The organism is Sphingomonas sp. (assembly GCF_036388435.1).
Taxonomy (GTDB): Bacteria; Pseudomonadota; Alphaproteobacteria; order Sphingomonadales; family Sphingomonadaceae; genus Sphingomonas.
The window spans coordinates 167,599-225,269 of the sequence record NZ_DASVRV010000046.1 but is presented as its reverse complement, the minus strand read 5'-3'; the positions used below and the strand labels follow the sequence as shown (position 1 = coordinate 225,269).

General features: G+C 69.4%; 46 protein-coding genes (1 of these 46 running past the window's edge). 31 read left to right on the top strand and 15 right to left on the bottom strand.

Going from position 1 to position 57,671, the window contains the following annotated elements; all coding sequences use genetic code 11:
- Positions 1–362, bottom strand: the 5' end (the start) of a protein-coding gene (locus tag VF592_RS10875) for an AarF/ABC1/UbiB kinase family protein (RefSeq protein ID WP_331005642.1). The gene continues 958 nt to the left of window position 1, outside the view; only the first 362 of its 1,320 coding nucleotides appear in the window; it begins with the start codon at positions 360–362; the stop codon falls past the left edge of the window.
- A gap of 107 nt (positions 363–469) precedes the next feature.
- Between VF592_RS10875 and VF592_RS10870 the strand changes: the two genes are divergently transcribed.
- From VF592_RS10870 to VF592_RS10850, 5 genes are all read left to right on the top strand, one after another.
- Positions 470–1,024 (top strand): DUF2231 domain-containing protein, encoded by a 555-nt coding sequence (locus VF592_RS10870; RefSeq protein ID WP_331005641.1) that lies wholly within the window; start codon positions 470–472, stop codon positions 1,022–1,024.
- 90 nt (positions 1,025–1,114) lie between these two features.
- Positions 1,115–2,869: a diguanylate cyclase gene (locus VF592_RS10865; protein WP_331005640.1), complete on the top strand. Its 1,755-nt coding sequence runs from the start codon at positions 1,115–1,117 to the stop codon at positions 2,867–2,869.
- Between the two features lie 109 nt (positions 2,870–2,978).
- Positions 2,979–6,170 carry a bifunctional cytochrome P450/NADPH--P450 reductase gene (locus tag VF592_RS10860; RefSeq protein WP_331005639.1) on the top strand — a complete coding sequence of 1,064 codons (3,192 nt, stop codon included), beginning with the start codon at positions 2,979–2,981 and terminating at the stop codon, positions 6,168–6,170.
- A 46-nt stretch (positions 6,171–6,216) separates the two neighbouring features.
- Complete coding sequence (locus tag VF592_RS10855) at positions 6,217–7,716, top strand: wax ester/triacylglycerol synthase family O-acyltransferase (protein WP_331005638.1); 1,500 nt, start codon at positions 6,217–6,219, stop codon at positions 7,714–7,716.
- A gap of 2 nt (positions 7,717–7,718) precedes the next feature.
- A complete protein-coding gene (locus VF592_RS10850) occupies positions 7,719–8,162 on the top strand; it encodes a phasin family protein (protein WP_331005637.1) in 444 nt (147 codons plus the stop codon).
- Positions 8,163–8,417: 255 nt separating this feature from the next.
- On the opposite strand, the gene VF592_RS10845 is transcribed toward VF592_RS10850, so the two are convergent.
- From VF592_RS10845 to VF592_RS10815, 7 genes are read right to left on the bottom strand one after another with little or no spacing between them, the layout of a single operon-like run.
- Entirely contained in the window at positions 8,418–9,227 is an 810-nt protein-coding gene (locus VF592_RS10845; RefSeq protein WP_331005636.1) for an esterase/lipase family protein, read from the bottom strand.
- A gap of 50 nt (positions 9,228–9,277) precedes the next feature.
- Positions 9,278–9,838, bottom strand: a complete 561-nt coding sequence (locus tag VF592_RS10840) for a GNAT family N-acetyltransferase (RefSeq protein WP_331005635.1) — start codon at positions 9,836–9,838, stop codon at positions 9,278–9,280.
- On the bottom strand, positions 9,814–10,878 hold the full coding sequence (locus VF592_RS10835) for an alpha/beta fold hydrolase (RefSeq protein ID WP_331005634.1): 1,065 nt from the start codon (positions 10,876–10,878) through the stop codon (positions 9,814–9,816). Before VF592_RS10835 ends, VF592_RS10840 begins: the two co-directional genes overlap by 25 nt.
- Positions 10,879–10,894: 16 nt before the next feature.
- Positions 10,895–11,266, bottom strand: coding sequence for a poly(R)-hydroxyalkanoic acid synthase subunit PhaE (locus tag VF592_RS10830; RefSeq protein WP_331005633.1), 372 nt, complete (start codon positions 11,264–11,266; stop codon positions 10,895–10,897).
- 31 nt (positions 11,267–11,297) lie between these two features.
- A complete protein-coding gene (locus VF592_RS10825) occupies positions 11,298–12,944 on the bottom strand; it encodes an efflux transporter outer membrane subunit (protein ID WP_331005632.1) in 1,647 nt (548 codons plus the stop codon).
- Positions 12,941–16,171 carry a multidrug efflux RND transporter permease subunit gene (locus VF592_RS10820; RefSeq protein WP_331005631.1) on the bottom strand — a complete coding sequence of 1,077 codons (3,231 nt, stop codon included), beginning with the start codon at positions 16,169–16,171 and terminating at the stop codon, positions 12,941–12,943. Before VF592_RS10820 ends, VF592_RS10825 begins: the two co-directional genes overlap by 4 nt.
- Before the next feature lie 4 nt (positions 16,172–16,175).
- Positions 16,176–17,417, bottom strand: coding sequence for an efflux RND transporter periplasmic adaptor subunit (locus VF592_RS10815; protein WP_331005630.1), 1,242 nt, complete (start codon positions 17,415–17,417; stop codon positions 16,176–16,178).
- 217 nt (positions 17,418–17,634) lie between these two features.
- Here VF592_RS10815 and VF592_RS10810 point away from each other — a divergent pair, with 217 nt between their 5' ends.
- The 6 genes from VF592_RS10810 to VF592_RS10785 all read left to right on the top strand — a co-directional run bounded on the left by VF592_RS10810 (position 17,635) and on the right by VF592_RS10785 (position 26,575).
- The gene (locus tag VF592_RS10810) at positions 17,635–18,726 is read left to right on the top strand and encodes an SPL family radical SAM protein (protein ID WP_331005629.1); all 1,092 of its coding nucleotides are present in this window, start codon (positions 17,635–17,637) and stop codon (positions 18,724–18,726) included.
- A gap of 4 nt (positions 18,727–18,730) precedes the next feature.
- Positions 18,731–19,387: an HAD family hydrolase gene (locus VF592_RS10805; protein ID WP_331005628.1), complete on the top strand. Its 657-nt coding sequence runs from the start codon at positions 18,731–18,733 to the stop codon at positions 19,385–19,387.
- 62 nt (positions 19,388–19,449) lie between these two features.
- A complete protein-coding gene (gene otsB / locus VF592_RS10800) occupies positions 19,450–20,205 on the top strand; it encodes a trehalose-phosphatase (protein WP_331005627.1) in 756 nt (251 codons plus the stop codon).
- Positions 20,202–21,983 (top strand): glycoside hydrolase family 15 protein, encoded by a 1,782-nt coding sequence (locus tag VF592_RS10795; RefSeq protein ID WP_331005626.1) that lies wholly within the window; start codon positions 20,202–20,204, stop codon positions 21,981–21,983. The genes otsB and VF592_RS10795 overlap by 4 nt, the downstream gene beginning before the upstream one ends.
- Positions 21,980–23,365, top strand: coding sequence for an alpha,alpha-trehalose-phosphate synthase (UDP-forming) (locus VF592_RS10790; protein WP_331005625.1), 1,386 nt, complete (start codon positions 21,980–21,982; stop codon positions 23,363–23,365). The genes VF592_RS10795 and VF592_RS10790 overlap by 4 nt, the downstream gene beginning before the upstream one ends.
- Before the next feature lie 72 nt (positions 23,366–23,437).
- Positions 23,438–26,575, top strand: coding sequence for a helicase-related protein (locus VF592_RS10785; RefSeq protein ID WP_414714206.1), 3,138 nt, complete (start codon positions 23,438–23,440; stop codon positions 26,573–26,575).
- Positions 26,576–26,631: 56 nt separating this feature from the next.
- Here the strand turns inward: VF592_RS10785 and VF592_RS10780 are convergent, their stop codons facing one another.
- From VF592_RS10780 to VF592_RS10770, 3 genes are all read right to left on the bottom strand, one after another.
- Positions 26,632–27,372, bottom strand: coding sequence for a class I SAM-dependent methyltransferase (locus VF592_RS10780; RefSeq protein WP_331005623.1), 741 nt, complete (start codon positions 27,370–27,372; stop codon positions 26,632–26,634).
- 157 nt (positions 27,373–27,529) lie between these two features.
- Entirely contained in the window at positions 27,530–28,693 is a 1,164-nt protein-coding gene (gene uvsE / locus VF592_RS10775; RefSeq protein ID WP_331005622.1) for a UV DNA damage repair endonuclease UvsE, read from the bottom strand.
- 2 nt (positions 28,694–28,695) lie between these two features.
- Positions 28,696–29,751 carry a phosphoesterase gene (locus VF592_RS10770; protein ID WP_331005621.1) on the bottom strand — a complete coding sequence of 352 codons (1,056 nt, stop codon included), beginning with the start codon at positions 29,749–29,751 and terminating at the stop codon, positions 28,696–28,698.
- Positions 29,752–29,820: 69 nt separating this feature from the next.
- Between VF592_RS10770 and modA the strand changes: the two genes are divergently transcribed.
- The 5 genes from modA (at position 29,821) to VF592_RS10745 (ending at position 34,492) form a co-directional block, all read left to right on the top strand.
- A complete protein-coding gene (gene modA / locus VF592_RS10765; RefSeq protein WP_331005620.1) occupies positions 29,821–30,567 on the top strand; it encodes a molybdate ABC transporter substrate-binding protein in 747 nt (248 codons plus the stop codon).
- A complete protein-coding gene (gene modB, locus VF592_RS10760; RefSeq protein ID WP_331005619.1) occupies positions 30,564–31,253 on the top strand; it encodes a molybdate ABC transporter permease subunit in 690 nt (229 codons plus the stop codon). Before modA ends, modB begins: the two co-directional genes overlap by 4 nt.
- Positions 31,243–31,848 carry an ATP-binding cassette domain-containing protein gene (locus tag VF592_RS10755; RefSeq protein WP_331005618.1) on the top strand — a complete coding sequence of 202 codons (606 nt, stop codon included), beginning with the start codon at positions 31,243–31,245 and terminating at the stop codon, positions 31,846–31,848. The genes modB and VF592_RS10755 overlap by 11 nt, the downstream gene beginning before the upstream one ends.
- Positions 31,849–31,859: 11 nt before the next feature.
- Positions 31,860–32,993: a glycosyltransferase gene (locus VF592_RS10750; RefSeq protein ID WP_331005617.1), complete on the top strand. Its 1,134-nt coding sequence runs from the start codon at positions 31,860–31,862 to the stop codon at positions 32,991–32,993.
- 95 nt (positions 32,994–33,088) lie between these two features.
- Positions 33,089–34,492: an NAD(P)H-dependent flavin oxidoreductase gene (locus tag VF592_RS10745; protein ID WP_331005616.1), complete on the top strand. Its 1,404-nt coding sequence runs from the start codon at positions 33,089–33,091 to the stop codon at positions 34,490–34,492.
- A 4-nt stretch (positions 34,493–34,496) separates the two neighbouring features.
- Here VF592_RS10745 and VF592_RS10740 read toward each other — a convergent pair whose 3' ends face one another.
- Positions 34,497–35,510 (bottom strand): D-glycerate dehydrogenase, encoded by a 1,014-nt coding sequence (locus tag VF592_RS10740; protein WP_331005615.1) that lies wholly within the window; start codon positions 35,508–35,510, stop codon positions 34,497–34,499.
- Between the two features lie 96 nt (positions 35,511–35,606).
- Here VF592_RS10740 and VF592_RS10735 point away from each other — a divergent pair, with 96 nt between their 5' ends.
- Complete coding sequence (locus VF592_RS10735; protein WP_331005614.1) at positions 35,607–36,080, top strand: SH3 domain-containing protein; 474 nt, start codon at positions 35,607–35,609, stop codon at positions 36,078–36,080.
- Here VF592_RS10735 and VF592_RS10730 read toward each other — a convergent pair.
- Together VF592_RS10730 and VF592_RS10725 are read right to left on the bottom strand one after the other, a co-directional pair.
- Positions 36,077–36,868 carry an SDR family oxidoreductase gene (locus tag VF592_RS10730; RefSeq protein ID WP_331005613.1) on the bottom strand — a complete coding sequence of 264 codons (792 nt, stop codon included), beginning with the start codon at positions 36,866–36,868 and terminating at the stop codon, positions 36,077–36,079. The two genes, VF592_RS10735 and VF592_RS10730, sit on opposite strands and share 4 nt — an antisense overlap.
- 55 nt (positions 36,869–36,923) lie before the next feature.
- Positions 36,924–38,111, bottom strand: coding sequence for an acetyl-CoA C-acyltransferase (locus VF592_RS10725; protein ID WP_331005612.1), 1,188 nt, complete (start codon positions 38,109–38,111; stop codon positions 36,924–36,926).
- 124 nt (positions 38,112–38,235) lie between these two features.
- Here VF592_RS10725 and VF592_RS10720 point away from each other — a divergent pair, with 124 nt between their 5' ends.
- The 10 genes from VF592_RS10720 (at position 38,236) to VF592_RS10675 (ending at position 54,488) form a co-directional block, all read left to right on the top strand.
- A complete protein-coding gene (locus tag VF592_RS10720; RefSeq protein ID WP_331005611.1) occupies positions 38,236–38,991 on the top strand; it encodes a prepilin peptidase in 756 nt (251 codons plus the stop codon).
- The gene (locus VF592_RS10715; RefSeq protein WP_331005610.1) at positions 38,988–39,392 is read left to right on the top strand and encodes a hypothetical protein; all 405 of its coding nucleotides are present in this window, start codon (positions 38,988–38,990) and stop codon (positions 39,390–39,392) included. The genes VF592_RS10720 and VF592_RS10715 overlap by 4 nt, the downstream gene beginning before the upstream one ends.
- Before the next feature lie 23 nt (positions 39,393–39,415).
- Positions 39,416–40,837: a coniferyl aldehyde dehydrogenase gene (locus VF592_RS10710; protein WP_331005609.1), complete on the top strand. Its 1,422-nt coding sequence runs from the start codon at positions 39,416–39,418 to the stop codon at positions 40,835–40,837.
- A gap of 140 nt (positions 40,838–40,977) precedes the next feature.
- Positions 40,978–43,080: an autotransporter assembly complex protein TamA gene (locus tag VF592_RS10705; RefSeq protein WP_414714208.1), complete on the top strand. Its 2,103-nt coding sequence runs from the start codon at positions 40,978–40,980 to the stop codon at positions 43,078–43,080.
- Positions 43,080–47,312, top strand: a complete 4,233-nt coding sequence (locus VF592_RS10700) for a translocation/assembly module TamB domain-containing protein (protein WP_331005607.1) — start codon at positions 43,080–43,082, stop codon at positions 47,310–47,312. Before VF592_RS10705 ends, VF592_RS10700 begins: the two co-directional genes overlap by 1 nt.
- A 62-nt stretch (positions 47,313–47,374) precedes the next feature.
- A complete protein-coding gene (locus tag VF592_RS10695) occupies positions 47,375–48,850 on the top strand; it encodes an NAD(P)/FAD-dependent oxidoreductase (protein WP_331005606.1) in 1,476 nt (491 codons plus the stop codon).
- Entirely contained in the window at positions 48,850–50,010 is a 1,161-nt protein-coding gene (gene argE, locus VF592_RS10690; RefSeq protein ID WP_331005605.1) for an acetylornithine deacetylase, read from the top strand. Before VF592_RS10695 ends, argE begins: the two co-directional genes overlap by 1 nt.
- Positions 50,011–50,304: 294 nt before the next feature.
- Complete coding sequence (locus tag VF592_RS10685) at positions 50,305–51,609, top strand: EAL domain-containing protein (RefSeq protein WP_331005604.1); 1,305 nt, start codon at positions 50,305–50,307, stop codon at positions 51,607–51,609.
- A complete protein-coding gene (locus VF592_RS10680) occupies positions 51,594–54,032 on the top strand; it encodes an ATP-binding protein (RefSeq protein ID WP_331005603.1) in 2,439 nt (812 codons plus the stop codon). The genes VF592_RS10685 and VF592_RS10680 overlap by 16 nt, the downstream gene beginning before the upstream one ends.
- A 63-nt stretch (positions 54,033–54,095) precedes the next feature.
- Positions 54,096–54,488, top strand: a complete 393-nt coding sequence (locus VF592_RS10675) for a response regulator (RefSeq protein WP_331005602.1) — start codon at positions 54,096–54,098, stop codon at positions 54,486–54,488.
- Here the strand turns inward: VF592_RS10675 and VF592_RS10670 are convergent.
- On the bottom strand, positions 54,485–55,330 hold the full coding sequence (locus VF592_RS10670; protein WP_331005601.1) for a class I SAM-dependent methyltransferase: 846 nt from the start codon (positions 55,328–55,330) through the stop codon (positions 54,485–54,487). The genes VF592_RS10675 and VF592_RS10670 overlap by 4 nt on opposite strands.
- 43 nt (positions 55,331–55,373) lie before the next feature.
- Between VF592_RS10670 and VF592_RS10665 the strand changes: the two genes are divergently transcribed.
- The 4 genes from VF592_RS10665 to VF592_RS10650 are packed head-to-tail and all read left to right on the top strand — an operon-like array spanning position 55,374 to position 57,632.
- Complete coding sequence (locus VF592_RS10665) at positions 55,374–56,096, top strand: ComF family protein (RefSeq protein ID WP_331005600.1); 723 nt, start codon at positions 55,374–55,376, stop codon at positions 56,094–56,096.
- A 32-nt stretch (positions 56,097–56,128) separates the two neighbouring features.
- On the top strand, positions 56,129–56,383 hold the full coding sequence (gene grxC / locus VF592_RS10660; RefSeq protein WP_331005599.1) for a glutaredoxin 3: 255 nt from the start codon (positions 56,129–56,131) through the stop codon (positions 56,381–56,383).
- The gene (locus VF592_RS10655; protein WP_331005598.1) at positions 56,383–57,207 is read left to right on the top strand and encodes a carbon-nitrogen hydrolase family protein; all 825 of its coding nucleotides are present in this window, start codon (positions 56,383–56,385) and stop codon (positions 57,205–57,207) included. The genes grxC and VF592_RS10655 overlap by 1 nt, the downstream gene beginning before the upstream one ends.
- The gene (locus VF592_RS10650; RefSeq protein WP_331005597.1) at positions 57,204–57,632 is read left to right on the top strand and encodes a DUF1178 family protein; all 429 of its coding nucleotides are present in this window, start codon (positions 57,204–57,206) and stop codon (positions 57,630–57,632) included. The genes VF592_RS10655 and VF592_RS10650 overlap by 4 nt, the downstream gene beginning before the upstream one ends.
- Positions 57,633–57,671: the final 39 nt, after the last annotated feature.

The following is a 57,671-nucleotide window of genomic DNA, read 5'->3' as shown; positions in this document are numbered from 1 at the left end:
CCCCATTCGGCCGCCAGCACGGCGTGGAGCTGGCGCGCGGGCATCGGATCGGCGTCGGCGCGTAAGCGGGCCATGATCTCCGCCAGCTCGGGCGGCAGCAGCTCGCCCGCGTCCATCGACAGCAACTGCCCCATCTTCATCGCCGCGCCGCGCATCCGGGCGAGCTGGTCGGCGACGCGCCGGGCGTTGGCGGGGGTGAGCAGCAGGTCGCCCATCGCCGGCCGCTCGCCGCGTGCGAGGCGCCGCGCGCCGTCGGCCAGCATCGACCCCGCCACCCCGCCCGCCATGCTCCCCAGCCGGGCGAGCCGCGACAGGCGGCGACGGGGCACGGCGGCGGCGGAGCGGGAGGGCGGGCTGGTCATGGGCGCTATATGGGGGGCCGTGCCGCGCCGGCCATGCGGAACGATCGGGGGAACGCGCGCGCCCGGCCGTCGTTGGATGGTGAGCGTTAATCAGCGGAGGAATTCCCATGACATCGGCGGCGGTCACGGCGGTTGGCGACACATTGAACCCGGTAGACGGCGATCGCGGCCACCCGTTGCGCGGCGTGCCGAGCACGGCGGCGATCGGCGGCCACCCGATCCATCCGATGGTGGTCCCCTATCCCATCGCCTTCCTGACCGGCGCGGTCGCGAGCGACCTGGCGGCGCGGAGCACGGAGGATCCGTTCTGGGCGCGGATGTCCAAATGGATGCTGGGCGCGGGCATCGTCACCGGCCTGGCGGCGGGCGCGGTCGGCGCGGTCGACTATTTCACCATCAAGCGCGCGCGCGAGAAGAAGACCGGCAAGCTCCACGCCTATGGCAATCCGCTGGCGCTCGGGCTGGCGGGGGCGAGCCTGTTCGCCCGGCGCGGCGACGACGACGCGGCGCCGAGCGACACCGCGCTGGCGCTGAGCGCCGCGACCGCGGGCATGGTCATGCTGACCGGCTGGGCGGGGGCGGAATTATCCTACCGCCACATGGTCGGCGTGATCGGCGCCAACGACCAGCACGACCATGCGGAAAAGCAGCTCGTCCACTAGGACGACCGCCGGCCGCCGCGTTCCGGCGCGGTGAAGAAGTGATCAACCCTATCTTCATTTCCGCTTCGCTACACCGGGCGGGTGAGGACGATGCGCACCTGGATCGGATCGGCCGCGGCCAAGACGGCGGGCGCTTATCTGATCGCGGGCATGTCCCTGATCGCGATGACCCGCTTCGGCGGCGGGGTCGCGTGCCTGTGGATCGCGACGGCCGTGCTGATCGCGGGACTGACCGTCAGCCCGCGCCGGCGCTGGCCCGGCATCGTCGCGGCCTGTGCCTGTTCCAGCCTCATCGGGACCGTGACGGTCGGCGTGGGGATGATGGCCGCCGCTCCGCTCGCCTTTCTGAATATGTCCGAGGGGCTGATCGCGGCCCTGCTTCTTGCCCGTTTTCGGCTGCGGAGCGACTCCCTGGACTCCTTGGAACGGTTGGCGCGCATGGTCCTCGCGGTCGGGATCCTGGCGCCGCTGGCGACGGCGCCGCTGGCGGCCTGGGTGGTCATGCTGGCCACCGGAACCTCCTTTGCCGACAATCTCCTATTCTGGTTCGTCGGCCACGGGCTGGGCAATGTCACCGCCGTGCCGATCTTCACGATGATCGCCTCGGGCGGGGTCGGGCGCTGGGTGCGCGGCGCGTCGCGCGAGCGGCGGTTCGAAGCGGTCGCGCTGCTCGCGCTGGTCGGCAGCGTCACGGGCGCGGTGTTCGCGCAGCGATCCTTTCCGGCGTTGTTCCTGCCCGTGCTGCCCGCGATCGTCGCCACCTTCCGCATCGGCCGGCTGGGCGCGACCGCGTCGGTGGTCATCATCGCGACCGTCGGCGGCTATTTCAGCGTGAGCGGGTCGGGACCCATGCGGTTGATCGACGGGGACGCCGCGACGCGCGCGCAATTCTTCCTCTTCTATCTCGCGGTCACCGTCCTCACCGTGCTGCCCGTCGCGGCCGAACTACGTCATCGCCGCGCGGTGTTCGACCGGCTGCGCGAAAGCGAGGCGCGCTATCGCCTGCTCGCGGATCATTCGTCGGACATCGTCCTCAACCTCGATCTCGACGGGATCATCCGCTACGCCTCGCCCTCGATCGCCCAGCTGGGCGGCTACACGCCCGAAGCCGTGATCGGATCGAGCGCGGTCGAGCTGGTGCTGCCCGAAGACCGCGAGGCGGTGACGCGCGCGCATCGGCGTGCAGTGGGGGACCCCGAGCGGACGATGACCGTCGAATATCGCGCCACCACCGCTGCGGGCGAGGTCCGCTGGTTCGAGATGCATACGCGCGGCGTCCGCGACGAGGGCGGCGTGGTCACCGGCGCGGTGGCCGCGATCCGCGACGTCGACCGACGCAAGGCGATCGAGGGCGAGCTGTCGCTGGCCGCGGCCACCGATCCGCTGACCGGGCTGGCCAATCGGCGCATCTTCGACGCGGTGCTCGACCGCCTGGTGGAACAGTGCAAGGCCGGGTGCGTCGCGATCTTCGATCTCGACCATTTCAAGCAGATCAACGACCATTGGGGCCATGACGCCGGCGACCGGGTGCTGGTGGCGGTCGCCGAATGCGCACGCGGGGCGCTGCGCGACGGCGACCTCGTGGCGCGGCTCGGCGGGGAGGAATTCGGCGTGCTGCTCCCCGGCGCCGACCGCGACCAGGCGCGCGCCGTCTGCGAGCGGCTTCGCCGGATCATCGGCGACCAGCGCCTGTCGGTCGCGGGAACGGGCATCCGGGTCACGGCCAGCATGGGCCTGGCCGCGATCGTGCCGGGCGTCACCCGCCTGACCGTCATGCGCGCGGCCGACGCCGCGCTCTACGCCGCCAAGGCGGGCGGACGCGATCGGCTGAATCTCGCGGCCTGAGCCGCTTGGTCGGCCCTCGTCGCCGCCGGCGAGGAGTCGATTACCGACACGTCATGTTGCGCGGGCGCGCGCGACGTGGTGGAAAGGCGTGGTCTAGGAAAGGACCGCGATGGCGACCCGGATCGATCGTGCCAGCATTCCCACGCCCCCCGGCCTGCCGGTCGTGGGCCATCTGCACCAGATCGCGCGGTCGGGGCTCGTCGGTCATCTGCTGCGCGTGTCGCGCGACTATCCCGACGGCATCTTCAAGCTGAAATTCGGCAGCCGCGTCGCTTCTTTCGTCACCGACCCCGACCTGATCGCCGAGCTGTCGGACGAGACGCGGTTCCGCAAGATGCCCGGTCCCGGCCTGCGCGTCGTCCGCCGCTTCGCGGGCGACGGGCTGTTCACCGCGTTCAGCGACGAGCCCAATTGGGGCAAGGCCCACCGTATCCTGCTTCCCGCCTTCAGCCAGCGCGCGATGCGCGGCTATTTCGACATGATCGTCGAGGTCTGCGACCAGCTCGTGCGGAAATGGACCAGGGCGTCGGGCACCGACGTGCTCGTCGCCGACGACATGACGCGCCTGACGCTCGACTCGATCGCCATCGCGGGCTTCGGCCACCGCTTCGACAGTTTCGAGCGCGAGGAGCTGGACAGCTTCCTGGTCGCGCTGGGGAGCGCGCTTGGCGAATCACTCAACATCATCACCCGGCTGCCGATCCAGAACCGCTTTGCCAAGCGGTCCGCCGCGCAGTTCGACGCCGACATCGCCGAGATGAACGCGCTGGTCGACGGCGTCATCGCCGACCGCCGCGCTCATCCCACGGACGGGCGCGATCTGCTCAACCTGATGCTCACCGCGGTCGATCCTGAGACGGGCGAGGGGCTGGACGACGTCAATATCCGCTATCAGGTGCTCACCTTCCTGATCGCGGGGCACGAGACGACGAGCGGGATGCTGACCTTCGCGTTCAGCTATCTCCTCCGCAACCCGGCGGTCCTCGCCCAGGCCTATGCCGAGGTCGACCGCGTGCTGCCCGGCGACGAGCGGCCCGATTACGCCGACGTCGCCCGGCTCGACGTGATCGAGCGCATCCTGAACGAAGCGCTGCGCCTCTGGCCGACCGCGCCCGCCTTTACGGTCGCGCCATACGAGGACGCGGTGATCGGCGGCCGATGGCATCTGCGAAAGGATCGCCCGGTCAATATCTTCGTGCCCGGACTTCACAGGAATGCGAAGGCCTGGCCGGACCCGGAAGAGTTCGACATCGACCGCTGGCTGCCGGAGAATGCGGCCAGGCATCACCCCCATGGCTACAAGCCCTTCGGCAACGGCGCGCGTGCCTGTATCGGTCGCCAGTTCGCGATGGTGGAGGCCAAGATCGCGATGGCGATGCTGCTGCGCGCCTTCTCCGTCAGCGATCCGCACGGTTATCGGCTGCGGATCAAAGAGACGCTGACGATCAAGCCCGACGCGTTCTTCATGCGGGTGCGCACCCGCCAGCCGCATGAGCGGCTCCGGCTCGGGGTGAGCGAGGCGGTGGTCGAGGAGGCGAGCGTCGCCGCCGTCGCGGGCACCGGCCGGCGCTTCGCGGTGCTCTACGGCACCAGCCTGGGCACCGCGCGCGACATCGCGGAGGAGCTGGCCGAACGCGCGCGCGTCGACGGGTTCGAGGTGGTCGTCCGATCGATGGACGACGCGCTGCGCGGCGGCGCCGAGCCCGAGGACAAGGTTATCGTCGTCGTCACCGCCACCTATAATGGCCGGGCGCCCGACAGCGCGGTCGAGGTCGAGCGCGCGATCGACGCGGGCGCGTTCGAAGGCGCGGACTGGTCCGGCGCGCGCTTCGCGGTGCTGGGCGTCGGCAACAGCCAATGGCCCAATTACCAGCATTTTCCCAAGCGCATCGACGCCGCGATCGAGGCGACGGGCGCGGCCCGGCTGCTTCCACGCGCCGAGGCGGACGGGCAGGGCGATTTCGACGGCGCCGTGACCGGCTTCGTTCGCGACCTGTGGCGGGCGCTGGGGTCCGCCGCCGAGCCGAGCGAGGCCGCATCCTCGCTGTCGCTCCGTCCCATCGATCTGGGCGAGGCGCGCGCCCAGGCGTTGCCCGAACATGCCCAGCGGCTGGAGATCGTCGCCAATGACGAACTCGTCCGCCCCGCTGACGGGCTGTGGGACTTCGCCGTTGAGCCGCCGCGCCCCTCGACCCGGCTGATCCGCGTCCGGCTGCCCCAGGGCCAGCATTACCATACGGGCGATCACGTCGCGGTCTATGCCCGCAACCGCCCCGACCTGGTCGAGCGCGCGCTGACGCGGCTCGCCCTCGACGGCGCGGCCCAGCTGCGGGTCGAGGGACGGGGCGGGCGCTTCAAGCATCTGCCGCTCGGGCAGACGGTGACGGTCCGCCAGCTCCTGACAGACTTCGTCGAATTGTCCGATCCGCTGCCCCGGCGCGCGCTGACGGTGGTCGCCGGGCATACGCGCTGCCCAAACACCGGGCGCGCGCTCGACCGGCTGGACGCCGACTATGAGGGAGAAGTCGCCGCCAAGCGACTGACCTTGCTCGATCTGCTCGACCGGCAACCCGCCGCCGAGCTGCCGCTCGACGCCTTCGTCGAGTTGTGCGCGCCGATCGCGCCGCGCTTCTATTCGATCGCGTCCAGTTCCCTGGTGTCGCCCGACGCGGCGGACCTGTTGGTGGGCACCATCGCCGCGCCGGCCTGGTCGGGGCTGGGCGAGCACCGGGGCTTCGCCAGCGGCTATATGGCCGGGGTGGAGCCGGGGACGCAGGTGTTCGGCTATGTCCGCCGCCCCAATCCGCCCTTCGCGCCCCCTGTCGATCCGAGCGTGCCGATGCTGCTGATCGGTCCGGGCACCGGGTTCGCGCCGTTGCGCGGTTTTCTTCAGGAGCGTGCGGCGCAAAAGGCGGCGGGCGAGACGGTAGCGACCAGCCTCCTCGTCTTCGGATGCCGCCACCCCGATCACGACTGGTTCTGCCGCGACGAGATGGAGCGGTGGCGGGACGAGGGCGTGGCCGACCTGCTCCTCGCCTTTTCCGCGGTCCCGTCGCATCCCTGGCGCTTCGTCCAGGACGCGCTCTGGGCCGAGCAGGAGCGCGTCTGGGCGATCCTGGAGGCGGGAGCGTCGGTGTTCCTGTGCGGCGACGGCCGCTTCATGGCCCCGGCGGTGCGCGATACGCTGATCCGCATCTGGATGCAGCAGGTCGGCGGCGCGCATGCCCAGGGATCGGAGTGGCTCAATCGCCTGATAGAGGATGGGCGCTTCCATCAGGATGTATTTGGTTTCGGGAAATAATCCTCGTCCGGAACAGCCGGAGAGGTAGTGAGCAAGGAGAGAGCCGATGCAGCAACTGAGCGCGATGGACGCGTCGTTCGTCTATCTGGAGACGCCGCATACACCCATGCACATCGGCTCGGTCGCGATCTACGATCCCTCCACCGCGCCGGGCGGGTTCGTGCGGTTCAAGGATATCCTGCAGTTCATCGGATCGCGACTGTCGGGGGCACGGTCGTTCCGTCAGCGGCTGGTGCGGGTGCCGTTCGACCTCGACCATCCATACTGGATCGAGGACCCGGAATTCGACATCGAATTCCATGTCCGCCACATCGCGCTGCCCAAGCCCGGCGACTGGCGCCAGCTCTGCATCCAGGTCGCCCGGCTTCATGCCCGCGCGATGGACATGACCAAGCCGCTCTGGGAATTCACCGTCATCGAGGGGCTCGACAATATCGAGGGCCTGCCGCCCGGCTGCTTCGCGCTGGTGTCCAAGGTCCATCATGCCGCGATCGACGGCATGTCCGGGGTCGAGATGTCGGCCGCGCTCCACGATCTCGACGCGAACATGACTCCGCCGGGCGCGGTCGATAGCTGGCGGCCCGACCATATGCCGCATGTCGCCGACCTGCTGGTGCGCAGCTATTTCAACTCGCTGGCCCAGCCGATGCGCGTGATGGAGACGATCGGCCGCTCGCTGCCCGGCATGGCCAAGCTGACGAGCGAGGTGCGCCGCGGCGACGTGTCGCTCCGCAACGCCCGCCCTGCGCAGAAGACGCGGCTCAACGGCAAGGTGTCGGGGCACCGGGTCTGGGACGCGGTGCCGTTCAAGCTCGCCGACATCCGCGCCATCAAGGACGCCGTGCCCGACGCGACCGTCAACGACGTGATCCTCGCGGTAGTGGGAGGAGCCTTGCGTAAGTATCTGGGTAGCAAGGGCGAACTCCCGCGCGAGACGCTGACCGCCATGGCGCCGATCTCGGTCCGCGGCGAAGCGGGCAAGGGCGCCATGGGCAATCAGGTGTCGGCCATGGTCGTGGGGCTGGGCACCCAGATCGAGGATCCGATCGAGCGGCTGCGCTTCGTCCATCAGGAGGCGGTGAACTCCAAGGCGCTGACCGGTGCGGTCGGGGCCAAGAACCTGGCCGATTACAGCCAGCTCATGCCCGCCGCGCTCGCGGGGCTGGCGGCGCGGCTCTATACCCGCATCGGCGCGGCCAACGCGCACAGCCCGGCCTTCAACTGCGTCGTCACCAACGTGCCGGGCAGCCGGGTGCCGCTCTATTTCGCGGGTGCGCGGATGGTGGGGATGTACGGGACGGGGCCGATCTTCGACGGGATGGGGCTCATCAACACCATCTATTCCTATGGCGCGACGATCGCGGTTTCCTTCACCTCCGATCGCGACATGATGCCCGATCCCGCCGCCTATGCCGACGCGCTGCGCGAGACGTTCGAGGCGATGCGCGCCGCGGCCGTGAAACCAAGCGCCTTGCCGCCGGTTGAAGCCAACGAGAACAGGCCGGCCCCCAAGCTCAGGAAGCTGGCGATCCGCGAAGGAGTATGACCATGGCCGACGACGATCAGAATACCAACCAGGGCGCCGCGATGGGCGCGAGCGCGGGTGCCGCGGCGGGCACCGCCGCCGGCGGGGCGGCCGACCGGATGCGCGAGGGCGCGCAAAAGGCGCAGGCCGCGTTCGGCGAGCAGGTGATCGAGCCCGCCCGCCGCGCCGGCGAAGCGATGCGCGCGAGCGGCCAGAAGGTCGCGGAGAACAGCTCGCAGATCGGCGTCAAGATGATCGACCAGGCCGAAACCAACACCCACCAGGCGTTCGACGCGATGCGCCGCGCCGCCCAGGCCAAGGACCTGTCCGAGGTGATGAAGATCCAGGGCGAGTATCTGCGCGAGCAGAGCACCCGGTCGATGACCCAGGCGCGCGAGATCGGCGAGCTGATCATGCAGTTCGGTCGCGACGCGGTCGGCGGCATGCGCGGCGGCGGTCAGGGCTGAACCGATCCGGGGAGGACCGATGACGGTTCTCCCCTTCTACCGTCATGCGGGACCTGATCCGGCATCCACCCGTTCGCGGGCCACCGGCGCAGTCGTGCATGGACCTCGGCTCAAGGTCGGGGTGACAGAAAGAGAATAGTAGAAGCGCCGGAGCCCACCAACCGACACTTGTCACGTCGACCCTCGCCAACCTGATGACGCCGCCATCGGGTTCTCCGATCACGGATGGCAGGACGGCCCCGGCCGCCCCGGCGATCAGGCATGGCCGGCACGGGGATAGACCCACGCCTTGAACCCGGTGCGCTTGAAGGGCGCCCAGCCATCCTCCGCCTGCGCCAGGCGGTCGGCGACGGCGTAGAGGACCGACGGATTGACGCCCAGACCGCAATGGCTGCCATGAACCTCGATATTGTCGGTGCCGACGGCTTCGGGCTCGCGGCAATTCTGCCAGGCGACGACCCCGTCCTCGCGCGAATAGATGGCGGTCGAGGGGACCGGCGGGGGCGTCATGCTCTCGGCGAGCTGGCCGCGCGTATGCGGATCATCGATCTTCTGGCCCGTCATCGCCTCGTAGAGCCGCCACACATTGGTCGCGCGCGGGCTGCCCGCGAAGGGTGAGCCGAGCGTGATCACCTGGCGCACCGCGTCGGGCGCGCGCCGCGCGACGAGCCGCGCCATGACGCCACCCAGGCTCCAGCCGACGAGGCTGACCGTCTGGCCGGTCCGCTCATGAATCTCGCGCAGTTTGGCGACCAGCTTCTCGCCCTCGCGTCCGATCGCACGGGGTCCGAGATTGCGGCCCAGATCCCAGGTGCAGGCGTCATAGCCGAGCCGCGTGAGGAAGCGCCGCAGCACCGCGGTCGAGGCGTCGCTGGTCATGAAACCGGGGAGCACCAGCACCGGATGCCCGTCGCCGCGCGGCGCGGCGGCAAGAAGCGGCCCGGCGGCGGCGGCGAGCGAGCCGAGCTCGGCGAGCGCGCGGGGAAGCTCGGTCAGCGCGAGCAGCGCGGAGGGGGCACGGGTCGAATGGTCGGCCGAGCCGACGGCATGGATGGCGGTCGCCATTTCAGGACTCCTGGAGATTTATGGATATAATGCACCGCAGCATAAATGGTTCATTCTACGCCGAAAGCTTCGTGGCGAGCGGCCACGCCCCCCGCGTCATAGGACAGGATGGCGAGGTCGAAGCTTCGCCCCGACGGGTCGCGGACATGGTCGCGCAGCAGCGCCTCGCCGCGAAAGCCCAGGCTCTCGAACAGCGACACCGCGCCCGCCTGGTCGGGGGTCATCCGCGCCGTCAGCTTGGCGAGTCCGCGCTCGCGCGCGATCGCGAACACGCCTTCCAGCAGGTCTCGCCCGAGTCCCACGCCGCGCCGCTCGGCCGAGACGAGCAGCCGCACCTCGCCGACATGGGGGCTCCAGCCCAGCGGATCGCGCACCAGGGCAGCGGTGCCGATCACCGCGCCGTCCCCTTCGTCCTCGGCGACCAAGCTGTCGATCCAGCCTTCCGCGATCGCGCCCAGCCACGCCTCGACGACGCGCGGATGACGCAGGTCGCGGCCCAGGAACAGCAGGTCGTGCTCGGGCAGCGCGCTCGCGAAGGTCGCCATCTTCTGGCGGTCGGCGGGCTCGAAGCGGCGTACCCGGTGGCTCATGTCGACCTGGCTCCCAGCCACTGGTTCAGTTTCGGCCAGAGCCGCTTCACCGCATTGCCGCCCGCGACCAGGCTGACATGCCCGCCTTTCAGCACCACCTCCTCCTTGTCGGTGCCGCCGATCATCCCGATCAGCGGCGCGGAGGCGGCGGTGGGGACGATATGGTCATGCTGCGCGACGACGTGGAGAAAGGGCGCGGTGATCCGGGCCAGGTCGACCCGCCGCCCGCCCAGGTCGAGCGTCCCGTCGAACAGGCGGTTCTCCCACATCAGCAATTTGGTCGTCTGACGGAAATATTCGCCCGCCAGCGGCAGGATGTCGGTCGCCCAGCGATCGAACATGCGGAAGGAGCGGACATATTCGTCGTCGTGCAGCCCTTCATAGACGCGCGCGATCGTCGTCGCGCGCGTGCCGGGCCGCAGCATGTCGAAGGCTGTGTAGAGATAGTCGCCGGGGCAGTTGCCGAAGGTGTCGACCAGCCGGTCGACATCGAAGAAGCGGCGGTCGGCCCAGGCCTGGAACATGTCCATGTGCGAGAAATCGACCGGGGTGGTGAAGGTGACGAGATTGGCGAGCGTCCGCCCGCCCTTGAGCGCCGCCCAGAGCAGCGACAGCACCCCGCCGAAGCAATAGCCGATGACGCTGAGGTCGGGCTCGCCGGTCTCGTCCGCCACCCGCGCGACCGCCTGGGGCAGGAAGTCGAGGACATAGCTTTCCAGCGTCAGCACCTTCTCGTCGGCGCGCGGCGGCGCCCAGTCGAGCATGAACACGTCGAAGCCCGCGTCGAGCAGATATTCGACCAGGCTCTGCCCCGGCACCATGTCGAAGATATAGCCGCGATTGGTGGTCGCCATGACCAGCAGCACCGGCACCCGGTACACGTCGTCGACGCGCGGGCGGTAGCGGTAGAGGCGCATGGTGCCGCGCTCGATCAGCACCTCCTTGGGGCTGGCGCCGAGCACGGGGGCGGGGGAGGTGAAATAGCCCAGCCCCTTGATGTTGCGCGCCATCGCCCGCTCGAATTCCGTGCGGGCGGTGTCGAGGAGGTCGGCTTCGGCCATCAGGCGCGTCGGTATTTCACGCGTCGGGCGTCGCCGGGGGCTGGCGATTGCGGCTGGGTCCCGAAACCGGCGCAGGCTTGTCGCCGCCGCCCCCGCCGAGCGCGTCGATCTTCGCTTCGATGCGGAACAGCGCGCCCTCGATGCGGGCGATGCGGGCGGACAGGTCCTCGACCTCGCCCCGGCTGGGCATGTTGGCGGCGGCGAGCGCGCGCTCCATCAGGCCGTGAAACGCCGCCTGCGCCTGGGCGGTGGCGTTGCTGGCGCCGCCGATCAGCCGCGCGACCTCGTCGGTCTTGAACGTCTGCCCGCCGACCGAGTTGGTCAGCTTCTCCCATTCGCCGATCATGGTGCGGAACAGCGCGGTGGGATCGGGCGGGGTGGTCGACATGGCCGCATCCTCGACCCGGGAACCGCACCCGTCAAGGGCGTGTACGCGGCGCCTCCGGGACAGGCGGGAGGTCGGGAAGGGGCTGGTCGCCACGGGGCACGCCGGCCGCCGTGACGGGCAGCGGCCCCTGCGCGCTCGTCTCCAGCGTCGCGTCGCCGCCGAGCGCGCGGTAGAGCGCGACGCGGTTGATCCCCGCCGTCAGCTGCGTCGCCACGAAGGTGCGCTGCGCGGTATAGGCGGAGCGCTGCGCATCGAGCAGGGTCAGGAAAGTGTCGATCCCGCCCCGGTAGCGCGCGTCGTTGAGGCGCAGCGTCTCGTCGGTGGCGTTGAGGAGCAACTGGCTGGCGCGGAGCTGTTCGGCGATCGTCCCCTGGCGCGCGAGCGCGTCGGCGACCTCGCGAAAGGCGATCTGGATCGCGCGCTCATAGCCCGCCAGCGCCGCGTCGCGCTGCGCCCGCGAGAATTCGACGTTGGCGCGCGCCGCGCCCGCGCGGAAGATCGAATAGCTCGCGGTCGGCGAGACCGAGGCGGTGAAGGCGTCACCCGAGAACAGCCCGCCCAGCGAGCTGCTCGCCAGGCCCAGGATGCCGGTCAGCGAGATGCGCGGGAACAAAGCCGCGCGGGCCGCGCCGATCTCGGCATTGGTGGCGCGCAGTTCGTACTCGGCCTGGACCACATCGGGGCGGCGCAGCAGCACGCGGCTGTCGAGCCCGGCGGGGAGCACCGCGAGCGTCGGCGCGGCCTCCTCGATCGAGGCGGGCAGCAGGCTTGGGTCGACGCCAGACCCGACGAGCAGGGTCAGCGCGTTGACGTCCTGCGCGACGAAGGTCCGCTGTTCGGCCAGGTCGCGCTGCGCGGTGGCGAGGATCTGCTGCGCCTGGGTCAGGTCGGACCGGGGGACGATCCCGCCCTCCAGCCGCGCGCGCGTCAGGCGGACGCTCGCTTCCGCGCTTTGGGCGGTCTGCTCGGCGACGCGGAGCAGCGACCGGTCGGCGGCATAGGTGAGCCAGGCTTGCGTGATATCGCCGACCAGGATCAGCCGGACGCTGCGCGCCGCCGCTTCCTGCGCGAAATAGCGTTGCTGGGCGGCGCGGGTCAGCGAGGCGACGCGGCCGAACAGGTCGATCTCGAACGCGGTGACGCCGATATTGGCCTGGAAGCTGCTCCCGCCCCCGCCCGTCGACACGGTGGTGCCGGCGCCGCCTGTGCCGCCCGGATTGGTGCTCCCGCCCGTGCCGGTCCCGGTGCCACCCGTACCGGTTCCGCCCGTGCCCGTACCGCCCGTGCCCGTGCCGCCCGTGCCGGTTCCCGTCCCGCCGGTGTTGTTCAGCGTGGAGCCGTTGCCCGTCGAATAACGGTAGTTTCCGGTCGCATCGATCTGGGGAAAGCGGTCGGCGCGCTGGATGCGATAGAGCGCGCGGGCGGAGCGGATATTGGCGACCGCGACCCGCAGGTCGCGGTTGTTCGCCATCGCCTGTTCGATGATCGCCTGGAGCCGCGGGTCGCGGAAGATGTCGCGATAGGTGATGGCGGGCAACGCCGCCTCCGACTGGCGCAGATAGGCGTCGCCGACCGGCCAGGACGGCGGCACCGGCGGCTCGGGCCGGGCGAGGCGCGGGTCCATGGAACAGCCCGCCAGCGCGGCGGTCGCCAGCAGGAGCGCGAGATGCCGGGTCATGCCGGCTGCTCCGTGCCCGGCTCGCGCTTGGCGCCCTGATGTCCCGTGGGCCGGCCGCGGATCTTGGCGACGCCGTCGCGCACCCCGCGCCGCACCAGCACGAAGAAGAAGGGGATGTAGAAGATCGCCAGGATCGTCGCGGTCAGCATCCCGCCGATCACCGCCGTGCCGATGGCGATGCGGCTGTTCGCGCCCGCGCCCGTCGAGATGGCGAGCGGCAGCACCCCGAAGATGAAGGCGAGGCTGGTCATCAGGATCGGGCGCAGCCGCAGCCGCGCCGCCTCCAGCGCCGCGTCGATCACCCGCGCGCCGCGTTTTTCCGCCTGTTCGGCGAATTCGATCATCAGGATCGCGTTCTTGGCGGCCAACCCCATCGTCGTCAGCAGCCCAATCTGAAGGTACACGTCATTGATCAGCCCGCGCAGCGTCACGAACAGCACCGCGCCGACGAGCCCCAGCGGGATGGTCAGCATCACCGCGACGGGGATCGACCAGCTTTCGTACAGGGCCGCCAGGCACAGGAACACGACCAGCAGCGACAAGCCGTACAGGATCGGTGCCTGGCCCGAGGACAGCGCCTCCTGGAAACTCAGCCCCGACAGTTCGAGCGAGGTGCCGGGGATCTGCGCCTGAAGCTCGCGGATACGCTGAAGCGCCTCGCCCGAGCTGCGCCCCTCGGCGGCCGCACCCTGGATCTCGACAGACGGAATGCCGTTGAAGCGCGCCAAGGTGGTCGGCGCCTGGCTCCAGCTCGTCCGGGCGAAGGAGGAGAAGGGCGCCATCTGCCCGCTCGACCCGCGCACGAACCATTGGTTGATGTTCTCCGGCTCGGCCCGGTAGGGCGCGTCGCCCTGGACGTAAACGCGCTTCACGCGCCCCCGGTCGACGAAGTCGTTCACGTAACGCCCGCCCCAGGCGATCGACAGCGTCTCGTTGACCGCCTGCTGCGTCAGCCCCAGCGCGGCGAGCCGCTGCTGGTCGGCGTCGACGCGCAGCGTGCCCACATCGGGCAATTCGGTCTGCCGCACCGAGGCGAGCGCGGGATCGCCGCGGGCCGCCGCCAGCAGCTTGTCGGCCGCCGCCTTGAACTGCGCCTGCGTCAACCCACCGCTGTTCTGGAGCTGAACGGTGAAGCCGTTCGACTGGCCGAGGCCGCGGATCGCGGGGGGCACGAGCGCGAAGACCTGCGCGTCGCGAATGCCCCGGAACGCGGCCGAGGCGCGCGCGACGATGGCGTCCGCGCCATTCTCCTTCCCCTCGCGCTGCGACCAGTCGACGAAATTGACGAAGGCCTGGCCGGTATTCTGGCCGCTGGTGCCGCCGCCGCCGCCGCCCGATACGGAGAACATGGTGCGCAGATTCTTGCCCTCGGGTCCGGCGAGATAATCCTCGACCTGGCGCTGCACCTGGAAGGTACGCCCCTGGGTCGCGCCTGCGGGAAGCTGGAACTGGACGATCGCGCCGCCCTGGTCCTCGGTCGGCAGAAAGCCCGTGGGCAGGCGCAGGAACAGCACCGCGAGCAGCGCGACGGTGGCCGCATAGATGGCGATGAACAGCCATTTGCGGTTCACCACCGTCTTCACGCTGCCGACATAGCGCTCGATGCCGCGGTCGAAGCTGGCGTTGAACCAGTCGCGCGCGCGCCCGACGCCGTGCGCGACGCGGGGCAGCTTGCGCGCGAACCAGCCATCGTCCGCCGCCTCGCCGTCCTCGCGGCGCTTCTTCTGCTTGAGCAGATTGGCGGTGAGCGCAGGCGACAGGATGATCGCGACCAGCGCCGACAGCATCATCGCCGACACGATGGTGATGGAGAATTGGCGATAGATGACGCCCGTCGACCCGCCGAAGAACGCCATGGGCAGGAACACCGCCGACAGCACCAACGCGATCGCGACGAGCGCGACCGTGATCTCGTTCATCGACTGGATCGTCGCGTCGCGCGGGCTCATGTCGGGATTTTCCTCGAGCAGCCGCTCGACATTCTCCACCACCACGATCGCATCGTCGACCAGCAGGCCGATGGCGAGCACCAGCCCGAACAGCGTCAGCGTATTGATCGAGAACCCCGCCACGTAGAAGATCGCCACCGTTCCCAGCAGCACCACGGGCACCGCGATCGTCGGGATCAGCGTCGCGCGCCAATTCTGCAGGAACACGAACATGACGATGACGACCAGGATCACCGCCTCGATCAGCGTCTTGACCACCTCCTCGATCGACAGCTTGATGAAGTCCGTCGAGTCGTTGGCGAAGCCGTATTTCAGCCCCGGCGGAAAGCTTTTCGATGCGGTCGCGACCTGCGCCTTGACCAGCTCGGCCGTCGCCAGCGCGTCGGCGCCGGGCGCGAGCAGGATGGCGAGCCCGGCGCCCGGATGGCGATTGACCCGCGACAACGCCGCGTAATTCTCGGCGCCCAGCTCGACCCAACCCACGTCGGAGATGCGCACCGTGGCGCCGCTCGGCAGCGTCTTCAGGATGATGTCGCGAAATTGCTGGGGAGTCTGGAGGCGGGACTGGGCCGTCACCTGCGCGTTGAGCAATTGCGTCATCGGCTGGGGCTGGCCGCCCAGCTCGCCCGCCGCGACCTCGGTATTCTGCGCCTGGATCGCCGACACGACGTCGCCCGGCATCAGCTGGACGCCCGCCAGCTTGGCCGGGTCCAGCCAGATGCGCATGGCGTATTGCGAGCCGAACACATTGGTGTCGCCCACGCCGGCGACGCGCCCCAGTGGGTCCTGGAGCGTGGAGACGAGGTAATCCGACACGTCGCGGTTGGTCAACCGGTCGGTCTCGTCATAGACGCCGACGAGCAGCAGATTGTCCGGGTTCGACTTGCGGACGACCAGCCCCTGCTGCTGCACCTGCTGCGGCAGGCGCCCGATCGATGCCTGGACCTGGTTCTGCACCTGAACCTGCGCGATGTCGGGATCGACGCCCTTGTCGAAGGTGGCGGTGATCGTCACCTGCCCGCGCGAGCTGGACTGCGACTGGAAGTACAAAAGCCCGTCGATGCCCGTCAGCGTCTGTTCGACGACCTGGGTGACCGAATTCTGGATCGTCTCCGCCGAAGCGCCGGGATAGTTGGCGCGGATCGTCACCTGGGGCGGAGCGACATCGGGATATTGCGCGATCGGCAGCGCGAACATGGCGCCGATACCCGCCAGCATGACGATGATCGCCAGCACCCAGGCGAAGATCGGCCGGTCGATGAAGATGCGCGAGAACATGGGTTTAGCGGCTCTTTCCGGCGCCCTGGGCTTTCATCCGTTCCATCTGCTCGGGCGAGGGAGCCTGAACGCGCTGCGGCGTGTCCGCGGGGACGGGACGGACGGTGGCGCCCGGCCGCATGGACGGGAGCAGGCCTTGCGTGATCACCCGGTCGCCGGGATCGAGTCCCTTGGTGACGACCCAATACTGCCCCTCGGTCCGCTCGGCGGTGACCTGGCGCTGGATCGCACGGTTGTTCGGCCCGACGACATAGAGCGTCGCCGCGCCCTTGGGATCGCGCGATATGGCGGGCTGTGGCACCAGAAAAGCGCGGGTGTTGATCGCCTGGGCGAACCGCGCCTGGACGAACATGCCCGGCAGCAGCAGCCCCTGCGGGTTGGGGAAACGCGCGCGCAGCGTCACCGTGCCGGTCGACTGTTCGACCACCACCTCGGAGAACTCGACGGTCCCGGCATAGCCGTAATCGCTTCCATCCTCCAGCTTGAGGCGGACCTGGGCGCGCGCGGGAACGACCCCGCCCCCGGCGAGCGAGCGGCGGAGCGAGAGGAGCGCGGAGGAGGATTGCTGGATGTCGACGAAGATCGGGTCGAGCTGCTGGATCGTCGCCAGCGGATCGGCTTGGCTGGTCGTGACCAGCGCGCCGACGGTGAACAGCGACCGGCCGATCCGCCCGCTGATCGGCGCGGGAACGGTGGCGAAGCGCAGATTGACGCGCGCGGTCTCCAGCACCGCGCGGTTCTGCGCGACGGCGGCGGCGCTTTGGCGCGCGGTGGCGGCGGCGTCGGTATAATCCTGCCTCGACACCGCCTCGATCTCGGCGAGCGGGCGGAAGCGGTCGGCACGCACCCGCGCGGCCTCGGCGGTCGCCTGCGCCGCGGCGACATTGGCCTGCGCCTGGTTGACGGCGGCGCGGTAGAGCGAGGGGTCGATCTGGTAGAGCGGCTGGCCCCGGCGGACGATCTGCCCTTCCTCGAAGAAGCGGCGCTGGACGACGCCCGACACCTGGGGGCGGACCTCCGACGATTGAAAGGCGACGGTACGGCCGGGCAGGGTCGCTTCCAAGGCTACGTCGGTCGGCTGGACGACGACGAAGCCGACCTCGGCCGGCGGGCCGCCCGGCGCACCCGGCCCGGCCTTGCCCTGGGCCTTTTCCCCGCCGCCGCCGCACGCCGCCAGCGCGATCGCCAGAACCGATGCACCGACCGCGCGCAGGCGCCCGCCCGCTTCACCGACTGTTCGCGTCACCCGTATCTCCCGAACCGCGCCGGGCCGACCCGTGCGGATGCTGCAATGCGCCACGCCCCTCGCGGTTGCAATCGCGTTCGGGAACGGTCCCGATCCGCAACCGATCGGACGGGCGGCGCCTCGTCCCCCGCGCCTGAATTGCGGGTGAACGGCGGTTCAGCTTCGGCGCGGCGGATCGGTGGGGAACAAAGCGCCCCGCTCGCCCGGTTCACCCGCCATGGCGACCGCCCCCGCTCTCGACCCCGCAGCATCTCCCTCGCGCCAATGGCTGCCCCGCCACGTGCTGATCACGCCCTCCGCGCTGGGCTGGGATCATGGCCGCGCCATCGCCGAGCGGGTGAGCCGGCTGGGCGTCGACATCGTCGAACTGCCGAGCGACCGCGTGAAGCTGGACCTGTCCGACGATCCGAAACGCCAATATGCGCAAGCCAAGGCGACGCTCGCCGTGGTCGTCGCCCCGCCCTCGAAGCGCAAGCTGCAGCCGATCGCCCCCTCGGCCGACTGGCGCGTCGACCTGGCGGAAGGCTGCCCCGCCCATTGCGCCTATTGCTACCTCGCGGGATCGCTCAAGGGCCCGCCGATCACGCGCGTCTATGCGAACCTGCCCGAGATACTGGACGAGATGCCGCGCCATCTAGGGCAGGGGACGATCACCTCGCGCTCGGCCACCCGCGCGCACGAGGGCACGACCTATGAGGCGTCCTGCTACACCGACCCGCTCGCGCTGGAGCATCTGACCGGATCGCTGTCGGCGCTGGTCGAATATTTCGGCGGGTGGGAGGCCGACGCGCAGCTGCGCTTCACCAGCAAATTCTCGGCGGTCGATCCGTTGCTCCGGGTCGCGCATAACGGCCGCACGCGCATGCGCGTGTCGCTCAACCCCAAACCCTATGCGCGGTTCGAGGGCGGGACGAGCCCGGTCGCACAGCGCGTCGCGGCGATGCGGCGCATGGCGGAGGCCGGTTACCTCGTCGGCCTGACGATCGCCCCGATCATCGCCGCGCCTGGTTGGGAAGCCGCCTATGCCGGGCTGATCGACGATGTCGCCCGCGCGCTGGACGGGCTGGCGCCCGATCTGACCGTCGAGCTCATCACCCACCGCTTCACCGAAGGGTCCAAGGCGGTGCTCGACAGCTGGTATCCGGGCTCCGCGCTCGACATGGGTCCCGACGGCCGCGCGCAGAAGCGCACCAAATTCGGCTCGATCAAGCATGTCTACGACCGCGACACGATGCGCGCGCTCCGCGGCTTCTTCGAGCGCGAGATCGCCCGCAAGCTCCCCTTCGCCCGCATCCTGTACTGGACCTGAGACCATGCCCATCAAAGCCATACTCTTCGACCTCGACGGCACCCTGGTCGATTCGAACGACTTTCATGTCGACGCCTGGGTCGAGGCGTTCGCCGCGCATGGCCACCGCATCGATCGCGACGCGATCCGCGGCCAGATCGGCAAGGGCGCCGACATGCTGGTCCCTGCGCTCGTCCCCGGTGCGACGGAGGAACAGGCGGAAAAGCTCGGCGACGCGCATGGCGAGGCGTTCAAGGGCAAATACCTCGCGCGGGTCCGCCCGTTCGACGGCGCGCGCGACTTGCTTGCCCGAGTCCGCGGCGCGGGGCTCAAGGTCGCGCTCGCCTCGTCGGCCGCGCAGGAGGAACTGGACCATTATGTCGCGCTGCTGGACGTCGCGCGCTTCGTCGACGAGACCACGACGATCGACGATGTGGAGAATTCCAAGCCCGCCGGCGACATCGTCGCGACCGCGCTGCGGAAGCTCGGCGTCACGGCCGACGAGGCGCTGTTCGTCGGCGACACGCCCTATGACATCGAAGCGGGCGCCAGATGCGGCGTGGCCACGATAGCGGTGCTCTCCGGCGGCTTCTCCCCCGATGCGCTGACGGGCGCCAGGGCGGTCCGCCCCGATGTGGCGGCGCTGCTCGCGGCGTTCCCGGACTGGGTGGAGCCGGGCTGATCGCGCTTGCGGCGGGCGAGGAAGGTGGCGGAACACCCCCCGTCGGCACGGGTTCTCCCCCCATGCCCGCAACCGACCTGCTTCTCCACGCGCCGCCGCTCGACCTTCTCGCCTCCGCTTCCCTGTTCCTCGATTTCGACGGCACGCTCGTCGAGCTGGCCGACCGGCCCGACCAGGTGCGCGCCGATCCCCACCTCCGCGCGCTCCTCGCCCGGCTCGCCGGGGCGATGCCCGGCCGCGTCGCGATCGTCAGCGGCCGATCGCTCGCGCAGCTCGACGCGATGCTGGGCGACGCCGCCGACCTTCTCGCGCTGGCGGGAAGTCACGGGGCCGAGCTGCGCGTGGGCGGCGCCGACCGGCCGGCGACCCCGCCCGCCGCGCTGGGCGGGATCGCGGCGCGCATGGACGCGTTCGCGGCCGCCCGTTCCGGCGTCGTGGTCGAGCGCAAGTCGCTCGGCGTCGCGCTCCATTACCGCCTCGCGCCCACGCATGAGGCCGATGCGCTCGCCCTCGCGGAGACGCTCGCGAACGAGCACGGGCTGTTCCTCCAGCGCGGCAAGATGATGGCGGAGGTCCGCGCCGACGGCGACAAGGGCCGCGCGATCGCGCGGCTCGCGGCGGGTGCCGCCATGGCGGGGTTCCGCCCGCTCGTCCTGGGCGACGACCTGACCGACGAGGCCGGGTTCGAAGCCGCCGCCCGGCTCGGCGGGGCGGGGGTGCTGGTCGGCGAGCCGCGCGCGACCGCCGCGGTCCATGCGCTGCCCCACGTCGCCGCCGTCCGCCGCTGGCTCGGCGACGCATTGGAGCACGCGGCGTGACGGCGACGATGAACCTGTGGCCGATCGGCAATTGCCAGGTCTCCGCGCTGGTCGATGGCGCCGGCACCTATGTCTGGGGCTGCGTTCCGCGCGTCGACGGCGAGCCGGCCTTTTCCGCGCTGCTCGGCGGCGACGCGCCCGACACCGGCTATTGGTCGATCGAGCTGGAGGACTCGGTCCGCACGCACCAGCATTACCTGCGCAACACCCCCGTCCTCGTCACCCGGCACGAGGACGCATACGGCAACGCGGTCGAGATCACCGATTTCTGCCCCCGCTTCCAGCATGACGGCCGCATCTACCGCCCGACGGCCTGGGCGCGCATCGTCCGCCCCGTGGCGGGCAGCCCGCGGATCCGGGTGGCGTTGCGCGTCGGCAAGGGCTGGGGCGGTCGCGCGGAGGAGACGGCGGGCTCCAACCACCTCCGCTATCTGATGGCCGACCATAAATTGCGCCTGTCCACCGACGCGCCCGTCGGCCGGGTGCAGGGCGAGGGCTGGTTCCGGCTGGAGCGCCCGCTGCACTTCTTCCTCGGCCCCGACGAGGGGTTCGTCGGCAATATCGGCCAGACGCTGGCGACGATGCGCGACCGCACGGTCGCCGAGTGGCGCGGCTGGTCGCGCGGGCTCGCCATCCCCGTCGAATGGCAGGACGCGGTGATCCGCGCCGCGATCACGCTGAAGCTGTGCCAGCATGAGGAAACGGGCGCGATCGTCGCCGCGCTCACCACCTCGATGCCCGAACATGCCGGGTCCGGGCGCAACTGGGACTATCGCTATTGCTGGATCCGCGACGCCTATTACACGGTGCAGGCGCTCAATCGCCTCGGCGCGCTCGACGTGCTCGAAGGCTATCTCGAATATCTGCGTAACATCGTCGACGGCGCGCGGGGCGGGCATATCCAGCCGCTTTACGGCGTCGGCGGCGAGGCGGTGCTGGAGGAGCGCGAGGCCTCCGATCTGCCCGGCTATCGCGGCATGGGCCCGGTGCGCGTCGGCAACGCCGCCTACACCCAGATCCAGCATGACGCGTACGGCCAGATCGTCCTGTCCGACGTCCAGGCCTTTTTCGACCGCCGCCTGTTGCGCATGTCGGGGCCGGAGGACTTCCGCTCGCTGGAGCGCGTCGGCGAGCGCGCCTGGGCCGTGTACGACCATCCCGATGCGGGGCTGTGGGAGCTGCGCACCAAGGCCGCCGTCCACACCTATTCCGCTGCCATGTGCTGGGCCGCGTGCGACCGCCTCGCCAATGCCGCGAGCGTGCTGGGGATGGAGGAGCGGCGCGGCTTTTGGCAGGACCGCGCCGACCGGATGCGCGCGACGATCGAGGAGCGCGCCTGGCGCCCGGATACGCAGCGCATTTCGGCGACGTTCGAGGGCGACGACCTCGACGCCAGCCTGATCCAGCTGCTCGACCTGCGCTTCCTGTCGCCGGACGATCCCCGTTTCCAGTCCACGCTTCGCGCGGTCGAGGAGGGGCTGCGGCGCGGCAGCCATATGCTGCGTTATGCGATTCCGGATGATTTCGGCCTGCCCGAGACCGCGTTCAACGTCTGCACCTTCTGGCTGATCGAGGCGCTCCACGCGACCGGTCGCATCGCCGACGCCCGCGCGCTGTTCGAGGAGATGATCGCCAGGCGTAGCCCCGCCGGGCTGTTGTCGGAGGATATCGACCCGATGTCGGGCGAGCTGTGGGGCAATTACCCGCAGACCTATTCGCTCGTCGGCCTCATCAACTGCGCGGTGCTGCTGTCCAAGCCGTGGAGCGCGGTGCGATGAGCGGACGGACGAGCCGGCTCGTCGTCATCTCCAACCGCGTCCAGAGCCCCAAGGCGGCGAGCGGGGGCAATCAGGGCGGGCTCGCCGTCGCGCTGCTCGCGGCGCTGCGCGAGAAGGGCGGCGTCTGGTTCGGCTGGTCGGGCGAGACGGTGGAGAGCTTCACCGGCGCGATCGACCTGCAACAGGCGGGCGGGGTCGCGACCGCGACCGTCGACCTGGAGCCGCAGGACGTCGACGAATATTATAACGGCTATGCGAACCGCAGCCTCTGGCCGCTTTTCCACGACCGCATCGACCTGACCCGGTTCGAACGCGACTTCGAGGGCGGTTATCTGCGCGTCAATCGGCGCTTCGCCACCACAGTCAGGCCGCTGATCGGGGAGGGGGACCTGGTCTGGGTCCACGACTATCACCTGATCCCGCTGGGCCGCGAGCTGCGCCGGCTGGGCGTCGCCAACCGGCTGGGCTTCTTTCTCCACATCCCCTGGCCGCCTACGCGCATCCTGATGTCGCTCCCCAGCCACGAACCACTGGTGCGCAGCCTGTTCGATTACGACGTGGTCGGCTTTCACACCCAGGACTGGCTCGACGCCTTCCTCCATTACGTCACGCGCCAGCTCGGCGCCGAGCTGGGCGAGAACGGCATCGTCACGCTGGGGGAGCGCAGCGTCCGTGCGATCGTCGCGCCGATCGGCATCGACGCGGGCGAGTTCGAGACGGCGGCGCGGAGCGAGCAGGCCAAATTCGCGCACGACCGGATGCACATGTCCGCGACGGGCCGGTCGATGATCGTCGGCGTCGACCGGCTCGACTATTCCAAGGGCCTGCCCGAACGCTTCGGGAGCTATGAGCGCTTCCTGACCCAGCATCCCGACCTGCAGGGACTGGTCTACATGCTCCAGATCGCGCCGCCGAGCCGTGAGAAGGTCGACACCTATCAGGCGATCCGCGCCGAGCTGGACGCGGTATCGGGGCGGATCAACGGCGAGTTCGCCGATATCGACTGGGTCCCGATCCGCTACGTCAACAAGGGCTATCCGCGCGACGAGCTGGCCGGCATCTACCGCGCCGCCCGCGTCGCGCTCGTCACCCCGCTGCGCGACGGCATGAACCTGGTGGCGAAGGAATATGTCGCGGCGCAGGACCCGGACGACCCCGGCGTGCTGGTCCTGTCGATCTTCGCGGGCGCCGCGGCGCAGCTGACCGCGGCGCTGCTGGTCAACCCGTACAGCGCCGACGAGGTCGCCGACGCGATCGCGCTGGCGCTGCGGATGCCGCGCGAGGAACGGGTCCGCCGCTGGCGGGCACTCCTCGACAATATCCGCCGCGAAGACGTGTTCTGGTGGCGCGACCGCTTTCTCGGCGCGCTGGAGCAACACTGAACTACGCCCCGGAGCATCGCTCCGCGGGCGGACCCGAAGCGAAATGCTCCCCAACTCGGCCCGACCATAGGAATGCCCTTGCCCGACTCCCTCCCGCCCGCACCGCTCGCCGCCCTGCTCGCGACCGAGCTCGCCGCGCGCGACCTGCTCTTCGTCGCGGCGGACGAGGGGCGCGCGGCGTCGGTCGCCGCGATCCTCGCCGCCTTCGCGCCCGATGCGCGCGTCCTGCATCTGCCTTCGTCCGACGCGCTGCCCGGCGAGGACGCGCCCGCGTCCCCCGCCAATATCGGTGCGCGGGTCGCCGCGTTGCGGGGGGCACGGCTGGCGGGCGGCGACGGCGCGCGCGTCGCCCTGGTCACCACTGCCGAAGCCAGCGTCCTGCGCTACGCCGCGCCCGAGGCCTTTGAGGCGACGCCGCCGGGCTTCGCGATCGGCGACAATCTGGAACTGGACGGGTTCGCCGCGCTGGCGATCGGCATCGGCTATCACGAGGACGACCGCGTCGACGAGCCGGGCGAGGTCGCGGTCCGGGGCGCGGTGATCGACATCTTCCCGGTCGACGCCGGCCGCCCCGTCCGCATCGAGGTGACCGACGGGCAGGTCTCCGCGATCAAGCGCTACGATCCCGTCAGCCAGCTCGGCGATGAGCCGCTGGACAGCGTCGAGATCGGCCAGGCCAGCGAACCCGAGGCGGCGGGCGGCGTGTCGCTGCTGGCGCATCTGCCCGGCGCCGCCGTCGCGCTCGACCCGGGCGCGGACCGTGGTCGCGAGCGTTTCCTGAAGCTGTCGGCCGACGCGCTCGGCCGACGCGGCCGGGCCGCCGACCTGCTCGTCCCTACGTCGGAATGGCGAGCCGGGACCGACGCGCGCGACGCGGTCGACCTCGACACGCCGCCCGGCGAGGAACCTCCACGTTTCGTGGAAAAGGCGAACCCGACCCGCGCCTTCAACCGCTTTGCCCGCGAAACCTTGGCCGAGGGCCGCCTGCTGCTGGCGGGCTCGCCGCGCGATCTGCGTTTCCTGTCCGCCCGTACCAAGCTCGACCTGCGCCCCGCGGGCAGCTGGGCGGAGGCCGTCGCCGCGCCGGTCGGCAGCGCGCTGTGCCTTCATGCGCCGGTTGATCGCGGCTTTGCGCTGGACGGCGTCACCGTCATCGCCGGCGGCGACCTGCTGGGCGGCCGTGCGCGCGCCGACGAGCTGTCGGCCGGCGGGATCGACCCGCTCGCGGCCGCCGCCGGGGAACTGCGCGTCGGCGACGTGATCGTCCATGAGGAGTTCGGCATCGGCTCGGTCGAGGGTGTCGAGACGCTCCCCGACGCCGATGGCGGGGAAGGGGGCGACGCGATCGTGCTGCGCTATGCCAGGGACGCGCGCCGCCTGGTGCCCGTCGCCGAGGCCGACCGCATCTGGCGCTATGGCGCCGATGCCGACCAGGTCGCGCTCGACGCGCTCGACGGGCATAGCTGGATCAAGCGGCGCGGCGCGATCGATCAGGCCATCGCCGAATCGGCGCGCGGTCTGGCCGCACTCGCCGCCGAACGCGACGCGCGCACCACCGATCCCATCGCCCCCGACGCCGCCGCCTATGAGCGCTTCGCCGCCGGCTTCGCCTTTACCGAGACGCCCGATCAGGCGCGCGCCATTGCCGCCGTCCGCGCCGACCTGGCGTCGGGCAAGCCGATGGACAGGCTGGTCGTCGGCGATGTTGGCTATGGCAAGACGGAGGTCGCCCTGCGCGCGGCCGCGCTCGTCGCGCTGGCGGGCCGGCAGGTCGCGATCACCGCGCCCACGACGGTCCTCGTCCGCCAGCACCTCGACACCTTCGCCCGCCGCCTCGAAGGCAGCGGCATCGCGGTCGCCGGCCTGTCGCGCCTGAGCACCCCCGCCGAGAAGAAACGCGTCGTCGCCGGGCTGGCGGACGGATCGATCAAGGTCGTGATCGGCACCGGCGCGGTCGCGGGCAAGGGCGTGGCGTACAGGGATCTGGCGCTGGTCGTGGTCGACGAGGAACAGCGCTTCGGCGCCGCCGACAAGGCCAAGCTCGCCGCGCTCGGCGCGGGTCACGTCCTGTCGCTCAGCGCCACGCCCATCCCGCGCACGCTCCAGGCGGCGATGGTGGGACTGCAATCGGTGTCGGTCATCGCCACCCCGCCCGCGCGGCGCCAGCCGATCCGCACCGCCGTCGAAACGTGGAACGACGCCACCGTCCGCGCGACCCTGCTCCGCGAAAAGAGCCGGGGCGGACAGAGCTTCGTCGTCGTCCCCCGGATCGAGGACATGGCCGACATCGCCGCACGGTTGAAGAAGCTCGCCCCCGAGCTCAAGATCGTGACCGCGCACGGCAAGCTCCCCGCCGCCGAGATCGACGAGGCGATGGTCGGTTTCGCGAACGGGCCGGAGGGCAAGGGCGGCGACGTGCTGCTGGCGACCAACATCATCGAGGCCGGGCTCGACGTGCCCCGCGCCAATACCATGGTCGTGACGCACGCCGACCGCTTCGGTCTATCGCAGCTCCACCAGCTGCGCGGCCGCGTCGGGCGCGGCGGGCGGCGCGGGCAGATCCTGCTGCTGACGGAGCAGGGCCAGGCGATCGCCGACGCCACGCTCAAGCGGCTGCGCACGCTCGAGGCGTTCGACCGGCTGGGCGCGGGCTTCGCGATCGCCGCGCGCGACCTCGACCTGCGCGGCGCGGGCGACCTGCTCGGCGAGGAACAGGCGGGTCACATGAAGCTGATCGGCATCGACCTCTACCAGCACCTGCTCGGCCATGCGTTGCGCGCCGCGCGCGGCCAGGCCGTCGACATCTGGACGCCCGAGCTCAATCTGGGCCTCGCCGGCCGCCTGCCGGGCGACTGGATTCCCGAGATCGACGTCCGCCTCTCGCTTTACGGCCGCCTGGCGCGGGTGAGCGAGACTTCCACGCTCGACGCGTTCGAGGCGGAACTGGAGGATCGTTTCGGCGCGGTCCCCGACCCCGCCCGCGCCCTGCTCCAGCTCACCCGCCTTCGCCTCCTGGCGCTCGCGGCCGGGGTGGAAAAGGTCGATGCCGGCCCCGCCGCGATCGCGCTGACCCCCAAGGGCCGGCAGGACCTGCCGTCGGTCGCGGGGCTGGCCGAGAAGAACGGCCGCTGGCTGCTGGCCGAGCGGATCGACGACGAGCGGGCGCGGGTCGCGCGGGTGGAGGAAGTGCTGGGCGAACTGGTGGAGTGAGGGGCCTCGGTCGATCGGAAACGCACCTGCGCCGAAACGGGCGGGCCTACACGGTCCTAAGCGGCAGCCAGCGCTCCCTTCCGGGCGATAAGGATGAAATCGGACTCCGCGCTGCCCCATTTCCCGCTAGTCGCCCGTCGCAAGGCCGCGCTGACCAGTCGATAGATGCGATATAGGATCGGGCTGAACTCGTTGAGCTGATTCAGTGAGACGCCCCGATATTCGCGGCGGAAGACCACGCCGAAGCCGAGCGTCCTCAGCGAACCGACCAGCTCGTCGATGTCGCATCCCTTATCGTGTTCGACTTGGAATGGGCCTTGCCCGACAGTGCCGGCCGACTTCTTTCCACCGACGACCCTGTAGAAGAGAACATGCACCCAATGAGGCGTGAGTCTCGTCACGATGCCCTTCAGCGATCGAAGCAACGGACCGGCGACGACGATCGATCCGGTCGGCCCGACGGAACTAGCCACGTTCCGAAGCGCTAGACCGGGATTTTCTATGTGTTCGAGAACATTCCAGAATACCGCAATATCGATCGGTATTCCTGAAAAACCGTAGATCTGGGCATCACCGACGATTTGTCTATCGGCATAAGTCGAACGCGACAGACTATGTTCGTCGATATCGAGCGATGTAAAGCGTGTACCAGGCAAATCGATCTTCGTTCTGGAGCCACCACCAACTTCCAATACGTCGATCAGACCATTTTTTTGAGAATTCTCTTTCGAGAGAACGGTTAGAAACTCATTCTTCACCCGAATCTGCTCATCGCGCAATGCTGTTATGATTACCATCCTTCAATCGATTATTCGGCGGGATCGCCACGCCAGTGCGCGAGGTGCTATACGCCCGAGCGCAGCCGAAGGTCCTGCGGGCAGTAAGGAACCATGGTGACGCGGATCGCCACTTGTGCGTTGTCATGCCTGAACCTCCATCGAATTTCCGCGCCGGTCACTCGGCCGCCCGGGCCAGTCCCTCGTCGACATCGGCCTCGTCCTCCGCCGCGACACCCGCCTCCAGCCGCGCCTCGTCCGCCGCCAGTTGCGCGGCGTCGTCGGCAGTGATCCCGAACCGCGCCGCCACGTCGGGCGCGAAGCGGAGCAGGTCGGGCCTGAGGCGGAGCAGCGACAGGTCCTTGGACTTGCCCTCCATCATCACGTCGAAATCGAGGCCCTCGGCCATCCGCATGAAGGTCGCGAACTCGAACGGGTTGGTGAAGTCCGAATGTCCCGTCCAGATGGGCGGGCGCAGCACCGTCTTGACGCGCGCGGTCGCCTTGACCGGGGTCTTCAGTACCTCGCCCTTCTTCGGCCGCGCCGTGCCCGCCTTGGCGGCCTCGCGCTGCTTGGGGGTGATCTTCTGCTTCAGCTCGCGCATCTCGGTGCGCGGGCTGGAGAAGTGGATCTTGGGCCGCACCCCCTCGGGCCAGCTCGCGACGAACCGCTCCAGCGTGGCGCGCATGTCGAGCCGCTCGGGATTGAGGCACCAGAAATGCTGATAGTCGAAGATCAGCCGGACGCCCGTGCGTTCCTGGATCCACAGCACGTCGGCCGCCGAGAAGCGGATGTCGTCATTCTCCAGCACCAGCCGCCGCCGGACATGCTCGGGGCATTGCTCATAGCCCGCGATCCACCGCGCCCGGCTCGCCTCGCGGTCGTCGTAGACGCCACCGACATGGGTCACCATCACCGCCTCGTCGTCCAGCTCCATCCGGTCGAGCATCTCGGCCTGGCTCGACAGGTCCCAGATCGATTTCCGCGTCAGTTCCGGGTCGGGCGAGTTGAGCAGCACGTACTGCGACGGGTGGAAGGACAGGCGGATGTCGTATTCCCGCGCCTTGGCTCCGAACGCGCGCAGTTCGGCGTCCGACTCGGCCACCATGCCGTGGAATTGCGGCATGTCCGGGTGGGTCGCGTACGGCGCGATGTCCGACGACAGCCGGTACATGTCGAGCTGGCGCGACTTGAGATAGTCGAGCACCGGATCGAGCAATTCCAGCGAGCATTTCAGATGCGGGTTCTTCTGCCAGCGCCGCGTATCCTGCGTCTTCAGGTCGGGACGCCCCATCACCTTGACGGGAAAGCCCAGGCGGAGCGGGCGCGTTCGGTCGGTCATATCTATACCTGCTGTTCGGGAAAGCCGAGGTCGGACACGAAGGCGTTCCAGTCCTCGTATCGCAACGCGCCGCCGGTCGCCTGCTTGTGGCCGGAGCCGTAGCGCGAATCCGCCCCCGCCGGCCGATGCTCGGCCAGGAAGGCGACCAGATCGCGCCCTGTTGCCGAGCGCGCGGCGAAATGCACCCAGCCGGGGCGGTAGCCGGTGTTGGCGGCGAGCACGATCTTGTCCTTCAGCCGCCCGCGCCATTGCTGCGCGATCAGCGGATGGATCTGCTGGCCCGCGTGGAAGCGGATCAGCGCCACGTCGCCCACGACGCGCGGGGGAACGCGTTTGGCGGCTTCCATCGCTTCGGCCACCTCCGCCTTGGCCGCGAGCAGCAGGTCGCGCTGGGCGCTCGGCTCCTTGCTGACCGCCTTGGGGCCGTTGCCTCGCATCAACAGGTCCAACGCCGCCGAGGCGTCCGCGGCCGCCGTCCGCCGGGGCGCGTTGACGAGCGACGTGGCCATTTTGAGCGCGGTCTTGCCATAGCGTCCTTGCGCCTCGGCCAGCTCGGGAAAGGCGTCCTCCGGGGCCATGTCGCCGATCAGCCCGAGCGCGGCGAGCCAACCCAAGCCGTCGGGCGAGCCGAGCGCCCAGAATGCCAGCAACGCCGATGTCGGCTCCGGCTCCAGTCCGTTGCCGCTGATCACGGTCGCCCCTTCGGGCGATCCGGTCGGGACGTGATGGTCGATCACCATGGTCGGACAGCCCGGCAGCACCGGCTCGGCGCGCGTGCCCAGATCGGCGACGATCAGCCCGCCCGGCGCATGGGCCGCCAGTTCGGCGCGGAACTCGGGCTCCCACGGCGTCTCGCCCTTGCCGGTGATCCTGATCTCGACCGCGCGGCCCCGCTCGCGCAGGCCCCGCGCCAGGATCGCCGCCGCCGACAGCCCGTCCGCGTCGAAATGGCTGACGACCAGCACCGGCCGGTCGGGCGCGAACCCCTCGACCGCCCGCGCGAACGCGTCGCGCGTGGCCGAGCGGGGGTCGGAAGTGTCGGAAAGGACGCCGATCATGGCGGGACAAACGACCCGGCTCGCGGCCGCGTTCCGGTTCGGCTAGAGCATCGCCCCGAAAGGTGATCCATGATGCGCCGGCTGCTGCTCCTCCTCGCGATGCTCGTCGCCGCGCCCGTGTCCGCCCGGTCGCGCGGGCCCACGGTCCTGGCCGCCGCCAGTCTTCAGGAAGCGATGAGCGACGCCGCCCGCGCCTGGGAACGTCGCGGCCACCCACGCCCCGTCCTGTCCTTCGCCGCCTCGTCCGCGCTCGCCCGGCAGATTCGAGCGGGTGCTCCCGCAGACCTGTTCGCTTCGGCCGACGAGGACTGGATGGACGATCTCGCGCGGGCCGGGTTGCTGGCGCCGAACGCGCGCGAGACGCTGACGGGCAACAGGCTGGTCGTCGTCGCGCCCAGGGCGAACCCGGTCCGCCTGACGATCCCGACGCTCGCCCGCACCCTTGCCGCCGGCCCGCTCGCCATGGCCGACCCCGGCGCGGTTCCGGCGGGTCGCTACGGACGGGTTGCGCTCGAACGCCTCGGCGCGTGGAACGTCGTGCGGGGCCGGGTGGTGCGCGCCGAGAATGTCCGCGCCGCGCTCGCGCTCGTCGAGCGCGGCGCCGCGCCCTACGGGATCGTCTATGCCACCGATGCCCGCGCCTCGACGCGGGTCCGGGTCGCCGGCCTGTTCCCCGCGTCGAGCCACCCGCCGATCCGCTACCCGGTCGCTCGCCTCCGAGCGTCGCGCCACCCCGATGCGGAGGGCTTCCGCCGCTTCCTGCTATCCGCGCCGGGGGAGGCGATCTTCATGCGCCACGGCTTCACGCGTCCGTGATCACGCCGGACGAATGGGCGATCGTGCGGCTGACCCTGCTCGTCGGCGGGGTCGCGGTGGCGGCGACGCTGCCGCTGGCGTTCGCGCTGGCCTTCGTCCTGGCGCGCGTGCGTTTCCCCGGCAAGCTGCTCCTCGACGGCATCGTCCACCTGCCGCTCGTCGTGCCGCCGGTCGTGACCGGCTGGATGCTGCTCCTCGCCTTCGCGCCGAGCGGTCCGCTGGGCCGGCTGCTCCAGCAATGGTTCGGCGCCTCCGTCCTGTTCCGCTGGACCGGCGCGGCGATCGCGGCGGGCGTCATGGCGCTGCCGCTGATGGTGCGGGCCATCCGCCTGTCGATCGAGGCGGTCGACCGCCGCCTCGAACAGGCCGCCCGAACGCTCGGCGCGAGCCCGGCGCGCGCCTTCGCCACGATCACCCTGCCGCTGAGCCTGCCCGGCATCCTTGCCGCCACGACGCTTGGCCTGGCGCGCGCCATCGGCGAGTTCGGCGCGACGATCACCTTCGTCTCGTCGGTGCCCGGCGAGACGGAAACGCTCCCGCTCGCCATCTATGCCGCGCTCCAGCGGCCGGGCGGCGATGCGATGGTCTGGCGGCTGGCGGCGATCTCGGTCGCGCTCGCGCTGGTCGCGCTCGTCGCGTCGGAGGCGCTGGCGCGGCGCACGGGCAGGGGCGTCAATGTCCTTTGACGTAGCGCTGCAGATCACGCGCGGCGACCGCCGGATCGGTGTGGCGTTCCAGACCGGCCCCGGCATCACCGTGCTCTTCGGCCGCTCGGGCGCCGGCAAGACGACGATGCTCGACATGATCGCCGGGCTGGTCCGCCCCGACAAGGGCCATGCGGGCGTCGCGGGGCGTCTGCTCTACGACCGCGGCGCGAGCGTGAACCTGCCGCCCGAGCGGCGCCGGGCGGGCTATGTGTTCCAGGACACGCGGCTCTTCCCCCACCGCCGCGTCCGCGCCAACCTGCTCTACGGCGCGCGCGACGCGTCGCGGCTGGAGGGAGCGGCGAGGATGCTCGACATCGCCCATCTGCTCGACCGCTGGCCACGCACGCTGTCGGGGGGCGAGGCGCGTCGCGTCGCGATCGGCCGCGCGCTGCTCAGCGATCCTGCCTTCCTGCTTCTCGACGAACCGCTCAGCTCGCTCGACGCCGCGCGGGCGGAGGAGGTCATGCGCGCGCTGGAGCTTTTGCGCGACGAGACGGGGCTGCCGATGCTGCTCGTCACGCATGACGAGGGCGAGGCGGAGCGGCTGGGAAACCACCGCGTGCCGATATACTAGCCACGCCCATCATGCCCGCACCCCATATCCTCCACCTCCATTCCGCCTTCGATCTGGGCGGCAAGGAAGCGCGCGCCGTCCGGTTGATGAACGTCTGGGGCGACCGCGCCCGCCATACCGTCGTGTCGGGGGTTCCCGGCGCGCTCGGCGCACGCGCCGCCATCGCCAGGGGGGTGAAATACGAGATAGCGCAGGATCCGCCTCCGCTCACCGGCAAGCCATCGGTGAAGCGGTACGAGGCGATCGCCGCCTATATGCGGCGTTTCGACTTGGTGCTCAGTTACAATTGGGGCGCGATCGACGGCGCCATGGCGCGGCGGGTGTTCGGCAAGGGGATGCCGCCCGTGATCCATCACGAGGACGGCTTCAACGAGGACGAGGCGACCGGGCTCAAGGTCGAACGCAACATGTATCGCCGCATCGCGCTCTCCGCCGCTCACGCGCTGGTCGTGCCCAGCCGCGCGCTCGACCGCATCGCGACGGAGACCTGGAAGCAGCCGCGCGCGCGTGTTCACCATATCGTCAACGGTGTGCCGATCGCCCTCTATGCCGGGAAGCCCGATCCCAAGGCGATCCCCGGCTTCGTCCGCGACACGCGCGAGGTCGTGATCGGCGCGCTGGCGGGCTTGCGGGCGGTCAAGGACCTGCCGCTGCTCGTGCGGGCGTGCGGCGGATTGTCCGGCCGGTTCCGGCTCGTCATCGTCGGCGAGGGCCCCGAGCGCGGGGCGATCAAGCAGGCGGCCGAGGCGATGGGGATCGCCGACCGGGTCGTCATGCCCGGCTTTCTCGACCGCCCGCACCGGTATCTCGGCCTGTTCGACATGCTCGCTTTGTCGTCGCGGTCCGAGCAGTTCCCGATCTCGGTCGTGGAGGCGATGGCCGCCGGGCTACCGGTGGCGAGCGTTCCCGTGGGTGATGTCGCCGACATGCTGGCCTCCGAGAACGTGCCCTTCGTCGCGTCGCATATCCACGAGGTGCCGCTGCGCGACGTGCTCCAGCAGCTGGTCGGAGACGCCGACCTGCGCGCCCGTGTCGGCGCGGCGAACCGCGCGCGCGCGCGCGCCGACTATGACGAGGCGTTGATGATCCGCCGTTATGCCGAGCTCTACGAGGGCGCGATGGGCAGGCCCGGCGCCCTGAGCTGATCCCCTTCGCTGATCCATATCAGCGCCGGGGACTACCGCCTCGGCAACCATCCGGTATATGGCGGGTGTCCGACCCAGAAAGGTTTCGTTCTACCGTGTTCAAAGGCCTGACCCCCATCCAGTATAATGGCCGCGAGGTCTGGCCGCTGATCGAGGGCGGCAAGGGCGTCGCCGCGACCAACCATGCCTCGGCAGGCGCCTGGGCGGCGGCGGGCGGGGTCGGTACCGTTTCGGCGGTCAACGCCGACAGCTACGACCCCGAGGGCAAGATCATCCCCCAGATCTACCGTGCGCTGACCCGGCGGGAGCGGCACGAGGAACTGGTCGAATATGCGATCGACGGCGCGGTCGAACAGGTCCGCCGCGCCTGGGACATCGCCGGCGGCAGGGGCGCGATCAACATCAACGTGTTGTGGGAGATGGGCGGGGCGCAGCGCGTCCTTCACGGCGTGCTCGAACGCACCCGCGGCCTGGTCGCGGGCGTCACCTGCGGGGCCGGGATGCCGTACAAATTGTCGGAGATCGCCGCCTCATATAATGTCCATTACCTGCCGATCGTCAGCTCGGGCCGCGCGTTTCGCGCCTTGTGGAAGCGCGCCTACAGCAAGGCGTCGGAGTGGCTCGCCGCCGTCGTCTACGAGGACCCCTGGCTCGCCGGGGGCCATAACGGGCTGTCCAACGCCGAGGACCCGCTCAAGCCCGAAGACCCCTATCCCCGTGTCAAGGCGTTGCGCGAGACGATGCGCGAGGGCGGCATCCCCGACTCCACGCCCATCATCATGGCGGGCGGCGTCTGGTATTTGCGCGACTGGAACGACTGGATCGACAATCCCGAACTCGGCCAGATCGCGTTCCAATATGGCACCCGGCCGCTGCTGACGCGCGAAAGCCCGATCCCGCAGGGCTGGAAGGACAAGCTGACCCATATCGACGATGGCGAGATCTCGCTTCATCGCTTCTCGCCCACCGGTTTCTATTCCTCGGCGGTCCGCAATCCGTTCCTGCGCGCGCTGGAGGCGCGGTCGCACCGCCAGATCGCCTTTGCGCGGGAGGAAGCGGGCGATCACCTTTTTCAGCTCGACGTCGGGGTGAAGGGGCGCAATTTCTGGGTCACGCGCGCCGACCTGCTGCGCGCGCGCGAATGGTTCGGCCAGGGCTTCACCGACGCGCTCAAGACCCCCGACGACACGCTCGTCTATGTCACGCCGACCGAAAAGGCGGAGATCCGCAAGGATCAGGCCGACTGCATGGGCTGCCTGTCGCAATGCTCCTTTTCCAGCTGGGCGGATACCGAGACCAATTCGACCGGCCGCCTGGCGGACCCGCGCAGCTTCTGCATCCAGAAGACGCTGCAGGATATCGCCCATGGCGGCGACACCGACCGCAACCTGATGTTCGCGGGCCATTCCGCCTCGAATTTCCGGCGCGACCCCTTCTACTCGAACGGGTTCGTGCCGACGGTGAAGCAGCTGGTGGACCGTATCCTCACGGGCGACTAAGCCTTCAGGCCCAGCCCTCCAGGACCTGGTCCGGGGGGCGGTGGCCATCAGCCCACATGCGGATGTTGGCGATCACCTTTTCGCCGGTGGCGATCCGTCCCTCATAGGTCGCCGACCCCATATGCGGGGTCATGACGACGTTCGGCAGGGCGAGCAGGCGGGGGTCGATCTCCGGCTCGTGCCGCCATACGTCGAGCCCGGCGCCCGCCAGCCGCCCGGCCTGCAGCGCGTCGACCAGTGCCTCCTCGTCGACGATCCCGCCGCGCGACGTGTTGATGAGGTGGACATGCGCCTGCAACAGCCCGATCCGCCGCCGATCGATCAGGTTCTCGCTATCGGCATTGCGCGGTGTGTGGATCGTCAGCACGTCGACCGCCTGGAGCATCGCGTCCAGATCGGGGTGCCAGGTCGCCCCCAGCTCCGCCTCGACCACGCCCGGTAGCCGGTGGCGATTGTGATAGTGGATGCCCAGGCCGAACGCCCGCGCGCGCCGGGCGACGGCCTGACCGATCCGCCCCATGCCGACGATGCCCAGCGCCTTGCCGCCGATGCGGTGGCCCAGCATCCCGCCCGGGCTCCACCCGGTCCACGCGCCCGATCGCACCAGCTTCTCGCCCTCCGCCAGCCGCCGGGGCACCGACACGATCAGCGCCATGGTCAGGTCGGCCGTATCCTCCGTCAGCACGCCCGGGGTATTGGTGACGATGATGCCCCGCGCGCGCGCCGCGCGCAGGTCGATATGATTCACGCCCGCGCCGAAATTGGCGATCAGCTTCAGGCGCGGCCCCGCCGACGCGATCAACTCGGCGTCGATCGTGTCGGTGACAGTGGGCACCAGCACGTCGCACTCGGCGGCGGCGGCGGCCAGCTCCTCGCGCGTCATCGCCTGGTCGCCGCGATTGTTCGCCGCGTCGAACAGCGCTTCCAGCCGGTCCATGACAGTGTCGGGCAGCTCGCGGGTGACGATCACGCGGGGGTGGGGGACCCGGGGCTCGGTGCGGCGGCGCTCGGCGATCATGGAACGGCGCTTGGGGTCCGTGCCGCCCCGTCGTCAAGCCGGTTGATACCGCGCCGCGCGGGTTGCTACGGGACGCCAACAGGAAGGCTCTGTCCAATGCGTCTGCTTCTCATGCTCGCCGCGCTCTCGTTCGCCACGTCCGGTTCCGCGCAGGAACGGCCCAAGCCGCCTTATTGGGCGTCGATCTCGGCGGGCAAGGCGCGGATGCGGACCGGGCCCGCGCGCACCTATCCGGCGTCGTGGCTGTATCAGCGCGCCGACCTGCCGGTGCGGGTGGTCGCCGTGTTCAAGGAATGGCGCCGCGTGCGCGACCATGAGGGCACGGAGGGCTGGATGCTCGGCGGGCTGATATCGTCCACCCGCACCGCGATCGTCCGCGCGGCCGAGCCCGTTCCCATGCGGGACCGTCCGAGCACCGCCGCCAGGCTGCTGTGGCGGGCGGCGCCGGGGGTCGTGGGCCGGCTGAGCGAATGCGGCGGCGGCTGGTGCCGGCTGGACGTGAAGGGCCAGTCCGGCTTCGTCGAGGTGACGGGCCTGTGGGGAGTCGAGCCGGACGAGCGGCTGCCCTAGCCCCCGTGGTAGCGCGGCGCGATCCGGTCGCGCGAGACCTTGGGGCTCAGAGCCGCCTCGGCCGCGACATAGGCGTCCCAGTCGCGGATGGCAGGGAGCGAAGGGATGCAGACGGGCTCGTCCATCTCCAAGGCGCGGAGCGACGCCACGACCAGGTCGTCGGCCTGCATCACGTTCTCGGGCGGAAAGCGGTTCAGGTCGTTGCCCGCGACTTCGTGGAAGTCGGTCGCGATCACGCCGGGAACGAGCAGCTGGACGCGCACGCCGGTGTCCCTGGCCTCGACCTGCATCGTGCGGGTGAAAGCCATGACGTAGTTCTTGCTCGCGCCGTAACCGGCATTGCCCGGCATCTGCATGAACACCGTCCCCGACGCGACGTTGACGATCGTACCCCGTCCACGCGGGGTCATCGCCCGCATCGCGGCGTGCGAGAGGCGCCCCAGTGCCAGCACGTTGACGCGCAGCATCCGGTCGAGTTCGTCGGGATCGAGATCGGCCACGCGCCCGCGCACGGCGAAGCCGGCATTGTTGACGAGCAGGTCGACCGACGGCTCGGCCGCGATCCGCGCCGCCACGCGGGCTACGCCCTCATCGGCGCCGAGATCGGCGGCGAGCACCTCGACCTCGATGCCGTGCGCGTCGCGTAGCTCCGAAGCGACCGCCTCCAGCCGATCGACACGCCGTGCGACGAGCACCAGCGCATGGCCGGTCCGCGCCAGGTGGCGCGCATAGCTGAGCCCGATACCGGCGGAGGCGCCGGTGACGAGCGCGCGGGGGCTATCGGTCATGCTGGAATTCCTAAATACGGGATTACCGGGCCGCGACGATGTCGCGCGGGATCGGTCAGTCGATCATCTCGACCGCGATCGCGGTCGCCTCGCCACCGCCGATGCAGAGCGACGCGACGCCGCGCTTGCCGCCGGTGCGCTCCAGCGCGGCGAGCAGGGTGGTGATGATCCGCGCGCCCGACGCGCCGATCGGATGGCCCAGCGCGGTCGCGCCGCCATGGACGTTCACCTTGTCATGGGACACGCCCAGATCGTGCATCCAGGCCATCGGCACGCAGGCGAACGCCTCGTTGATCTCGAACAGGTCGACCTCGTCGGTGGTCCAGCCGGCCTTGGCGAGCAGCTTGCGCACCGCCTCGACCGGGGCCGTGGTGAACTTGGCGGGTTCCTGCGCATGGGCGGCATGGGCGACGATGCGCGCGATCGGCTTCAGCCCCTGGGCATCGGCGACCGACTGGCGCGTCACCACCAGCGCCGCCGCACCGTCGGAGATGGAGGACGAGGAGGCGGCGGTTATCGTGCCGTCCTTGGCGAAGGCCGCCTTGAGCGCGCGCAGCTTGACCGGATCGCCGCGCGCCGGGGCCTCGTCCTCGGTCACCACCGTGTCGCCCTTGCGGCCCTTCACGGTGACGCCGACGATTTCGCGCTCGAACGCGCCGTTCTTCTGCGCGGCGAGCGCGCGGGTCAGCGACTCGACGGCGTAATCGTCCTGGGCTTCGCGGGTGAACTGATATTCGCGCGACGTGTCCTCGGCGAAGGTGCCCATGGCGCGGCCCGCGTCATAGGCGTCCTCCAGCCCGTCGAGCATCATATGGTCGTAGGCGGTGTCATGGCCGATCCGGGCGCCGGCGCGCAGCTTCTTGAGCAGATAGGGCGCGTTGGACATGCTCTCCATGCCCCCCGCGACGACCAGATCGGCGGAGCCCGCCGCGATCATGTCGTGCGCGAAGATCGCCGCCTGCATCCCCGACCCGCACACCTTGTTAACGGTGGTCGCCTCGACCGAGGTGGGCAGCCCCGCGCCGATCGCCGCCTGGCGCGCGGGCGCCTGGCCGAGGCCAGCCGGCAGGACGCAGCCCATGAAGATCTTGTCGACCGACTCGGGCGCGACGCCCGCGCGCTCGACCGCGCCGCGCACCGCCGTCGCGCCCAGCTCCGTCGCGGTCGCGCCCGACAGCGCGCCCTGGAACGCGCCCATCGGCGTGCGGGCATAGGAAAGGATGACGACGGGATCGCTGGCCATGATCGGAGCTCCGGTAAAGAGGATGGCCGGTATCTAATGCTGCAATCGCGAAAAGTGAAATGGGGCTCCATCGTCACGCGCCCGGAGCATAGGTCGAGTGGGCTGATTGGGTTAGACGCGGCCCGTGCCCGCCTATTCTGCTCCTTTCCTGCTGGCCCTGCTCGGCGCGATCATCGGCAGCTTCCTCGCTACGCTGGCCGTACGCTGGCCGCGGGACCGCTCGGTCCTGACCGGTCGTTCCGCCTGCGACGGCTGCGGCCGCACGCTTGCTCCCCGCGATCTGGTGCCGATCGCGAGCGCGCTGCTGTCGCGCGGGCGCTGCCGCACCTGCGGCGAGAGCATCGACCCCATCCACTGGCAGGTCGAACTCGCCTGCGCGGGGGTGGGACTGGGCGCGGGACTGGTCGCGGCCGACCCGCTCCACGCCTTGGCGGGCGCGATCTTCGGATGGCTACTCGTGACGCTGGCGGCGCTCGACTGGCGCGATTTCTGGCTTCCCGATCGCCTGACGGGATTGCTCGCTCTGGCGGGGCTCACCGCTGGTGTGATAGGCCTGACACCGGGCCTGGACGAACGGCTGATCGGGGGAGTGGCGGGCTTTGCCGTGCTCTGGGCGATCGCGCGCGGCTATCGCCTGATCCGGGGGCGCGACGGGATGGGCGGCGGCGATTCCAAGCTGTTCGGCGCGATCGGGCTGTGGCTCGGGTGGCGGATATTGCCGTCCGTCCTCCTGCTCGCGGGGCTGGTCGGCCTGGGCGTGATTCTGTTCCGGCGGCTGACCGGGCGGGCGGTCGCCCGTGACGACGCCCTGCCGCTCGGCACGCTGCTGGCGGTGGCGGCTTACCCGGCCTGGCTCGTCATGATAGGCTTCGCCCCATGATCGCCATCACGCTTGCGCTGTTCCTCGCCGACCCATCGGTTCTCGGCCCGATCGGTCGTCAGGCGATGCCGGCAAAGGGCTGCGCCGCCTTTTTATGGGACACCGCCCCAACGCGTAAGTTGGTGGCGATGGCGACCGCCGATCCCGCCCGGCTCCGCCTGCACCTCGACGGGAAGACCGTCGATGTGGCGCGTGGGGGCGAGCGGGGGAGCGCGGGGTTCGGCTTTGCGGGGGTGACCGAATATCGAGGCGCCGATGTCACGGTCGTGCTCGACATGGCGGTCCAGACGCGGCCGGAGCTGACGGGCGGCGGCGTGGTGCCGGCGGGAACGCTGCGCGTCGAGCGGGCCGGGCGAGACGTGCTGGTCACGCCCGTCGCCGGGCTCATCGGCTGCGCGTGATCGGAAAGCAGGGGGAGAAAAGCATGGACATGAAGGCGACACTGGCGGCGCAGCGCGCGGCGTTCACCGCGGCGCTTCCCGAACCGATGTCGGTCCGGCGCGACCGGCTGAAGCGCGCGGCCGCGATGATCCGTGACAATGCCGATCGCTTCTGCGACGCGCTGTCGGAGGATTTCGGGCATCGCAGCCGCGAACAGTCGATGCTGACCGACATCGCGGGCTCGGTCGCGCCGATCGCCCATGCGCTCAAGAACCTCGACCGCTGGGCCAAGCCCGAGCGTCGCCCGGTCCAGTTCCCGCTCGGCCTGATGGGCGCGCGGGCCTGGGTCGAATATCAGCCGCTCGGCGTCATCGGCGTGATCGCGCCGTGGAACTTCCCGGTCAACCTCGTCATGGGCCCGGTCGCGGGCGCGTTCGCGGCGGGCAATCGCGCCATGGTGAAGCTGAGCGAGTATACGCCCGCCACCGCCGGCCTGTTCGAGGAGGTCGTGCCCGGCTATTTCGCCGCGACCGAGCTGGCCGTCGTGTCGGGCGGGCCCGATGTCGGGCAGGCATTCGCCGGACTGCCTTTCGATCACCTGCTCTTCACCGGGGCGACCGGGATCGGCCGCCACATCCTCCACGCCGCCGCCGACAATCTCACACCCGTGACGCTGGAGCTGGGCGGCAAGTCGCCCGCGATCATCGGCGCGGGCGCGAACCTGCCCCAGGCGACCGAGCGTGTCGCGATCGGCAAGATGCTCAACGCCGGCCAGATCTGCCTCGCGCCCGATTACGTGCTCGCGCCCGCCGATGGGGAGCAGGCGGTGGTCGACGGGTTGAAGGCGGCGGTGTCGCGCCTGTATCCGACCTTGCTCGCCAATCCCGATTATACGTCGGTCATCAACGATCGCCATCACCAGCGGCTCCATGCCTGGCTCGACGACGCGCGCGCCAAGGGGGCGAGCGTGGAGGCGATCAACCCGGCGGGCGAGGATTTCGCCGCGTCGAACAGCCGCAAGATGCCGCTTCACATCGTCCGCGACGTGACCGACGACATGACGCTGATGCAGGAGGAGATCTTCGGCCCGATTCTCCCGGTGATCAAATATGACGGCATCGACGACGCGATCGATCGGGTGAACCGCCGTGATCGTCCGCTGGGTCTTTATTATTTCGGACCCGATGCCGCCGAGCGCCGCCGCGTGCTCGACCGCACCCATTCGGGCGGGGTCACGCTGGACGACGTGGTGTTCCACGTGTCGATGGAGGACCTGCCCTTCGGCGGGGTCGGCCCGTCGGGCATGGGCTCCTATCACGGGCATGACGGGTTCAAGACCTTCAGCCACGCGCGTGCCGTCTTCAAGCAGTCGCGGCTCGACGTCGCCAAACTCGCCGGGCTCAAACCGCCCTATGGAAAGGCGACCCGCGCCTCCGCCGCGCGCCAGATCGGGAGCGTCGGGTGACGAAAGGCGTTGCGCCGCAGCTAACCCGGCCATAATCAACGCGCTAAGGTCGGGTTGGGGACGTCAGGGTGCGGTTGGTGGATCGGCGACATTATTGGCTCGCCGTCGCGCTCGTCACCGCCGCGCCGGCCCTTGCCCAATTGAACCGGCCGGGCACCGCGCCCGCCCAGGGCCCCGATGCGCCGCGTCCCGCGGTCGATCGCGCGTCGCCAGGACAATCGGAAGAGCCGATCGTGCCGGAAGCGGAGTTCGATGCCGCGCTTCCGCCGCTGTCCGACGATCTGAACGCCCCCCTCGAACCGATGCGCGACACCGCGCCCGCGCCGCTCGCGCCGGCCGGCACCGCGCAGCCCGGCCCGAGCGTCGGCGACGCGATCGCGCCCGTCGGGCCGGAGGACCCGCAGCTTGCCCAGCCGCTCGAGCCGCTGGGTGGATTCAACAGCACCCCGCTCCAGAGCGCGATCGATGTCGCCGACGCGGACGCGCCGGAAATCCGGTACGACACGGCGGTCGTCGGGCTCGATCCGCTGGAACTCACCGACGAATGGCGCGCGCTGTCGGCGCTCCGCGAGGGCGACGGCAAGGCCGGCAACGCGCTCCAGGTCGCCGAGCGGGCGCGGGAAGACGAGCGGCTCGCCATCCGGTTGATGAAGTCGCTGGGCTATTACGACGCGACCGCCAGCTCGACGGTCGAACAGGCGCCGGATCGTCCCCAGGGCGGCGGGCGTCTGCGCGCCACCGTCACCGCGACGCCGGGCCGGCTCTACACCCTGTCGTCGGTCGAGGTGCGCGCGAACCCGACCACGCCCCCCGACCTGGTCCGTCGCGAATTGCCGCTGCGCGTCGGCGATCCGATCGAGGCGGCGCGCATCCAGGGCGCCGAAGCGAATGTCCGCCTGACGCTGCCGCAACAGGGCTACCCCTTCGTCGAGGTCGGCGAGCGCGATATCCTGCTGGAGGACCAGGCCCCGACCGGCGCCTATACGCTGCCCGTCACCACCGGCCCGCGCTCCTCCTTCGGGCGATTGACCACCGCGGGCGACCCGGTGTTCGACCTGGAGCATCTGAACGTCTTTCCCCGGTTCGAGGCGGGCGAGCTGTTCGACACCCGGCGCGTCGACGATCTGCGCGACGCGCTGGTCGCGACCGGACTGTTCGGCACGGTCGCGGTCGAGCCGCAGCGGACCGGGCGCCCTGGGCCGGACGGCACCGAACAGGTCGATCTTCTCGTTCGCCAGTCAAAGGGCCCCGCGCGGACCCTGGCGGGCGAGGGCGGCTTTTCCACCGGTCAGGGCATCCGGGTCGAGGCCAGCTACACCCATCGCAACCTGTTCCCGCCCGAAGGCGCGCTGATCGCCAGCGCGGTCGCGGGCACGCAGGAGCAGGGCTTGGCGGCGACGTTCCGCCGATCCAATGCCGGCCGGCGCGACCGGACGGTCACCCTGACCGCCTCGGCCAATCACTCCAGTTATGACGCGTTCGAGGCGTTCACGGGCACGGTGTCGGGCCGGATCAGCTACGATTCGACGCCGATCTGGCAGAAGCCGCTGACCTATGCCTATGGGTTCGAACTGGTGGGGACGAACGAGGAGTCGTACGACTTCGACTTCGAATATTTCCTGGGCCGGGGCGCACGGCGGCGGGCGACCTATTTCATCGCGGCGCTGCCCGGGCTCGTGCAGTTCGACCGTTCGGACAGCCTGCTCAACCCGACGCGCGGCTATCGGCTCAAGCTCAACCTCAGCCCGGAAACGTCGGTGCGCGGGGCCGTGCGGCCCTATGTCCGCGCGATGGTCGAGGGCACCTATTACCAGCCGGTCAACGACCGCCTCGTCATCTCGGGTCGCGCCCGCACGGGAACCATCGCCGGGATCGACCGCGACGACCTCGCGCCCTCGCGCCGCTATTATGGCGGCGGCGGCGGGTCGGTGCGCGGTTACGGATTCCAGCGGCTCGGGCCGTTCGATCCCAATGGCGATCCGATCGGCGGGCGCAGCCTGACCGAGTTCGCGCTGGAGGCGCGCTACCGTTTCGGCGATTACGGCATCGTGCCCTTCATCGACGCGGGCAACAGTTACGAGTCGATCCTGCCGCGCGTGTCCGACCTGCGCTTCGGCGCGGGGATCGGCGGGCGGTTCTACACCAATTTCGGGCCGCTCCGCGTGGACGTCGCGACCCCGCTCAACCCGCGTCCGGGTGACGGCAAGATCGCGCTCTACATCTCGATCGGGCAGGCGTTCTGATGGCCGAGGGTTCCGACCTCCACGCCGGAGACCCGCCTGTGGCCGACCCGTCGGACGCTCCGCGCCGGCCGCTATGGCGCCGCGCGCTCAAATGGCTGGCCGTCACGATCCTGGCGCTGCTCGCGCTGGTCGGGCTGGTGCTGCTGGGCATCAACACCGATCCGGGACGTCGCTTCGTCGCCGACCAGATCGGCGAGTATCGGACCGAGACCGGGCTGAACATCAAGGTTGGTCGCATCGACGGATCGCTCTACGGCCGCATGATCCTGTCCGACGTGCGCGTGGCGGACCCGCGCGGCGTCTTCCTGACCTCGCCGCGGCTGGAAGTCGACTGGCGGCCCTTCGCCTTTGTCCGCAATCATGTGGACGTGCGCGAACTGACCACGCCGCTCGTCACGCTCGTGCGGCGCCCGCAGCTTCGCCAGGTCGCGAGCGATCCCAACGCGCCGCTCCTGCCCGATCTCGACATCGACATCGACCGGCTCCGCATCGCGCGGCTCGCGATCGACCGCTCGGTCACCGGACGCCCGCATGCGCTGGCGCTGAACGGCACCGTGCATATCGCCGACGCGCGCGCGCAGGTGAACGCCGACGCGCAGGCGCTGCGCGGACCGGGCGTGGCCGGCGGCGACCGCCTGCGCCTGCGGCTGGACGCGGTGCCCGATCGCAATCGCCTGGATGTCGACGTGAAGCTCCAGGCGCCGGTCGGCGGCGTGGTCGCGACGATGGCGTCGCTCCGTGCGCCGCTTGCGGTCAGCGTCGACGGGCGGGGCACCTGGGCCGCATGGCGGGGCAAGGCGGTCGCGACGCTGGGCGGCGGCGAACTGGCCAATCTGGACCTGACCGCGACGGGTGGCCGCTTCCGCGTCGCGGGCCGCACCCGTCCCGGCCTATACCTAGCCGGTCCCGTCGAGCGGCTCACCGCGCCCTTCATGGCGATCGAAGCCGACACCACGCTGGTCGAGCGTCGCGCCGATACCCGCATCAAGCTCCGCTCCAACGCGCTCGTCGTCGATGCAGGCGGCGTGATCGACCTGGCCCGGAGCCGCTTCGGCAATTTCGCAGTCGATGCCCGGTTGCTGACACCCGGCGCGATCCTGCCCAACCTCGCCGGGCGTGACGTGACCGCGCGCGTCGTGCTGGACGGAGCGTTCGCCACGCCCACCGTCGATTACAAGCTGCGCGCCGCGGCGATCGCCTTCGGGGGCACAGGGGTCGAGCGGCTCTATGCCGAGGGTCTGGCGCGGGTGAACGCCGACCGCATCCTCGTGCCGGTCAAGGCGCGGGCGGCGCGGGTGACCGGGCTCAACGCCGCGGCGGGCGAGCTCTTGACCAATGTCGCGGTAAGCGGCGACCTCGCCATCTCCGGCACCAACATCCTGTCCGACAATCTGCGCATCCGGTCCGACCGGGTGGACGCGACCGCCATCGTCGTCGCGAACCTGTCGACCGGGCGCTACACCGGTGCGCTCAAAGGCCGCGTCAACGATTACCGGATCGAGAGCATCGGCATTCTCGACGTGACCACCGACGCCAAGCTGGTGACCGCCCCCGGCGGCGGGTTCGGGATCACGGGCCGGGTGGTCGCCCGCACCTCGCGCATCTTCAACCAAGGCGCGCAGACTTTTCTGGGCGGCCAGGCGGTCGTCCGGGCGGATGTGAATTACGGCCCGACCGGCGTGATCCGCTTCTCCGGCGTGCGCCTCAACGCGCCCCTGTTCCGCATCACGCGCGGATCGGGCTCCTACACGCCCTCGGGCGCGATCCGGTTCGAGGCCGACGGCTATTCCAGCCAATATGGGCCCGTTTCGGCGCGCGTCACGGGGACGGCGGTAAATCCGGTGATCGTCATCAACGCCGCGCGGCCGGGGCTCGGCGTCGGGCTCGCCGGAGTCCAGGCGCGGATCGTCGGGCAGGGCGGCGCCTATGCGGTGACCGCGAGCGGCGGGACCACCTATGGGCCCTTCACCGCCGACCTGCTGGTCCGTCCCGGCGCGCAGCTCGCGATCGACGTTCGCCGCGTCGTGTTCGCCGGGATCGGCTTTACCGGTCGCGTGGTGCAGACCGCCGCCGGGCCGTTCGCGGGCGCGCTGCGCTTCGCCGGGTCGGGGCTGACCGGCGAAGTCCAGCTCGCCAATCAGGGCGGCTATCAGCGTGCCGCCTTCAACGCGCGCGGCTCCAATGCCCAGATTCCGGGTCAGGTCGACTTCACCATCGGTCGCCTGATCGCGAACGGCACCGTCGTCCTCTATCCCGCCGCGCCCGAGGTGATCGCCGATGTGCAGCTCGCGGACGTGCGCTACAATACGCTGGTGCTCCAGGCCGGCCGGGCGCGCGTCAACTATCGCGGCGGGCGCGGGACGGCGCAGGCGCTGCTGACCGGATCGACCGGCGTGCCCTTCCGTCTCGCCGCCAATGCCCGGCTGTCGCCCAACGACTATCTCGTCGCGCTGCAGGGGCAGGCGAACAACATCCCCTTCCGTACGGTCAATCCGGCGCGGATCACCGCCGCGAACGGGCGATACACGCTGGCGCAGACCCGCATGACCTTCGGCCAGGGCTCGGCGCGGATCGCCGGCAGCTATGGCGAGGGACTGTCGATCCAGACGCGGCTCGACCGGCTCGATCTCGCCACCTTCAACGCATTCGGCAATCTGGGTCTGGGCGGGCAGGCGACGGGCAGTCTCGACTTCGCCCAGGCGAACGGCGCGACCTTCCCGACCGCCGACGCGCGGATCACCGTGCGCAACTTCACGCGGTCGAGCATCGCGGCCGTGTCGAGCCCGGTGGACGTCGTCTTCGCCGGACGGCTCGTGCCGACGGGCGGCGAGGCGCGCGCGCTGATCCGGCGCGGGCCGACGGTGATCGGCCGCATGTTGGCGAGCCTGACGCCGCTGCCGCCGGGTGCCGGGTCCTGGACGACGCGCCTGCTCGCCGCGCCTTTGTCGGGGGGCATCCGCTATAACGGGCCTTCGGCGGTGCTGTTCAGCTTCGCCGGCCTCGCCAATCAGCAGCTTTCGGGGCCGATCGCGGCCGCCGCCGATTTTTCGGGCCAGGTGCGAGCGCCCCGGCTCAACGGCCTGATCCGTGCCGACAACCTCACCTATCTGAACGAGACCTATGGCACGCGGTTGACGCAGATGCGGATCGCGGGACGCTTCAACAACGACCGGCTCGACCTGACCCAGCTCAATGCGCGCGCGGGCCGGGGAACGGTTCAGGCGCAGGGGTCGATCGGACTCGCGGCGGCGCAGGGTTTCCCGATCGACATTCGCGCGGTGCTCGACAACGCCCAGCTCGCGCGGGGCGATGCATTGAGCGCGACGACGACGGGCAATGTCCGCATCACCAACGGGCTGAACGGCGGGCTGATCCAGGGCGAGCTGCGCGTGCCCGAGGCGCGTTACCAGATCATCCGCCAGGGTCAGGCCGAAGTGCCCGAACTAACGGGCGTGCGGCGCCGCAGCGCGGTGCGCCTCGCTCGCCCGACCGATCGGCCGACTCCGGCGCCCACCGGGCTGTTCCGCCTCGACCTGCGGCTGCGCGCCAATAACCGCCTGTTCGTCTCGGGGATGGGGCTCGAATCCGAATGGGAGATGGACCTGCGCGTCGGCGGCACGAACCTGGCGCCGATCGTCACCGGCGGGCTCCAGCTGGTCGAGGGCGAATATTCCTTCGCGGGCAAGCGGTTCGACATCACGCGCGGGGCGATCGATTTCCGCGGCGGCGCGCTGATCGACCCGGTGATCAACATCACCGCCAGCACCACCACGAACGGCATCACCGCGAACATCGTCATCACCGGCACCGGCCAGCGCCCGCAGATCGCCTTCACCTCGACCCCCGTCCTGCCGCAGGACGAGGTGTTGAGCCGGCTGCTCTTCGGGTCGAGCCCCGCCAATCTGTCGGCGACCGAGGCGATCCAGCTCGCCGCCGCGCTGAACTCGCTGCGCGGATCGGGCGGCGGGCTCAATCCGCTGGGCAAGCTGCGCTCGGCGACGGGGTTCGATCGGTTGCGCATCCTGGGATCGGACCAGGCGACGGGCAGGGGCACCGCGCTGGCGGCGGGCAAGTACATCACCGACGACATCTATATCGAGATCGTCACCGACGCCCGCGGCTTCACCGCGACCCAGCTCGAGATCGCGCTGACCCGCGCCCTCAGCGTGCTGTCGTCGACCGGCTCGTTCGGCGGGTCCAACGTCTCGCTCCGATATTCTAGAGACTATTGAGGCGTTTTGACGTAGGTCCCGTTTCGAAACCGACCGCAGCGTCGGGTGGAGCGAGAACCGGCATGACCGAACATTTCGACATGGTGATCGTCGGCGCGGGCATTTCCGGCGTCGGCATGGCCTACCACCTCCAGAAACGCTGCCCCGACCGCACCTATGTCATTCTCGAAGGGCGCGAGCGGCTGGGCGGCACCTGGGACCTGTTCCGCTATCCCGGCATCCGGTCGGACTCCGACATGCACACGCTGGGCTTCTCGTTCCAACCCTGGAACGACGCGAAGGCGATCGCCGATGGCCCCAGCATCCGTTCCTATGTCGACAGTACCGCCCGCGAGCACGGCATCGACCGCCACATCCGTTTCCGCACGACCGTCAAGTCGGCTGCCTGGTCGACCGCCGATGCGCGCTGGACCGTCGACGCCGAAGGCGCGGACGGCGAGCGGGTCACCTACACCTGCGATTTCCTGTCGATGTGCTCGGGTTATTATAATTACGCGCGTGGCTACACCCCGGATTTCCCGGGCGTCGGCGCGTTCGAAGGGCAGGTCGTCCACCCGCAATTCTGGCCGGAGGACCTCGATTACGCCGGCAAGCGTGTCGTCGTGATCGGCAGCGGCGCGACCGCGGTGACCCTGGTCCCCGAACTCGCCAAGCGGGCGGCGCACGTCACCATGCTCCAGCGGTCCCCGACCTATGTGGTGTCGCGCCCGGCCGAGGATGCGGTCGCCAACTGGCTGCGCAGCCGCCTGCCGCGCAAGCTGGCCTATGGCGTGACGCGGTGGAAGAACGTGCTGTTCGGGATGTTCTTCTACAACATGGCCCGCAAGCGCCCGGCCAGGATCAAGGAACGGCTGCTGGGCATGGTACGCGAGCATCTGGGCCCCGATTACGATGTGGCGACCCATTTCACCCCGCGCTACAATCCCTGGGACCAGCGGCTGTGTCTGGTGCCCGACGCCGACCTGTTCGCCGCGATCAAGGGCGGCCAAGCATCGGTCGCGACCGACACGATCGACCGCTTCACGCCGACCGGCATCCGGCTCCATTCGGGAGCCGAACTGGCAGCCGATATCGTCGTCACCGCCACCGGGCTGGAGCTGCAATTGCTGAGCGGGGTCGAGTTCCGCGTCGACGGCGAGGTGAAGAACCTTGCCCGGTCGCTCAACTACAAGGGCATGATGTTCTCGGACATTCCCAATCTCGCCTATTTCTTCGGCTATACCAACGCGTCCTGGACGCTGAAGGCGGACCTGACGGCGACCTATGTGTGCCGCCTGCTCAACACGATGAGGAAGCGCGGAATGCGCCAGGCGACCCCGCGCAACGACGATCCAAGCGTCACCGAGCAGCCGTTCCTCGATTTCACGTCCGGCTATGTCCAGCGCGCGATCGATCATCTGCCCAAGCAGGGAAGCAAGAAGCCCTGGCGCGTGAACCAGAATTACGCGCTCGACATCATGGCGCTGAAATTCGGGTCGGTCGACGATGCGATGACCTTCTCGAATCCTGCGCGGGTATCGGCGCGTCGGGCCGCCTGATGGTGGATATCTCCGACACGACCGCGATCCTCGCCGATCTGATCGCGTTCGACACGACCTCGCGCGAGTCGAATCTTCAGCTCATCGGCTATGTCGAGGAGCGGCTGGCCCGGATTGGCGCATCGTCGACGCGGGTGGCCAGTCCCGACGGACGCAAGGCCAATCTCTATGCGACGCTCGGCCCCGCGGTCGCGGGCGGGATCGTGCTGTCCGGCCATACCGATGTGGTGCCGGTCGACGGGCAACCCTGGACCAGCGATCCCTGGACGCTGACCCGTCGCGACGACCGGCTCCACGGACGGGGCGCGTGCGACATGAAGGGATTTCTGGCTTTGGCGCTCGCTGCGGCGCCGGAAGCGATGTCGGGCCGCCTGGCCCGGCCGGTGCATCTCGCTTTTTCCTATGACGAGGAAGTGGGCTGTGTGGGCGCCCCGGCCATGATCGCCGAACTCTCGCGGCATCTTCCACCGCCCGCGGCCGTGATCGTGGGCGAACCGACCGGCATGGAGGTGGTCGGCGGCCATAAGGGGATCGCGAGCTACGAAATAATAGTGTGCGGGCACGAGGCGCATTCCAGCCTCACCCATCTGGGCGTGTCGGCGAACATGGAAGCCGTCGAACTCATGCGCGAACTGGCGGATTTGGCGGCTCGCCTGGAAGACGAGGGGGATCCCGCGTCACTCTTCCATCCTCCCCATGCCACGCTGACGATCGGGCAGATCGCCGGGGGCACGGCGGTCAATATCCTGGCGCGGGAATGCCGGTTCGTGTTCGACCTGCGCTGCACGCCCGGACAAGACGCCGATGACATAATCGCGCCCTTCCTGGCCCGCTGCACCGCGGCCGATGCCAGGGTGAAAGCGCGCTTCGCCGATGCCGGGGTAGAGGTTCGCCGCCGGTCGTCCACGCCGTCCTTCGCGGCCGAGCCCGACAGCCGGGCCGCGGATATCGCGAGAATGCTGACGGGGGACAACGGACCGGCGCGTGCGGTCGCCTATGCCGCGGAAGCGGGGCAGTTCCAGCAGGCGGGATTCTCCACGATCATCTGCGGCCCCGGCTCGATCGAGCAGGCGCATCAACCCGACGAATATATCGCAATCGATCAGATGGAGCGCGGGGCCGCCTTCATGCGACGGATGCTGGACGCATTGGCGTCCTGAAATTTCGCTGCGCGTAATATCGGCCCGAAACACTCGCCGGAGAAAGGTCGCAACCACGCAAGGGTCCGCGTCCGGGCCGAAGTCGTCAAATTACCAGGGCCGAATCTTCTCGCCCCAGATCAGCGCTAGGATCAACTTCAGCATATCTTTTCTCCCTCGTTCGCACCACGTTGGATGCACTTCATCCCTAACGAATCCTTAGACCGGTTACAACTATATCAATGCGGCGTTAACCATCGTTGCGGCTCATCCGCTTAAGCCTATCTTCAATCCCGCTGGATTAGAGGCCGAGCGGTGACCAGCGACGAGCTTTCCTTGGATCGGCAGAAGGCCGAATGCCACGCGGTGTCACCTGGGGCCTCGCGCTGGCGCATGGTAATCCATGCCAGAGTGACGAATTTCGGTCAGTTGCGACGCCGGCTTAGCCGTTCGGACGCGGACGGACTGGCGACTCTCCTGTCGCATCGCATCAATCGGATGGTCATGGGCGCTCGCGCCGTCGCGATCGCGCGCGACCTGATCGAGATCGAACTGGAATTCTCGCGACGAGACATGCTCGACGAGGCGTTCGAGTCGCTCGTGACCCATTTCGACGATCCGATCGGATTCGGGAAAGAGTCTTATCGCTTGAACATGACGTTCGGCGTAGCCGTGGGCGAGGACGTCTGCGCCGACGAACTCGGCCTGATCGAACGAGCCGAACAAGCATTGTGCCGAACCAACGGTCAGCTGAGAACGGTCGTTCACGAGGTCGGGTCCGGTGCGGCGGAGATCGACCGAGCCGCGATGGCGCGCGATCTCGACCGAGCTCTCGCCCGAGGCGAGCTGTTTCTGCATTACCAGCCCAAAATGAACGTACGACGTCAGGAAATCACCAGTGTCGAGGCACTGACTCGCTGGAATCATCCATTATGCGGACTGGTGCCGCCGGGTGAGTTCATCCCGCTTGCCGAGGAAACGGGCGCGATCACGGAGCTGACCTTATGGACGATAACACAGGCGATCATCGATCAGGCGGTGCTCGCGGAACACGGCCATGATCTTCGCGTGTTCGTCAATATTTCGGGCATGATGCTTAGCGATTCGCGGTTCGCCGCTGACGTAACCGCCTTGTTGCGTGGCAAGGCGGGCAAGATCGGGTTCGAGGTGACGGAGACCTCCGTCATTCGCGATCCTGAAAGCGCGATACGGCACCTCGAAGAGTTTGCGAGGATCGGCGTGGAAATCGCGATCGACGATTATGGCGCCGGGCTGTCCTCGCTGGCCTATCTGAAACGGCTACCGGCGCGTGAGCTGAAGATCGACAAATTGTTCATCACCCAGCTCACCAGTTCGAACCGTGATCCGCTGATCGTGCGCTCGACGATCGATCTGGCCCATGCGCTCGAGATGGAGGTGGTGGCCGAGGGCGTCGAGACCCCGGCCGCGCTTGCCTTGCTGTCCGTGATGGGGTGCGACATGGTCCAGGGATTTCTGATCTGTCGGCCGATCACGCTGCGCGACCTGATTCGATTTTTGGACAGTAAAGGTCATGCACATGCGGTGGGGGACAGCCGCGCCACTTTCGGCCGTCTAGCGCTAGCTTGGCAGCAAAGCTGATCATGGGCAGGAAGCTTGGCAGGCTAACCCCGTTGCTTCTAGTGTTCGGTCTCACTCAGCCTGCTGAAGCCAAAGTTCGTGCGGAAGAAGAGCGGACGTTTCAATCGAAGATCGCTGACGGCCATGCAATGATGGTGGACGATCCACGTTCGAGTCTACGAAGAGCTCGGGAAGCCGAGCGTGTGGCCGATGCTTTCCCAGGGGGGGCAGAGCGGCACAAGGCCCTTGCGCAAGCCATGTGGCTCCAAGGGGAGGCATTGCTACGAACCGACAATGTCACGGCGGCGCAACCTATCATCAACGTCGCTCTCGGCCACGCGACCAAGGCGAACGCCAGCTCAAAACTAGTCGGCGATATCCTTCTGCTGCGTGGTGGCGCGAGTAGCGCCGCAGCCGATGTCTCCTCGGCGCTACGCGACTACCAGCACGCGTTCCGTATTTTTCAAGATTTCGGAATGCGGCGCAACGAGGCGATCGCGCTGATCAACATCGCCAGTTTGTACAGCGATGCCAAGGATCACGGCGCGGCTCTGCGCTATCTCGGACAGGCGGCGGACACGCCCGATCTCGACGCCAATCTCCTTATCTCCATCTACAATAATCGCGCGACGATGTACGCGGCGTTGAACCAGAATCAGGCGGCGGTTCGGCAGTTCAACAAGGCGCTGCAACTGGCCGATCAGATCGACAGCCCAACGCTCCAGTCACAGATTCTGCGCAATATCGTCCGTGCGCAGCTTGCCGACGGACAGCTTGGAGCTGCCGAACGCACGGCACGCAAGGCTATGCTCGCCGCTGCCGAGGCGGGTGGACAGGAAGAGCCCGCGATGCTGAGCGCCGCGGCTCAGCTGGCGTTCCAACGTGGGCGATTGGACGAGGCGCGCGGTCTAATCGAGCAAAGCTTCGCGGGGGTCGATCTGGCGACATCGACCATGCCGATGCGGGAAGGCCATCTCACCGCTTATCGGATCCACCGCGCCGTCGGCAATATGACCGCAGCCCTCGCCCATATGGAGGCGCTCAAGCGGCTGGACGATGAGGCGACCAAGCTGGCGACACAGACCAGCACCGCGCTGATGGGGGCGCGCTTCGACTTCGCCAACCAGGAACTTCGCATCGCGCGCCTCAAGGCGGAGGAGCTGCGCCGCAGGGTCCTGTTCGAACAGGACCGGGCGCGCACCGAAAGGACCATCTTCATGGGCGCGGGCGGCGCGGCGCTTCTGGTTCTCGGGATGCTGCTGGTGAGCCTGCGTACCATCCGCCGGAGCCGCGACGCGGTGCACGCGGCGAATGACGATCTGGGTGTCACCAACGCCGCGCTTGGCAAGGCGCTGGCGGCGAAGACCGAGTTCCTGGCGACGACGAGCCACGAAATCCGCACGCCCCTCAACGGCATCCTCGGGATGACCGAGGTGATGCTGACCGATGCCAACCTTCCTCACGCGGCACGTGATCGTATCCGGTTGATCCATGGCGCGGGGAGCACGATGCGCGCCTTGGTCGACGACATACTCGACGTCGCCAAGATCGAAACGGGCCGACTTGCGCTCGAGTCGGTGCCCTTCGACCTTGCGGCGGTGCTCCGCGACGCCGCGTCCTTATGGGCGGATCAGATCGGCGCCAAGGGGATCGATTTTACCGTCGAGGTCGATCTGCCGCCCGGCCGCGTCCTAGGCGACCCGGCGCGGGTCAGGCAAGTGGTGTTCAACCTGTTGTCCAATGCGGTCAAGTTCACCGCCGGCGGGTCGATCAGGCTGACCGCGACGCGTCGGGAGCAGGCCGTGCTGGTCGGCGTCGGCGACACCGGCATCGGTATCGCGCCCGGGAAACTGGACCTGATCTTCGAATCCTTCCGACAGGCGGATGCGAGCACGACGCGGCGTTTCGGGGGCACGGGTCTGGGGCTGTCGATCAGCCGTGATCTCGCCCACGCCATGGGGGGCAAACTCCATGTGGCGAGCGTGGAAGGGCAGGGGTCCAGCTTCACGTTCCGTCTTCCGGTCGTCGATCATGTCGAAACGCCTGCCACCGGCGACGCCGGCGGCGGGACCGGGGCGTTGCTGATCATCGAGCGCAGCCCCATCAGGCGGGCCATGTTCCAAGGTCTGTTCGCGCCGTTCGTGCCGACGATCATCCTTGCCGGCACGGTAAGCGAGGCGATCGCGGCGATCGACGAGCGTGGACCGTCGCTGGTGCTGTTGGACGACGGCATGATCGCCGACGCGTTCGACCGGGCCGCACTTTTCGCAAGCGTCGGGACGACGGCCGTCACGCTGTTGAGGACGCGCGACAGCGATCTGCTCGCCCCCCCATCGTTTCGGGTCATCGACAAGCCCGTGACGGGATCGGAACTGCTGGCCGTGATGTTTCCGTGTGCCGATCGAAAGGGCTATCCACGGCCGCTTGTATCCCATGCCGCATAAGCGGATAGGGGGCGTGATGATCCGTTTCACGAACACCGATAACCTGAGGCACGGGGCCGCACGGTGAAGGTCCTGTTCATCGAGGACGACCGGATGAATCGGCGTGTCGTCAAGGACATGCTCGACGTGGCGGGCGCGGCGATGACGGAGGCCGAGAGCGCGGAAGCCGGGCTCGCATTGATCGACGCCGAGCGGTTCGACATCCTCCTCATCGACCTGCGGATGCCCGGCATGGACGGGATCACCGCCATCGGCCACATCCGATCGGGCGGAAGCGTCAATGCCGGCGTGCCGATCATCGTCGTGACCGCCGATACCGCGGTCGATCTGCGCGATCGCTGTTTGCGGGCGGGCGCGGACGACGTGCTGTTCAAGCCTGTCGCGATGAACGCGTTGTTCGATGCGATGGGCGGGGTGCTCGCCAGCCGGGCGGGCGAAGGCGGGATGATCGGCTAATCGGCGGGCGGAAACCGCTGCAGCGCATCGGCCAGCGATGCGCGCGCGCTTCCGCGCGCCGCCGGCCGCGGTTGATCGGGAGACGGAGACCAGCCGGTCAGGAAGATGATGTCGAACCGCTCCGGCGTTTTCCCGTCGGGGTCCGCCGCCGCGGCGAACGCGTCGGCGACGCGGGCCAGCTCGCCGCGGGTGATCGCCGTCCGGGCGATCAGCAGGTTCGACGCGCCCATCCCGCGCAGGTCCTCGAACAGGCGGCCGACCCCGCCGTACCGCACGGTCAACGTCTCGACATCGGCGACCGGCAGCCTGAACCCCGCCCGGGTCAGCAGGTCGCCCGCGGAGCGCAGATCGATCATGGGATGGATGCGCGCCGCCGGTCGGTCGGGTCGGGCGCCGCGGAACGCCGCCCGCAACACCGACAGGCTCGATCCGCCGAGGAACGCGCCCAGGAACAGCCCGTCCGGGCGGAGCGTGCGCCGCGCGAGCGTTAAGGCGCCGGGCAGATCGCCGATCTGATCGAGCACCCCGGCGCTGACGACCAGGTCGAAGCTCCCGTCGCGAAAGGGCAGGCGGTCTTCGTCGGCCTGAACGCCCCGCGCCGTCCGCGCGAAGGTAAAACCGGCATCGCAACGCGCGACCCTCGCGCCCGGCGGTGCTGGAAGCGAAGCGTCGAAGCAGCCGAGATCGAGCATGTCCGTGAACCGCCGCGACACGCTGTCGAGGCGTTCCGCCAACCCGTCCAGCATCACCTCGCGCAGGAAGGCATGGCCGGCATAGTCGCGCGGGACAATGTCCCGCCGGCGTCGTCGCGCGGCGCGGTCGAAGATTTCGGGCGGGCTCACCGCGACCGCTTGTGCCCATGCCGCTCCCGACCGACAAGGGGGGGTGACCGGACTGCTTCGAATATTGACCGCCGCCGGTCGTTTCGCGCTGCCGCCGCGCTGTCCGGGGTGCGGCATGATCGTCGAGCATGATCACCGGTTTTGCGGTGGGTGCTGGAGCAGGGTGCGCTTTCTCGGCCCGCCCTGGTGCGCGGGGTGCAAGGCGCCGTTCGCGTTCGATCGTGGCGAGAGCGCGCTTTGTGGCCCCTGTCTGGCCGACCCGCCGCGTCATGCGGGCGTGTTCGCCGCAGTCGCATATGACGAGCTCTCGCGGCGCCTCGCGCTGGACCTGAAATATGGGCGTCGCGTCGGGATCGCGGAGACCATGGCGCGGTATATGCGGCGGTCGGTGCCGGACGATGTCGACCTTCTCGTGCCGGTGCCGCTCCACCGCTGGCGATTATGGGCGCGAGGGTTCAACCAGTCGGTCGTGATCGGCGCGGCGCTCGCGAGCTCCACCGGGGTTCCGCTCGACCGGACGGCGCTCGTCCGCATTCGGGCGACACCGTCGCTACGGGGCAGCGGTCGAGCGGCGCGGGCACGCGCGGTACGCGGTGCGTTCACCGTCCCCGACCGAGGGCGGGTCGGCGGGCGACGGATCGGGCTGATCGACGACGTCCATACGACCGGCGCGACCGCCGACGCCGCGACTGCGGCGCTGCTCCGCGCCGGTGCGACCTCGGTCGCGGTCCTCTGCTGGGCGCGTGTGCTGGGCGAGGTCGATTGACAAGCGCGGAGATCGTCCACATTTCCGCCCGCATGGCCCATGTCGAGATCTATACCAAGGCGTTCTGCCCTTATTGCTCGCGGGCGATGCGCCTGCTCGAGTCCAAGGGCGTGACGCCGGAGGAACATGACATCACCATGGGCGGCCCGCGCCGCGCCGAGATGATCGAGCGCTCGGCAGGCGGCAGCACCGTGCCGCAGATCTTCATAGACGGCCGGCATATCGGCGGATCGGACGATCTGGCGGCGCTCGATCGCAGGGGCGGGCTCGACCCCCTGCTCGGCTGATGCGGATCGCGCTGCTGCAGATGACGAGCGGGATCGATCCCGCGGTCAATGCGCGGGTGCTGGCCGATGCGATCGGGGATGCGCGGGCCCAGGGCGCGGCCATGGTCTTCACGCCCGAAATGTCGGGTCTGATCGACCGCGATCGCGCGCGCGCCGCACGGAGCATCGCCGACGAAGGCGACGACCGCGTATTGGCAGCGGTGCGGGCGGCGGCCGCCACGCATGGCCTGTGGGTCCAGCTCGGCTCGCTGGCGATAAAGCGGGCCGATGGTCGTCTCGCGAACCGGGCGTTCGTGATCGACGATCGCGGCGCGATCCGGGCGCGGTACGACAAGATCCACCTGTTCGATGTGGACCTGCCGACGGGCGAGCGCTGGCGCGAATCCGCCGCCTATGCGCCGGGCGAAGAGGCGGTCGTCGTCGAGACGGCGGCCGGATCGCTGGGCCTGTCCATCTGTTACGATCTGCGTTTTCCGGCGCTGTACCAGGCGCTGAGCGCAGCGGGCGCGACATCGCTCGCGATCCCGTCCGCCTTCACCCGGCCGACCGGGGCGGCGCATTGGCATGTGCTGATGCGCGCACGCGCGATCGAGTCGGCCGCGTTCGTGATCGCCGCCGCGCAGACCGGCCTACATGAGGATGGCCGCGAGACGTTCGGCCATTCGCTCGTGGTCGATCCCTGGGGCGAGGTGCTGCTCGACATGGGCGAGCCGGCCGGACTGGCGGTGGTCGACCTTGACCCGTCCCGTGTCGCGGAGGTGCGTTCGCGCCTGCCGGTGATCGCGCATCGCCGTGCGATCGCCCCGGTCGGAAGCGTGTCGTGATCGTGTTCGACCTGAGATGTGCCCAAGGGCATGTATTCGAAGCGTGGTTCGGGTCGAGCGGCGCCTATGCCGCCCAGGTCCAGGCGGCGCAGGTTCGCTGCCCCCTATGCGACAGCTCGGAGGTGTCGAAAGCGGCAATGGCGCCGAACGTGCCGGCCAAGGGCAATCGCGCGACGGCTCCGGTCGCGATCGATCCGAAGCAGATGCTCCGCGCGCTGGCGGCGGCGCAGTCCAAGGCACTGGAAAAGTCGGAATGGGTCGGCCGCTCGTTCGCGACCCGCGCCCGCGCGATGCATTCGGGCGAGGAGGATCACGCGACCATCCACGGTCAGGCGACGATCGCCGAAGCCAGGGCGCTGGCGGAGGACGGCGTTCCGGTCGCACCGCTCCCGCTGCCGGTCCGGCCGCCCGAGACGCTCAACTGATTGACCGGACCGCGAAGCGCGATTACCCCGGCGCACCGC

Bases quoted from the DNA above. Each gene is read 5' to 3' on its own strand.
- VF592_RS10870 (WP_331005641.1), top strand. From the start codon at position 470: ATGACATCGGCGGCGGTCACGGCGGTTGGCGACACATTGAACCCGGTA.
- VF592_RS10865 (WP_331005640.1), top strand. From the start codon at position 1,115: ATGCGCACCTGGATCGGATCGGCCGCGGCCAAGACGGCGGGCGCTTAT.
- VF592_RS10860 (WP_331005639.1), top strand. From the start codon at position 2,979: ATGGCGACCCGGATCGATCGTGCCAGCATTCCCACGCCCCCCGGCCTG.
- VF592_RS10855 (WP_331005638.1), top strand. From the start codon at position 6,217: ATGCAGCAACTGAGCGCGATGGACGCGTCGTTCGTCTATCTGGAGACG.
- VF592_RS10850 (WP_331005637.1), top strand. From the start codon at position 7,719: ATGGCCGACGACGATCAGAATACCAACCAGGGCGCCGCGATGGGCGCG.
- VF592_RS10845 (WP_331005636.1), bottom strand. From the start codon at position 9,227: ATGGCGACCGCCATCCATGCCGTCGGCTCGGCCGACCATTCGACCCGT.
- VF592_RS10835 (WP_331005634.1), bottom strand. From the start codon at position 10,878: ATGGCCGAAGCCGACCTCCTCGACACCGCCCGCACGGAATTCGAGCGG.
- VF592_RS10830 (WP_331005633.1), bottom strand. From the start codon at position 11,266: ATGTCGACCACCCCGCCCGATCCCACCGCGCTGTTCCGCACCATGATC.
- VF592_RS10825 (WP_331005632.1), bottom strand. From the start codon at position 12,944: ATGACCCGGCATCTCGCGCTCCTGCTGGCGACCGCCGCGCTGGCGGGC.
- VF592_RS10820 (WP_331005631.1), bottom strand. From the start codon at position 16,171: ATGTTCTCGCGCATCTTCATCGACCGGCCGATCTTCGCCTGGGTGCTG.
- VF592_RS10810 (WP_331005629.1), top strand. From the start codon at position 17,635: ATGGCGACCGCCCCCGCTCTCGACCCCGCAGCATCTCCCTCGCGCCAA.
- VF592_RS10805 (WP_331005628.1), top strand. From the start codon at position 18,731: ATGCCCATCAAAGCCATACTCTTCGACCTCGACGGCACCCTGGTCGAT.
- otsB (WP_331005627.1), top strand. From the start codon at position 19,450: ATGCCCGCAACCGACCTGCTTCTCCACGCGCCGCCGCTCGACCTTCTC.
- VF592_RS10790 (WP_331005625.1), top strand. From the start codon at position 21,980: ATGAGCGGACGGACGAGCCGGCTCGTCGTCATCTCCAACCGCGTCCAG.
- VF592_RS10785 (WP_414714206.1), top strand. From the start codon at position 23,438: ATGCCCTTGCCCGACTCCCTCCCGCCCGCACCGCTCGCCGCCCTGCTC.
- VF592_RS10780 (WP_331005623.1), bottom strand. From the start codon at position 27,372: ATGGTAATCATAACAGCATTGCGCGATGAGCAGATTCGGGTGAAGAAT.
- uvsE (WP_331005622.1), bottom strand. From the start codon at position 28,693: ATGACCGACCGAACGCGCCCGCTCCGCCTGGGCTTTCCCGTCAAGGTG.
- VF592_RS10770 (WP_331005621.1), bottom strand. From the start codon at position 29,751: ATGATCGGCGTCCTTTCCGACACTTCCGACCCCCGCTCGGCCACGCGC.
- modA (WP_331005620.1), top strand. From the start codon at position 29,821: ATGATGCGCCGGCTGCTGCTCCTCCTCGCGATGCTCGTCGCCGCGCCC.
- VF592_RS10755 (WP_331005618.1), top strand. From the start codon at position 31,243: ATGTCCTTTGACGTAGCGCTGCAGATCACGCGCGGCGACCGCCGGATC.
- VF592_RS10750 (WP_331005617.1), top strand. From the start codon at position 31,860: ATGCCCGCACCCCATATCCTCCACCTCCATTCCGCCTTCGATCTGGGC.
- VF592_RS10740 (WP_331005615.1), bottom strand. From the start codon at position 35,510: ATGATCGCCGAGCGCCGCCGCACCGAGCCCCGGGTCCCCCACCCCCGC.
- VF592_RS10735 (WP_331005614.1), top strand. From the start codon at position 35,607: ATGCGTCTGCTTCTCATGCTCGCCGCGCTCTCGTTCGCCACGTCCGGT.
- VF592_RS10730 (WP_331005613.1), bottom strand. From the start codon at position 36,868: ATGACCGATAGCCCCCGCGCGCTCGTCACCGGCGCCTCCGCCGGTATC.
- VF592_RS10725 (WP_331005612.1), bottom strand. From the start codon at position 38,111: ATGGCCAGCGATCCCGTCGTCATCCTTTCCTATGCCCGCACGCCGATG.
- VF592_RS10715 (WP_331005610.1), top strand. From the start codon at position 38,988: ATGATCGCCATCACGCTTGCGCTGTTCCTCGCCGACCCATCGGTTCTC.
- VF592_RS10710 (WP_331005609.1), top strand. From the start codon at position 39,416: ATGGACATGAAGGCGACACTGGCGGCGCAGCGCGCGGCGTTCACCGCG.
- VF592_RS10700 (WP_331005607.1), top strand. From the start codon at position 43,080: ATGGCCGAGGGTTCCGACCTCCACGCCGGAGACCCGCCTGTGGCCGAC.
- VF592_RS10695 (WP_331005606.1), top strand. From the start codon at position 47,375: ATGACCGAACATTTCGACATGGTGATCGTCGGCGCGGGCATTTCCGGC.
- argE (WP_331005605.1), top strand. From the start codon at position 48,850: ATGGTGGATATCTCCGACACGACCGCGATCCTCGCCGATCTGATCGCG.
- grxC (WP_331005599.1), top strand. From the start codon at position 56,129: ATGGCCCATGTCGAGATCTATACCAAGGCGTTCTGCCCTTATTGCTCG.
- VF592_RS10655 (WP_331005598.1), top strand. From the start codon at position 56,383: ATGCGGATCGCGCTGCTGCAGATGACGAGCGGGATCGATCCCGCGGTC.